This is a genomic window from Halococcus dombrowskii, assembly GCF_022870485.1.
GTDB classification, from domain to species: domain Archaea; phylum Halobacteriota; class Halobacteria; order Halobacteriales; family Halococcaceae; genus Halococcus; species Halococcus morrhuae.
Map to the genome: position 1 here is coordinate 173,015 of NZ_CP095006.1, position 57,671 is coordinate 230,685.

The following is a 57,671-nucleotide window of genomic DNA, read 5'->3' on the forward strand; positions in this document are numbered from 1 at the left end:
GACAACGACGACTACGGGTCGGAGTCGGTCACCAGTGAAGGTGCGCTGGTGGCGATTCGCCCGGGCAGTGGGCTGATCAAGCGTTGCACTCGTGACGACTGCACGCGCGTCCTCAACGATGGTCGGTGCTCCGAGCACGGCGAGGTCGAAGGTGAGTTCGACATGCGGATCAAGGGCGTCCTCGATGACGGTCAGGAGGCCGAACCCGTCATCTTCGATCTGGAGGCCACCGAGGACATCACGGGTTGGTCGCTCGAAAAGGCGACCGACGCCGCGATGGACGTGCTCGACACCTCGGTCGTCGCCGACGAGTTCCGTTCCATGCTCGTGGGGCGGTACTACGAGATCGAAGGACCGGAGATCGGCGAGTATCACCTCGTGAACGAATGCGAGGAGATCGGTGAGGATGTCGCGTTCGAGGCAGATGCGGCCCACATGCTCAACGAGCACTTCGGCGCAGAGATGGCCTAACCAGATCGGACCAGATCAGGCCATCGCTCACGATCGGTGGACGCACCGTGCCGACCGCGCCGTGACGGCGACGGTCCGCAATTTTTCACCCCCGTAGGGGTGCAGGGGCGAGAGCAACGTGGAGTTGTGCCGTGTAGCGTTGTGCCCCAATCGAGATTCGATCAATCATGAGTTCGAGTGCAAGCAGTCCCAACGACGGTCGTACTGACAGAGAACCAGCCAAGCGCGCGTTCGCCGAGGAGTTCGCCGATGCCACGGAGCTGTTCCAGGAGTCCGACGACGAGCGAGCGCCGAAGTACGCAGTGCTGCCGACCGGCCAGCGTGCAAACCGGATGTTCGCCGTCGGAGCACTACTCGAAGCCGAAAACCTCGCCAAGAGCGGCAATGACGAGTATTGGCAGGGACGCGTGGTCGATCCGACGGGGACGTTCTTCGTCTACGCCGGGCAGTATCAGCCCGAAGCGATGGCAGCACTGCGCTCGATCGGGCCGCCCGAGTACGTCGCAGTGGTCGGGAAGCCGCGGAGCTACGAGAACGACAATGGCGAGGTGCTCACGTCGCTGACGCCCGAGTCGATCACCGTCGTGCCCGAGGCTGCCCGTGACCAATGGGTCGTCGAGACGGCCGACCACACGATGGCACGACTCGACGAATTCGCCGAGGGTCCAGGAGCCAGTCCCGACGCCGACCGAGCGCGCGAGGCATACGGTGACGGTATCGAAGAGTACGAGGTAGCAGCCAAGGAAGCGCTCGCCCAGGTCGCCGACATCGAACTGGCCGACGCCGAGTAGATCGAGACCCCCTTTTTTGGTGTTTGACCACCCGCGCGCCTCTGGCGCGCGTCCTCCCCAACCGACTCGCTCTCTCTGCACCGCCCGAGCGAGTCCCTCGCGCGCGGACTGCGCCAAGGCGCAGTCACGCACGCGCCGCCGCTACAGCGACCATACCGCCAGCCATTTTGTGATCACCCCGAAGGAGTGAGATGATCGAGAGATGAGCGAGAAAGAGAACCCGTCCTCGGGGATGCAAGAGGACAATTCAGACGTGCAGCCATACGTCGATGCGGCCGACCGGATCGAACGCACGCTGGACGCTCAAATACAGAAAATCCAAGACGTGGACTCGCGAGCAGGCTTCATAACGCGGTTAGTCGCCATCTTGCTCGGGGTCATAGTGTCAGTCGTATCGGTCCTCGTCACGCTAAGTGCGAATGATGGCGGCACGATCTTGCCACTCTCAAATGTGACCGCAGCGGCAGGGATCATCGCATCACTTGGATTGCTGGGGGCAATGGTGATGGGGATTATCACCTATCTCAGCAGTCGTCAGGCAGCTGGCCTCGGTCACGAAACAGCAGATATGTTGAGCGAACCAGAATTCCAGATTGCGATGGAGGACCATCTCAAGACGACGTTGGCCGCGTACGATGTTGCACTCCAAACAAACGAACGGATCATCAAGATGAACGCGATCCGGCTTCGATACACGCTGACGCTACTCGTGATCGGTGTCGTCTACGGAACAGTTACGGCGGCATCCCTCGTCGTCGGGGCCGGTGGAGTAAGTGTAACCCTGCTAATCGTCACGACTATCGTAATGGGAACTGTCGTGTGGTACATCATCACAGGAAAGTACAAACCCAAGCAGCCACAAGTAGAGGACATCAATGAGTGAATCAACGGAAGCACCGACCGAGAAGGTAGAAGAAAAATCGGAAGCCTCAACGCGAACTCGCGAGGAAATAGAAGAGGAAACTGGAGGGGTCGTTGAGACTGAACACGGGAAACGGTACAGGATCCAGATCATCTCGAACAGTGGCGATGAGCCGTCAACCATTTGAGATCGATTCTTTGCTCGGTCCAGCTCGTTTATCCTCTTTGATCGATAGTTGAAACGGACCAAATCCGAAAGCGGCCTCGCGAGGCGTCTCCGCGCGGTCGAAGGATTCGGATCGGAGGCCGCGACCCTCGGTTCCGGGTTTTGTGCGTGCTTTCAACTACTGTTCTCAGCTTTGCACGTTGGAGATCCAACATATTTTGGAGGGGAATAGACGTCCGAGGCGTTCTACTGATGTCTCACTGAGAGCGACCGTGTCACGAGTTGTGTTTGATCAGGTGGGTTTGCTGTGATTCAGTCGAATCGTGGCCGATACGGCGCTCGTACGATCGCCGAATTTCGGTTCCAACTGGCTGCCGTACGGTAATTCATATCACCTGCCCAACGTACAAAGCTGAGTACTGTTGATAAGTGCGACCACCCACGCTTCGCTCCCTCCGGTCATCCCTCCACGCGGCTGACGAGCAGCACCAGACTGCAACCCCCGCGAACCGCTCAGCGATTTATTTCCCCCAGAAGGGGTGCAGGGTCGAGAGAAACGAACTTCGGCCCACTCGGAGAGTTCGAACAATGTCTACGGAATCCAAGCAGTTGGCCGGTGAGGCACAGGCTCAGAACAACGCGGAAAACGGTGGGAGCGGTGTCGACTACCCGACAGGGTGTGCGGCGATCAATAGCACTGGCCGGTGGGTCGACATGGAAGTCGAAGTCCTCGAACTGTGGGACTACAGTTCGGTGGATGCAATCGCCCAGGGCGGTCTGCTCGGCGATTCTTCCGGATACATCCGATTCGTCACGTGGGCGTCGTCGGATCTCGATGCACTCGAAGAGGGTCAGTCGTACGCACTGGAGAGCGTCGTCACTGGTGAATTCGACGGCAACTACACGGTGAAGCTCAATTCGGAAACCAAAATCGCGGAGATCACCGGGCCGGCTGCTGAGCGCGAACAGCTCGCTGCTGGTGGCGACACTGCCGTGGCGCTGGGAACGATCGATTCGGCCGACAACTGGATCGACATCAAGGCCGAAGTCGACCAGCTGTGGGAGCCGTCCACCGACAGTATCGCCCAAGCCGGGCTGCTCTCAAGCCGCTCCGGATCGCTCAAATTCGTCTCGTGGATCACTTCGGATCTGTCCGACCTCGAAGAAGGAGAAACGTACAAGCTCGAAAACGTCGTGACTGACGAATACGAGGGACGGTACTCGGTGAAGCTCACCACTGAAACCGAGATCGAGCATCTGGACGGCGTGCTCGCGGTGACCAAGTAACGGCCAGGTTCTATCGATCCAGTCTTTTTTTGGTGTTCGGCCACTCGCGCGCCTTCGGCGCGCGTCCTCCCCAGCCTCCTCCCTGCGGGGCGCACTCACGAGGAGTGCGCCTCCTCGGTCGTCCCTCGCGCGCGGACTGCGCCAAGGCGCAGTCACGCACGCGCCGCCGCTCCGACTGCTGCCTTTCAGATACAAGCGGAGAGAAGACCGACGTGTTCCGCCGCCGATTTGTTTCCCCAGAAGGGGTGAGGTGTCCGAAGGTATGACTGATACGAGCGACGACAGCCAGCACGCCACGCAACGCACGCACACTGTGAGTCAGGACGGGTTCGAGGCCAACTTCGATCTCGTCGATTGTAGCGAGTGTGGCAAACAATTCAATCTCGGGGCGCAATCGTATTACGGATCCCGTTGTCCCAGTTGTCGCACCGACGACTGAGCGACTCGTTCAGGCGCAGTCTCGCACGCGCCACCGCTGGTACAGCCACTACAGAACAAAGCGGCGGTCGCAGAGGCGGTCGGAGCGGTGTGGTGAGCAGTGGTCGCGGAATCGATGCCACGGATGTCAACCTAACTGGGGCCAACAATCCCCAATATATCAGACTAGCCGAGGGAAAGAATTCCCGAGACTTTCGTTTTCCATACCACTGCTTGGGTGCGATTACAAAAACGTACTATTTGATTACTATCAGATGACAGTACGACCTTCATTCCGACACAGAACCACAGCGCACTCGCACCACCAACCGCGACTGCCACCGCAACAGCACCGCAACAGCATCGCTCCCGCCTGCTGATTTTTCGATTCCCGAAAGAGTGAGGTGTTCGAGAGATGGTTCAACAGCGTAGTCGACAAGTCAGTGAACAGCAACGAAATCGATTGGCAGCGTGGGAGATGGAACACGGCCATCTCCTCGAACGCGACGCTGATCTGGTCGAGACCTACGCGACGGGCTCAGAGAGCGACCGTGGGGAACGAGACGGAGGTGCGGGCCGATGATGCACGCTGCCGGGTTCGACCACGCAAACGACGTTCTGCCCGCCGGTCCCGACGATCCCGCGGCGACCGGCGACCCGACCTCGTTTCGCCTCGAAGACGACATTGAGGTCCTGTACGTGCCTGGCGATCTCGACTACTGGGAGGAAATCGACCGACCCTCGCCGTCACCGGCTTCAAGGCGGGGACCAAGCATTGGTCCTGAGTAGCCAATACGTTCCAGGTCGACTGGCCGAGAGTGTCCAACGGTCGGCGTGGTCGTCGCCTGACCTTATGTAACAGTCAGCCTTTTCAACGATCGGCAGGCGTTACATAAGACAGAAAGAGCGGATGCACACCCACCGAAAATCGAACGCTGGCAGCCGCTGCGTTCCGCGGTAGGTTTTATTCACCCCAGAGCGGTGAGGTGAGACAAACACGATGAATGGCGCAGACCAGTCCAGTGGCGTCGAAGCACAACTGTGGTCGCGGCCGCAGCACGCGGTCGCCTACCAAGAAGCGAGAGCAGTGCTGAACGCCCAGCAACAACGCCAGGCCAATCTTGATGACAAGGCGCTCCGAACGGCTCGTCTGACGACGGTTATCGTCAGCGCACTCATCACCGTGATAGAAGCGTTCAATGTGAGCGTGGTCCAGCCAATGGGGTATATCGGGATTGTGCTCTTGGTAGTGTCATTCGGTGTCGGGCTGGCTGTGTACAGCGTATCAGCGCCGATCCTCGGGCCGAACGCGGATGGAGTTGAAGAACTTGTTGAAACCGACGAAGGATGGGAAGAAATATTCCTCTCCCAACTGGAAGCAGCGATCAGCACGAACACTGATCGGCTGGACCGGAGTTCGTCCCTGCTCCTCATCAGCGATGTTTCGCTGTTCGTTGGCGTGATACTCACCCTCGCCGCAATAGCCATATAACCATGGACCCATTACAACCACACATGAGCGACAGTACGGATCACGAATCGTCACTCTCAATCGAGGAGTGGGGTGCAACTTGGGGGTCCCCGAGTCGCATGGTCCGCCGCTGGATACATCGGCTTCGGAACGGGAAGCAAGACCCTCACAACGGCACCAACCAATCGGAAACCGATTCGAAGTAGTTCAAGTTGGCTACTGAGCGAGCAGTGATCGGCACACCTTATTGTTGCATCACTCACACCGTTGAGTAGTTTTCTATAGTGACCACCTGCGCCTTCGGCGCGTCCTCCCCAGCCGACTCGCTCGAACGGCGCGGAAAGAGCGAGTCTTTCGCGCACGTTGCTTGCGCGCCACTGCAAGCCCTTCTGCAACGTGTACCCCCAATTTACTTGTCTTGGAGTGGTGAGAAACAACATCATGACTGACACACCACAAGATGAAGTTGAGTCGCAACCTGTGAACGCCGAGGTCTACGCTGACGCCAATGACCGGCTTGAGAACACACTCGAAGCCCAACAACAGCAGATTGTCGATATCAATTCACAGCGACAAACCGTGTTGAAGTTCGCACCAGTCTTTCTTGCGTTACTCATCTCTGCAACATCAGCCCTGTTAGCATATTCTACTGGACAGGTCTGGAGTATACTAGCGAATAGAATCCTTATCGTCAGTAGCGCTATCATAGCTACGCTCAGTTTTGTCGGAGCGATGGTCGCTGCGCTTTTCAGTAACCTTGACGAGAACCAAGAGCCGGGGTTTGTGCCGCACGCAATCCGGCTTACGGAATCAGATTATAATCCAGATCTCGTTGCTCATCTTCAGCAAACAACCTGTGACTATGTGGAAACTGTGAAGGCTAACCAGCAGCGTATTGATGAAAAAACCAAATGGCTTCAAAGGGCGTTGCTTGGTGAGATTTCCGGGGTCATTTTTTCCACGGTCACTATCGCGACCGTACTACCTGTTGGCATATCGGCAAAGGCGCAATTATTTGTTCCCGCTCTGGGGATAGTGCTTCTTATCGCTGGGCTCACCCGTTACAAATCTAGCAATAGTGACCCCAATGAAACCGTGTCCACTAGTACAGCGCTAGAAGGGGACAATAACGAAGCTGAAGATAACAAGACCAAAAAGCAACCTATAGAGGAATAATCTACGAGTTGGGAATTGTCATGTCAACAACGCTCTCGTTCAGAAGCCCTTTAAATAGATGATCGGCAGAATCAATCAATATTCACCTCGACACAGCCATTTCTCGCCGAAGCACGCAACCCTCGGGCTGGACAATCATCAGTACCTCGCAAAGCTCGTCGGCTGACTGCTTCTGAGATGTGAGTTCGATGGAGAAACCGGTGCCGAGCAACTGTTGGGAAGGACGATTCGGCATGGAGAGCATCGAGCCTGTCGCAGTCGGCGGCGGAACGCCGCCGACGCGACGGCGTTGCCACTCGACAAGCGGGCAGTCCTGATCGGTGGATTAGCGCTTGAAGCGCTCGTCAGGTGGCTTGTTCGCGGGGACGGCCCGGCGTACGTCGAGGGCCGTCCACGCTGCCCGCGTCACCATGCGGATGAACTCCTCGAACGACCATTCCCACAGGCGACGCCCGCCACGGCGGGGCGTCGCCACGTACTCCCAGTGCAAATACCGCCAGGCGTTTTGGAAGAGCAGACTGATCACGACGAACAGCAGCCGTTGCGTCGGATCAGTCGTTGTCGTCGAAATCGTTGTCTTCTCCGCGAGGCGGTAGCTCGATTCGATGCCGAACCGACGGCTGTAGTAGGTCCGCGCCTGTGAGGGCGTCTCGATGAACGGCGCGTCCACGGCGTAGCCGTGACGCGCCACGCCGTGCTCGTCGTACCGACCGTTCTGGTACGTACAGTCGATGTAGACAGGGAATTCGACGGTCCACTCGTGACCGTCGAATCCCGTTTCGAGGTCGTGAGTGATGGTCCGACTCCACCCCTGACGAAGCTCCGTCTTGATCGCCGCTCCCCACTTGATGATCGGAACGACGTAGGCGTAGTTGTGCGCGTGCAGTAGCGTGAGACACTTGCCGTCGTAGAACTCCGAATCGAGATAGACAGCCTTGACCTCGAGGTCAAGGCCTTCGAGAAGACCGAGGAACTCCGCGAGGACACTGCTGGCGGTGTCGCCGTCTTCGAGACGGCGCACCGCCAGCGTGTAGCGTTTGTTCCGGACGCGTGCGTAGAGCGTGGCGTAGGCGTGGAACGCGGTCGTGCCGCGTTTGGCTTCAGAATGATAGAGGCCCTCGGTTTCGTCTTCATCACCGTAGTAGGGCCGCAGGTGGAGGTCAACGACGACCTCCACCTGCTCGGGAAGAAGTTCGAGCACATCGCGTTGGAGCAGGAGATTCCCGACGGAAGCGACGTCGTTGAGATCGAACTTCGTACGGAGATGGTGGAGGACGTCAGTGCCGGAGGGAGCGTCTTCGCTATGCTTGCAGAGCGAGGAGATGGAGGTCCCGTCGGCGCACGCGCCGACGAGGACCTCGAAGATGTCGTCAGGGTCGATTTCAGCGTTCTCGCCGAGAGTGAGGGAGAACGCGCCAGTGAGAGTATTGACGAGGAAATTAAGGAGCTGGTCCTCGTGGATTTCATCGTCTGCTTGCTGTTTTGTGGTCACATCTCCAGCAAGCAGACGTCGCCACTAACCGGCTTTGCGAGGTACTGATCATCGATAACGATGGTGCTTACAGTCTCAACCGACCCACTCGGTGCCCGGTTTTTTCTCGCACCGTTTGACGAATGGGTGGCTACGTTTCGCATCGATCGCGATCGCTATCTGATCGAAGCGGACTATTTTCCTGAGGGTATCCCCGACGGCCAGCAGGATCACCGACGGTCTAGGCGTCCCATTGCGGGTGTCCGCGCTGTTCGATGATTCCACCGATGAGTCGCCGTCCATTCCCGTGTGGCTCGCTGGTTCACCTCGTTCGTCCCCACCAAAGGGACTCGCTGCCGACACGGCCACCTCAGGACGGGACGAGGTGGCGCTCGATAATGTATCCGATACGGTCGCTCGGTTGATGACCTGGATCGATCCCGAACACGACTTCACCGCCTTCCCGGTGCCACCGCTGCGCTCGCCCGCTGCACACATCCACCTCCAGCAGATGGACGTCGACCGCGAGACACACGCCCGGACAGTCGTCGAACGACTCTCGCCGCCGGTCGAAGCACTCGTCCCACTCGAAACAGGCCACCGGGTACTGGCGGTCGAATCCCTCCCCGATGTCACCGCCCGCGGCAAGCCGCACGACGCGACAACGTGGGACTGCTATAGCGATCAGTTACGTCCGGGCGAGTACCTGGGCATCCACCTGACGGAAGCTCCTGAAAGACGACTGGAAACGCTCCGCGAGCGGGGATTTGATCGTAGGGAAGCCGACGCCCCCGGGTCTGACGTTGCTGACGCTCGTTGGAACGTGCTCCATTGTTGGATCCACGCGCCGGATATGGGGGAATGGAATGGGCTTTCTGGCAGTCTGTCGGCTGTCGTCATGGCACTACCACGCCCGTACACGCTCGTCGGGTCGTACACGGTCGCTCCCGACGGAACACGGCTCACCTACGAAACGGAGTTGATGGTCGAGTACGACGCCTACCGAGCAGCACTCGCAGCAACGCCAACGGCGATTGCGCCGACGCACACCACCGATACACTACTCGGAACAGGATGAACGGTGGTACGAAACAGCAGTCGCAGTGTCGACAGGCTCGGATATCGCTCTCGGTGCCGGTAACGGGCCGCATAGCCCGTTTTTCTTTCCCAGAGGGGTGGGGTGTTCGAAGGATGGAGATTCGCCAACTCGCACTCGAAGACGCGTACCGAGAGTTGAACAACATCGTCGGTGTCGTCGTGGTGACCACCGATGGGCCCGGAAGCTTCTGTGTCGAACACAAGGACGCTCAAGACGCCATCGAGGAGTTCCTCAACGGCACGACGTGGGCGATCATCGAGACGACCGATCTCGCCGGGCAGTACCCACGAGCATACGTCGGGTCGCCAACGGAACACCGGGAGGAGGGATGATGAGTGGGACTCGATCCAAACCTTCGACGTTTGGCTGTGCGTTCTGTGAATTCGAGGACTCGCCGCAAATGCTCAAAGCGCATCTACTGGACGAACACGCCGTCGAAATAGCGAGTCGGCACTGGGCCACGCATATCCAGCGAGTCCAACCCACCGAGGAGGTCGCAGACCGATGAGCGAAGTCGGAGATTCCCGCCACTCGCGGCTCTGTCCGGATCACCGACGGGGCCACGTCTCATCGGGGATGTGTACTGCTTGCGCACAGGCCCGACGCATCGCCGAGCTGGAACAGACCGTCGAGCGACTGGCAGCGAGCATTGTGGAACTGGAGGGGAACGACGAGACGGAGACGACAGCACAGGAGACACGATCGGATCGGTCCGACACAGATCCACCGAAACAATCATCTAGTGTGCTGTGAAAACAACTGGCACCGACAGTTCGCCCGAAAGGAGTTCACTGAAATGACTGATTCTGTTCGTCCATCTGCATTCGTGGGTGACATTGAACGCGTGGCTGTCGATGTCGAAGGTGTGCTCGCAGCATCCCACGCACGGCTCTGCACAGTGCACAACAATCGATACGATACCACCTACACTGAGACGGATATCGGCCACTGGGACTGGGTCGTCGACGAGATCGGCTTCGAGGAGTTCATGGCGATCACCGACGAGGCATGGCGCGAGGAAGACTGTGGCGCGTCCATCGAAGCGTATGGCGACGTTGCGATGCTGGCCAACGCGCTCGACCGTCTCAGAGAACGATTCACCGTCGATGTGGTGACTGCGCGAACCGGTGTCGACGACGCGATCCAAGCGTGGCTCGCCGAGCGCGACATTGAATACAACACCTTCCACTCGCTCCCGCACACCGAGACGAAGGCAGCGTTGGGCTACGATGCCTACATCGACGACAAGCCGGGCCTTGCCGACAGGCTCGCCGCTGACCAATGCCAGTATCTCGTTAAACAGCCGTGGAACCGAGCAGCCTGGAGGCACAGGTGGACTATTGCGGTCGCATCGGTCGTCGAAGCAGTTGATCGTCTACTCGCGAACACTGGCGAATTGTGATGGCGGTGTGGAAAGCGGCGGTCGCGGGAGCAGCAGTGGTGCGGAGCGAGAGCGCGGGGCAGAAAGCAAGAGTGGGCCGTTGCAGCGACGGTTCTGTGATCCATTGAAAAGTTGCTGAGGTCAACAAATTAAGTGTGCAGAGAGCGCACAAAGCGCATACGAAACCTTGTCCAGAACCTATCATGACTAGCAATAACCGCCGGCCCTGACCATGGTTCCCGAATTCTCCATCAACACCGACGATGTCCTGCCGTTCAACTGGCGGGCGGAAACAGCAGTGTTCGCATCCGGAGTCACCTCGATGGGTCTCGAAGTCCTCGCTGGCCGAGTCATCGCCCCTGTGTTCGGCAACTCCGTCTACACGTGGGGTGGTGTCCTCGGAGTGTTCATGATCGCTCTTGGTGTCGGGTACTGGCTCGGCGGCAAACGAGCCCACGAGCATGCTTCGAAAATCGCGCTCACGAAGATCCTCACCTACTCCGTCATCACGATCGGCGTCATGAGCGCGGTGTACGAACAGGTCGTGCAGGTGAGCGCTCTACTCCCGATCCCCGCCATCTATGCGCCGATCATTCCACTCACGATCCTATTCGGGCCGCCGACGTTCTTGCTGGGATTCATCAGTCCGTATGCAGCCGAACTGAGCGAAGCTCGGAGTACGGGCGAAGCTTCAGGGCGTGTCTACTCCCTTGGGACGGTCGGCAGTATCTTCGGTGCATTCCTGACCACGTACGGTCTCGTCCCGTATCTGTCGGTGCTCTGGATTCAGATTCTCTTCGCCGGCTCGCTGGTCGTCGTCGCACTCGCGATCTCGTATCCGCCCTCGGTTCGTTCGCTTGCACGGGTCGGGCTGGCGGTCGTCATCGTGATCTTCGCCGCCGGGTTTACGCCGGCCACCGCAACCTCCGGCAACACCGTCTACGAAACTGAAACGCCGTATCAGCACCTGCGTATCGCTGACGATGACGGTGTGCGAACGATGTATCTCAACGACCATCCCCAAAGTGCGATGTATCTCGATAACCGGTCGGGGTACGTTTGGGACTACGAATCCTACGCCCACCTCAGCCACCTCTATCGGCAAGCAGACAGCGTTGATCGAGTGCTCGTCATCGGTGGCGCAGGCTTTTCGATCCCGAAGCGGTTTCTCGCCGAATATCCCAACGTGACCGTCGATGTCGTCGAGCTCGACCCAGAAGTCGTGAATGCAGCGAAAACCCACTTCAACGTGACCAACTCCCCTCGGCTCAACATCTATACGCAAGATGGGCGACGCTACCTTCGGAACACAAACCACACCTACGACGCCATCGTGCTCGATGCATATCAGAAAAACAATGTCCCGTTCCATCTGACGACGGTCGGGTTCATGCAGCTGGTATCCGAGCGACTGGATGAACGCGGCGTGTTCATCCAGAATATCATCTCAGCAACTGAAGGGCCTCGCTCGAAGTTCATGCGCAGCGAGTTCAAGACCGTCCAACGGGTGTTCCCCTCCGCAGAGATCTATCCCACCAGAACGACGCCGCGAGCCGTCCAGAACGTGATGGTCGCCGCCACGAAGGGGCCAGACATGACGCAAGCAGAATTACAGCATCGGAGTCAACAACGGTCCATTGGGATCGATCTCTCACAGGAGGTGCAGCAGTATCGCGGGCCGGGAACAGTTACGACCACAGATGTACCCGTTCTCCGCGACGGGGATGCTCCAGTCGACCGCTTAACAGGGCCGCTGTACGACCAACCGTACGTGGTCCAGCAAACAAACGCCAGCCGGAATCGCCAATCTCCAGCCCAGATTCAGACCATCAATGCGGCGGCGAGCAATCCGATACCGCTGAAGAACTGAAGAGGAAAGCCGCACCGAAGCCTCGCCAATTCCTGTAGAACAGCGTTGTTTTTCTCCATCCAGAGGAGTGGCTCGCTCCGGGCGTTGCCGTCTCTCCATCCTTCCCTTCAGCAGCGATCCGGGGCGAGCCTCCCGCCTTCCGCTTCCGCCACCGCTGTCGCTGCCGGCCTTGCTGATCGATCCGGAGGGGAGCTTTTCTCTCCCCCTCTTGGTCGACTCAGTTTCGGTGAACATGTCAATCGATACATATCGATACTGGGGTGTGTCGTCTCCAGACCGCACGCGTGGTTTTTCCCACCTACCGAGGAGTGAGAGGGATACACCACCAGGAGCGACACTGATCCCTCCTGGTCGCCCCTGCTCGTGATTTCCATGACACCAATCAACCAATCCGAGCGTACTGACCACTCTGACCAGCACACTCAGTCCAATGGAGGCGAACGAACTACCGGCTCCAGAGCTGAAGAAACAGACAAGGCAAACTCCGAGTCCGAAACCACAACCGAGGAAGAGACTGAACGGAAGCGCGAGAAATGCCCAGAGTGTGGCGGGCGGTTGGAACACGACTCCGAACACGGCGAAACGGCCTGTGTCGCGTGTGGTCTCGTCGTCGACGACGACGCAATCGATCGCGGTGCCGAGTGGACCGCTTACACGAAGAAAGAGCGTGATAAGAAATCGCGCGTGGGAGCGCCTACGACGAACATGATGCACGATAAGGGGCTATCGACCCAGATCGGCTGGCAGGACAAAGACGCCTACGGCAATACGTTGTCAGCGAGTCAGCGCGAGAAAATGCAGCGCCTCCGGACGTGGGACGAACGCTTCCGTACCCAGGATTCGAAAGAGCGCAACCTCAAACAGGCGCTTAGCGAGATCGGCCGACTGATGTCCGCACTCGGTCTCCCCAGATCCACGCGCGAAACCGCAGGTGTGACCTATCGGCGTGCGCTCGAAGAGGACTTGTTGCCCGGTCGGTCGATCGAAGGCGTTGCCACCGCTGCAGTGTACGCTGCCGCACGGCAGGCCGGCACGCCCCGATCGCTCGACGAGGTTAACCACGTGTCGCGGATCGGACGGATGGAGCTTATGCGAACCTACCGATACATCGCCCGTGAGCTGAACCTCGAAATCGAACCCGCAGATCCCACGGACTACCTGCCGCGGTTCGCGTCCGATCTCGATCTTTCCGAGGAAGCCGAACGCCGGGCGCACGAACTGCTTGACACTGCTGTCAGTAGAGGGTATGCCAGCGGGAAGAGTCCCGTCGGGCTGGCTGCTGCCGCACTCTACGCTGGCGCGCTGCTCGTCGATGAAAAGACCACCCAAAGCGCCGTCAGCAGGGTGTGCGATATCTCCGAAGTCACGATCCGAAATCGCTACAAAGAACTGTTGGAATTCGAAGACGGCGTCAAACCACCTTGAATCGAGCGAATCAGTGCAAATCAGACAATTTTTATATGTTTTGGGTGCTGTGGTAAAATATAGCAAATCGTATCTCTGCAAGGGTGCTTTCACAAAATGGTTGATATCGTCCACAACGAACGCGAGACAACTGAACGCGACCGTGATATCGGAGAAATTACCGACGAATCAGCAGTTGAGACGTGTCCGGAGTGTGATGGCACGCTCGAACAGGACCAGAAACACGGTGAAACGGTTTGTGTCGAGTGTGGCTTCATCGTCAGCGACGACGAAATCGATCATGGAGCCGAATGGCGAGCCCATACGCACGAAGAGCGCGAGCAACGATCACGAGTCGGAGCGCCCACGACGAACTTGATGCACGACGGGGGTGTGTCAACAGAGATCGGCTGGCAGGACAAAGACGCCTACGGCAATACGCTGTCAGCAAGTCAGCGGCAGAAAATGAATCGGCTTCGGACGTGGCACACCCGCATCCAGACACACAACCACAAAGATCGCAACCTCAAGCAGGCACTCGGTGAGATCAATCGGATGGCTTCCGCACTCGGTCTCCCGACATCGATTCAGGAAACAGCAAGCATGATCTATCGGCGTGCGCTTGACGAAGACCTGCTTCGTGGCCGCTCCATCGAAGGGGTGAGTAGCGCCGCCATCTATGCCGCTGCCCGCCAAGCGGGATCTCCACGAACACTTGACGAAGTTCACACAGTGTCTCGAGTCGAGAAGCTCTCGATAACGCGAACATATCAGTATGTGACTCGCGAACTGGGTCTCGAAATCGAACCCGCAGATCCACTGGCGTATCTCCCCCGGCTCATTTCCGATCTCGATCTGCCCGAGGAAACTGAACACCGGAGCCGTGAGCTACTGACAACCGTTACTGAGACCAAGCCAAGCTATCTGAGCGGGAAAAATCCAGTCGGGTTGGCCGCCGCAGCGATCTACGCTGGCGCGCTGCTCACCAACGAGAAAGTCACTCAAACAGCCGTTGGCGACGTTGCCGATATCTCTGTGGTCACGATCCGGAATCGGTATCGAGATTTGATCGAAATTGAGGGCGAAACCCAAGCTCCGTGATTCTCAGACAGGGTCACCTACAAATGGTATAGGACAGCCCTACAAGACAGCAAGGGGAGAGGGGGAGGGGGTGTGTCCGCAATTATCCCATGGATAAGAGTGTTCTTCCTCCCTTCTGGAAGGGTTGATTCAGTTTTCCCTGGCGACTACAGCGTGGAACATCGCTTAGTGTGATTCCTAGAATGAGGTGTTTCGTTACCCCTTCGTTCCTTTGTCTATCCAGACTAACTAGAAGGCTAGTAGTATAGTATTGTATTTTACGATAGCAGCATATAATTCCTGTATTTAGCTAGTATCTAGATAGAATCGTCGTTAGGGATGCTAATACAATCGTTTACCACTGTTCCGTATCACGTTCACTTCATAGAAAATGGTCTTATAGAAGGTAGCGTAATTGCGGACACCCCCCGTCCCCCTCTTATAAAAAAACATGGCCAGAAGACTTCCCAGACAATGAAGACATTCCAGACGGGGGGTTTATCTTTTCGTGTCACAACTGATCTACACATGGATGGATCGGGCCCTTCCGAGCCGGGCGGGCAGCCTACCCAGCAATCGGGGTTGCGTGATTTCTCTACGAGTTCACAGGTACTGGCGGATGGGGACGTTTTTCAAGGAGATAAGATACAGCCTGAGACTATGCCTGAGCGCGAATCCGAACTTGGGGAGATCCACAGCGCAATCGAACCCGCTGCCCGTGGGGAAAACCCACGCAACCTTTTCATCTACGGGAAACCTGGACAAGGAAAGACCGCAGCGGTGCGTCTCAAACGAGAGCAGTTTTCCCAGTTCGCCGATCGTGAGGATTTGGACGTTACGATCACGTATATCGAATGCAACTCGGCCAACAAATCCTATCACGTTCTGACAACCGCGTTGAAGAAGCTCAAGGAACTAAATAACAAACCGCGTGGAAGAACGATTGACAACCTCTATTCAGCGGTTTTCGACTACATGAATTCACATGGCGGGACCTACATATATGTTCTCGACGAGATCGACCGCATCAAGGACGATGATGAAGAAGATGATCTAAATATTCTTTACAAGCTACCGCGAGCGTACTCCTCGGAGGATCTCGATGATGACATCGGTTGCTCTGTGATAGGCATCTCGAATGACCGGCGATTCAAATCCAACCTTTCACCACGAATCAAGGACGCTCTTTACGATACTGAAGTTGATTTCGTTCCATATACCCGTGAAGATTTGCGAACGATACTCTATCGACGGGCTGCGAAAGGATTGAACGATACGGAAGTGATTTACGAAGACGGCGAGACGGCCGGGTTGCGAAGTTCCGTCATCTCTGAGAGCGTAATCGAAGCGTGTGCGGAGAGTGCCGAGCGCGAGCGCGGGTCTGCACGCCAGGCGATCGACCTTCTCGGCCAAGCTGCGACAATTGCACATGATGAGCGGGACGATGAGGTGAGCATTTCCCATGTTAAAAATGCACAACAAGAGGTGAATAAGAACTATATTAAAAATATGCTAAATGATCATACGTCTGATGATCTGCTAGCGTTGTGTGGCGTCTTATATCTCGAATCCAGAGCTAAGACGCCTGCACGGACGAATCAGATCCATGAGCACTATACGACGTATGCTGAGTCCGTTGGCGATATACCGCTTGTACAACGTCGTATGCGGGATCGTCTCCAGGACCTTTCGTTGACGGGAGTGATCAATATGGTGAAGGTGGTTGGTGGTCAAAGGGGAGGTGCGCGGTGGGAGGTTGAACTTGCAATTCCGCTGGACGAGACTGTCGATATACTCCTGAACGACGACAGTTATGCAGAACACTACGAGCGTATTGCTGAGGAAATAGCATCGGAATTGTAGTGATTCTGTTCGATGAGGTAACTGTTGTTTGGAATGGAAAATAATCCCCAATTGCGGACACCCCCCGTGTAGCCGTTGTCTTCAGGCCTTCTACTCCACGCTAATTCCGGACATGCCCCCTTCCCCCCACTCATCATATTCATACACCGTCTCGTGTGACACTACCGATGTGTTGGGGGTCACATTAATGTGGAAGCTTCCCAAACTGTGTCGGAAGGCCCGCTTTGGAGACTCACAATGGAGGTCCCAACCGGCGCACTCCCGTACATCGAAAATCAGTGGTCGCATCACGAGTTCATCGAGAGCGTCCAGCCCCGCTACGCTCTGACGAAGATCACGACTGCGCGCCAGCTTCTCAAACGCGACGAAACCGTCGACTCCTATTTCGGTGCAGAGACGAAGGTCATCACTACGACGACGGTCGATGATGCGAGACTGAATCCGCTCTCGTGGGAGCAAGAACTCGATATCGTTCGCGAGTTCGATCCCGCGTATCACATTCCTTGTGACTACTCGACATACGAAGACGCCGACCAGAACGAGCGGATCGAGAACGTCACCAACTACCTCGAAGGCACGATCACGATGCAGCGCTGGCTCCGCGACGCCAGCAGCGAGACACAGATCCTCCCGCTGATCAAGGGCGTCACTGACGAGGAACGTGACCGAGCCATCGCAACGCTGGAGCCGTACGAGTTTCCGGGCTACGTGTTCTACGGCACGCAGTACTTCACCAGTGGCGATGGTATCCTGATCGACGAACTTGTCGCAGACGTGACCGCCACCACACGCGGGCATGATCGCCCGCTGTTGCTGATCGGCTGTCTCTCGCCGAACTTCCTCCAGCGGATGCCCCGACAGGTCGTTGCCGGCAGTGGCGTCCAGCGCTGGCGGATGCACATCAAACCACGCAAGCAAGAGCCAGCAGAGATGCGTGAAGCATGGGCTGAGCTTCGTGGAGAAGTCAGCAACGCCCTCGTGGCACCGCCAGAGACCGAGAGTGGGAGTAGGGGTGGGTCCCAGCCGCAGCCACAACAGACCAAGACCGCCGAAGATAGCGATACTCCTCCCACAGAAACGACGCCGCTCTCTACATTTGCGACTCGCGATGACGCTGATGCTGATGCAACGGATTCACAGGCAGAATCACCTACTGCGAGTCGCACGGACAAACCAGAGACCGAATCGGGGAGTGGAGACTGACGATGGGTGGACGGTTTGGCGGCTCGACCGACGGCAGTTCAGCATACGAAGACCGCCGTCCGCCGCTCGAAGAACGCGAAGACGAACACGAAGAGGTGATGGAGGCGCTCGAACAGTTCCGACGCGACCAACGCAGAGAGGATGGCGACGACACCACCGATTCTATCGACGACGATGCCACCGCTGACGCCGACAGCGATGCCGACACTGATACTGATATCGGTGGTGATGGCGACGAAGACACTACTGACGTCGAATCCGCTGCCGTCGATGGCGAAGATGGCATGGAAGCGGACAGAGAGAAACGGGTGGATGCGTTTGAGGACAGCGACCAGCCTCAGTCGTGGCACGAAGCCGTCCAGCAGCGCGAAGGCTACAACGAGCTCGTTCTCGACGAGTATGCAGACTACGCAAGCGGCGGCTCCGAACGGCACGAGCGAGAGGCCGGTGCGTTCTACGACGACATGTTCGATCGAATCGACGAGTTGGGGCCACTGCACTCCGAGCGTCACACCGCGGCCGACGCCACTCAGCAATCCACCGGTTCTACTGAGTCGGCAGATCTCACTGGTGATGGAGACTCGTTCGGCACCAGCTCGCTCGCCGCCTCAAGCGGCGTCCTTGACGAAATCGGTGGGGTGGACTATGCCGATCTCGAAGAACCCGGAGAGGCAGGGACGCCCTCATCAGCCGGCGATGTCCGCACCGACCGGAGCGGCCTCGACACCACGCTCGGAAGCCAGCGCAAAGCAGAGATGCACCGCCTCGAACGCGGCACCGACATCGCAGGCGGCTACGACTGGGACAAAGATGAGCCAGTCTCAGCGCCCGATCCCGACCCGCGTGACAGCCTCAGTGGTGAGGAGCTCGGCGCGGTCAACGACGCGGCGACCGATCTCGCTGGCAAACATGAAGACGCAACGCAAGCAGAGATCTCCCACCAGCTTGCCGGTACTGTCGAAGATGGTGACGATGTCGCAACCGCCGCCGCTGAACTGGACGACGGACTCACCGATGGAAGTGTGACGCTTGAGAGTCCGCCGGGACAGAACGATGATCCACGCCATCGGCGCACGCGTATCCAACAAGAAGAGATCGAAGCCGATTTCGACCATCTCCAGCAGATCCACGACGAAACCGCCGAAGGAGTCAACACCGGCGAACGCGCCAGTATCGCCCACGCAACCAACGAACAAGCACGCATCTCGCCGCGTGAAGTGCTTCCGAACGCACCTGACAGTACAGATTCGTACGAAGGAGATGATGTTGAAGAGCAGTGGGGAGAAGAAGGTCGTGAGAACATCAAGCGCGGCATCCGGACGATTCGGCAGGGATTCGAAGACGGAACCGTCGAAATCCAGACCGAGACCGAAAACGGTCACGAAACCGTCGAAGCGGCGCTTCGAACCGGGCCAGTCGCAGATGCAGCCGTCGAACAGCTCACCGAAGATGTCGCAAGCGGGCTGAATGCGTCCCATCCACCACGACGTGCTGTTTCGGAAGTGGTCTCCGAACTCGACTCCAACCCGCGGCTGAACGACGTATTTGATGCGTCAGGCTACGACGCCCGCGAATATCTCTCTCCGGAGGAAACCGAGACCGTCACCGAAGCGGTGGATGATCTCGAAGAGGACTTCCCGCAACTCGCTACCAGTCGCGACGAAGCAGAGCAGCGGGTCGCCAGCATGATCGTTGACAAAGGCTATACGGAGAGCGACGCGCTCGTGATGGATACTGTCCGCGATGCAACCGACAGCGGTGGGATGGCATGGACGAAAGATCAGATCGAGATCGACCAATACTACACGCCGCTGATGGATACTGACCTCACACAGCGGGATACTGCACTCCGGACCGGAAAACGAGACAAAAAATACCCTCTCGGCTCGCTTGAGGCATCGGAACACAGAGAGAATCGTGAGTATCTGAAAAACAAATTCCAAGCAAGTGCCCAATACATCGGGCGAAACGACGCGACGAACCAGCCACAGTATCGTGCTGATGTCGAAGGGCGGGTCAACGGGCTCAAACATCCCGACTCTCCAAGCCAGCACCAAGTGGGCTGGCTCAGCTCGCCAGAGGGCCACCCGTCCAACGGAACGCCACTGAAGGTGACATGGTTCAAATCTTCCGGTATGGATGACAAGGTGATAGGTCGGGGTGGAGGTGCCCCTGAGATCGTGGGATCGCGAGACTACCTCCGGGTGGGTGATCGTGTCCGCTTTAGCGATGCGACCGTCTCACAGTACGACGGTGCCAACGGGTCAGAGAACACGGTCGCTGTGCGCGAAGTCACGCAAATTGAGATTCTCGAAGAGGGCGACGGCGACATCATCCACGGAGGGATGGGAATGGACAGCGACCAGCCAGCAACTGAACAACCACCGGACAACCATCGTGATGTGCTGTCGCAGGAACGTGATGAAACCGATCCAGGAGATTTCGATACCATCGAAGCATACTGGGACGAAGTTGGCCACGATAATGACACACGGCGTCCCGCCGACGCCGATACGGTCACTGCCGAACGAACTGTCGTCAGCGACGACGGGGCGTTTACACCGGACGATTTGGGCGAGCGTGACGGTGTCGAAACGAGTGTCAGCGCTGATGGGAGCCAACGATATACCGCGACCGGCCGCGAACACGGTCGCCCAACGGGCAATCCCTACCAAGCTGCAGAGCACAAAGAACGCGAGAAAGAGCGACGCAGAGGCAAGCAGTATCAAGACTCGCGTGATAGCTATCATGAATACCAGCGCAAACGCTGGGATATCCCCGAAGAAGTCTACGAGTCCGGTGAGGCCGAGCAACGCGAGAGCGATAAAGAGAGCCGGAGAAACGGCTACCGACGAGATGCACAAGAGCAGTTCGGCTACACCGACACCCAAGTTCACGCTGATCTCCCATGGCCGGGCAACGACACTGAGCGACGACCACAACGGCCGGCTTCGGACACAACGCCAGCACACCGGCCGGATGTCGACAGCAAGCAGCTTCCCTCCCGTGAAACAAGAGCTAAAGCGGATGTGGCAGACATTCCAGGCTTCGATCCAGATTCCTCCTGAATTGGTGGCGGGTTCGCGTGTTGAGTGGAGTTTGATCAATATTTTGGGTAACGAATATCAATCAGCAGGCTGTAGTTAGCACGAGGCCGGTCAACAATGGTCGCCCAACATACTCAGGACGAGGATACCACCACTGAGAATAGCCGTAGTGATGACAACAGTTCGAACACCAGCGACGCTGATACCGAGCAAACGGACGCCCAATCAGAGCACGACATCGACGAGATGAAAGACGCAGCCGCGACCGAGCTGTACGATATTGAGTCTGCCATCGATGGGCCTCATAACGGGGTTGAGCGCGGACGTATCATCGGCTTTCTCAGAGATGAGTTCAATGTTAGTGAGGACCGTGCTGAGGAGGTCATTCACACAGCGCTGATGGAAGGCTACTGTTACGAACCGGGTGTGTCGGAAGAAACCGGCGATGAATTGTTGAAACCCATCACGAAACCGATCACGGACAACGAGAGCGACCAGCCAGCAGACAGTGATGAAGAGAGTGAAACTACTAATCACGAGCCAACCAGCGAAGGGGGCGAAGACGCTCCGGAGGATAGCGCTTCTATCGATCTCGATCAGATACAGTCGTTCTTCCAAGGGAATACTAGCGATACACACACTGTGAAATCAATCACCGAAAGTGTCGAATCTGGGCTCCTCACTGGCTCTGAAATTGCTCTCGATGAACTCGAATCAGCTATTCGTGACAGTCAGTGGGATGGCGAGCTGCGCGAAGTGGTCCTCTCCGCTATCGAAACCCTTCGCGAAGAGCGCGAAGCACAGCGAGAGTTCAACCGCAAGATCGAAAACGGTGAGATCGAAACCAATACTGAATTCCCCACACCCCCTGAACAGGAGATGCAAGAAGGTGATGGGCCGCCACGGCCACCTGTTGATCCGGATGCCGAACCCGAGCCTGAATGGGACGACACTGATCCGATCCTTGACGAATACCACGACCACTATCAGCCGGAATTCCCCGGCCAGATGAGTGGCGAGTCCATTCACCTCGAGGACGACGACATGGAGTGGCGCGAGCCACGATCGCTGTACTGACCGCACTGCCGCGGACTACCTTGGACGTTCACGAACCGCCGTTCACTTTCGCTTTCCTCCCCGGAGGTTTTTGTCCGAAGCCCGATAATCGTGGTACTGTCTCCCGACCGAATCCCACGTGGAGGCAGTGACAGTCCCATGGCCGAAGTACGCTCACACGCCGAAGAAATCCACGACCAGTTCGCCGATCGAGACGGGTTCGACGTGACCGTCGATGAAATCGAAGAGCGCCTCGACACGTTCGTCAACGACTATCAGGTTCCGATCGACGAAGCTCGTCAAACTGTTACCAACAACTACTACGACCAGACCAAGAGTGATCCAGAATCACTCCGTGAAAACAACGAACACCGCGATATTGGGAGTATCAACACGGCCGACGAGTGGGTCGATATCACGGGGAAAGTAGTCGAGCTCTGGGAGTCGGACGCCGACGCTGTCGGACAGGTCGGCCTCATGGGTGATGAAACCGGCCGGATCAAGTTCACCGCGTGGGCGAAATCCGATCTCGATACGCTCGAAGAGGGTGCAGTATACCAGCTCGAAAACGTCGTCACTGGCGAGTATCAAGGCCGCTATTCGGTGAAGCTGAATTCCAATACGAGGATCACTCCATCAGACGAAACAATCGAAGTCGGTGACAACACCACCGAGGTTGAGGGGGCGCTGGTCGCTATCCAGAGCGGAAGCGGCCTGATCAAGCGCTGTCCCCACGACGATTGCACGCGCGTCCTCAACGATGGCCGGTGCTCCGAGCACGGCGAGGGTGAGGGTGAGTTCGACCTCCGGGTCAAGGGCGTCCTCGATGACGGCTACGATGTCGAAGAGGTGATTTTCAACCAAGAGATGACCGAAGACCTCGCTGAGATCACTCTCGCCGAAGCGAAAGAGCGCGCGATGGACACGCTCGATACGACCGTCGTCGGTGATGACATCCGCGCAGATATCATCGGCGGGTATTATCGTGTCGGCGGCCCGAAACTCGGTCGGTACGTCCTGGTCGATGAGTTCGAGCGTCTCGGCACGCGCGGCGATGCCGACGAAATCCTCATCCAAGCGAGGTCGCTGTAGATGAGTTCGAGTTCACCAGGTCGAGAGGTTGCCCGGCGGCTGTTCGCCAGCGAGTTCAACGACATTGGGTACATTTTCACCGAGTCCGACGACGACATGGCTCCAAACTACGCGCTATTGCCGACAGGCGCGAAGGCCAATCGCGTCTTCTTCATCGGCACGCTCACTGACACCGAAGACGTTGGCAGCGATGAGGAATACTGGCAAGCACATGTCGTTGATCCCACGGAAACGTTCTACGTCTACGCTGGGCAGTATCAGCCCGAAGCCGTACGGATGCTCTCGAAACTGGAAACCCCAGAATACGTCGCGGTCGTCGGCAAACCCCGGACGTATGAAACCGATACTGGGATGGTGAACGTCGCAGTCCGGCCGGAATCGATCACCGTCGTCGACGAACCGACCCGTGAACGGTGGGTGATCGAAACGGCCGAGCAAACGCTTGATCGCCTCGAACACTACGACAACGAAACCAACGACTACGCACGGATGGTCGACGAGCGCTACACCACCTCGCTTGAGACCTACCGCGAGGAGATCATCACCGCACTCGAAAGTCTCGATGAGGCCGAGGGGGCTGATGATGCCGACGATTCCGGTGCTAGCATTAGCGATGCTGGTACTTCCAGTGAAGACGCCGAAACCACCGATACGGACCATACCACTATTGATACCGAAGCCAGCAGTACTGCTGCCACCGACGAGGATACTGACGAAATCACCACTACCAGTTCGCGTAATGTGAACGGCGAGTCCGACACCAACGCAGACGCAGAAGCAGACACCGACACTGACGCTGACGCCAACGAAGCGGACCAAGACACTTTTTGATCGTCTTCTGTCAGAACTGCCAGCTCCCAGTTACAGTCAAAAACAGATTCAGCATCGATCCTCTCACGTATTCGGGATTTCGTCAGTGAGGATAACGACTAGTGGGTTTCTGTTGGATTTTGAGAGGGACTGTCAATCTCTTCACTAACTCTTCACACCGTTCGAGCAGCGTTACTGAATCCAGCTGTGACAAACGATCGTAGACGAGCATTGGATGGTCTCGGTTCGAGGAAGTGTAGTACAGGCGGCTACTAGGTACCTTCAGCAAATACCACACGCTGCGGAGATCATCAACTGCGCCAATCGTATTGAAAAGAAGTCCACAGAACGCCACTGTGACGAGCCAGCCATCGGCGTGGAACAGAGCCGGTAAAAGTGATAGGGTGATAACAATTGACGGTGCGAGGGTCATAAAAATCCGCTCCCAGCGGGAAAGGAACGCTCCAGAAGGACGAATATATGCAGCCAGCGGCAGGATCACACCGGTCGAAATACTACATCCGTAGTGGGCAGCAACCAGAGCATGGGTCGCTTCATGGAGAAGTGTCACGACAACACCGACTCCAACAAACAGTAGCCAGTCAGCTTCACCGATCGGGGGTGTGCCCCATAGTGCAGTCATCCCCCGCCAAAACCCCGGCAGAAGCCACAGCAATGGGATCATCCAGATGAATCCAATCACAAGCCGCTTGGCCATCGATTCAGACGAGACCTCCCGTGGTGGCCGAAAGTCAGTCGGCCAGTCTGGAGGGAACGCCGGTTGTTGGCTTCCAAAGACCCGTGTCTCAAACCGCAACCGAGGAAGCCAGTCAAAACGTGGCATCTTTTCGGTACCATTCCATTCCGCTTGTTTCACAGCCGCAGTGAGGACACAAACAATGCCAATCGCAGACAATCCGTCGAAGAGCGTATTGATCACAGTAACAGCTAGCAATCCTGGCTCGGAAGGGACAATGGAAGACCACGCGAAGTCGAGGAGAATTAGCACCACACCGAAGCGAAGTGCCGGACTTGCATTCCAGACAGCGATCGGCTCCTCCAGTTCAGTTTTCAGTTGATTTTTCGTAGACGTGGTATCCATACTCTACTGTAGTATCGGTTAGCTGTTATAAATATCAAACGGTCAATTACTGAATCCGAGTGTGCTTACAGTCGGAAGCTAACATCCGAGTGGGTGAGTAATGTCGCTCCCTGTTCAACCGCCTGTTCGGCCGACAGCCGGTCCTGCATCACGAATACGTTCTGGTCGCCACGGCTCGTGTGATACACCGAGTTCCGGAGAATATCCGCATGGTCGGTGTATTTCGGTTTGACGACACAGTATGGTTCGATTGCGTTAGGGCCAACGCGCTGAAATTCATAGAAATACTCGCCCAAGAAATCGTCCACCTCATCGATTTCGTCAGTAGGAACCTCAAAGCGGTACTTCTCGTTGTCATACCACTCGCGCAGCTCGGTGAAGATTTCATCGGTGTCGAAATACTGGCTGAAGATATAGAGATCTGCATCCTCGACTTCGAAGGCAGTGATCTCCGTGGTATCAACATCGAAGGTGGACATCGGATGGGGCTCCGTTTTGAGGGCGATCAGGTGCTCTCGGTGCGTTCATGTGTTTTCGCCGAGTTCTCATCTACCTTTCGGGCGCAAAGCATTTGTCAAATGGTATCATACACCTACTCAGAGATGGGATCAACCGAACGTGAGTTGGTCACGCTCTTTCGAACCAAAACGGTCGACCCGGACAGCCAGCCCGAGCTGGCACGCACGCTTCTCGAATCCCGGACGAAAGTGTCGAGTGAAACAGGGTATATGATGAAATTTGGCGAGCGAAGCCACCGTGCGTTCACCGTTTTCGACGCTTACGATCTCGGTGGCGAAGGCTACCCCGTTTCCGAATCCGCACTCGACTCGCTTCCCGCATACATCCGCGCCACTCTCGAACGTGATGGCGTGGTCCAGATCCTTACCCACTATGATACCGCCGAGAGCGAGTTCACCGATATCTCGCTCGCCGACGAACCCACCTCCGAGGAACTCATCGCTCGGATGGCGCTCCTGCTCGGTCGCGGGCTTTCACTCCACGAAACAGTGGATTACCTCGTCGTCAAGGAACTCGATCACTATGCAGCCGAACAATGGGCGTCGATCCGAGGCGTTGGCGTCGAAGCCGTCCGGACGAACGTACGGGAAGCTCAAGAGCAACTCGCACTGTCCTGAATACGTTTCAGAAGCTCTCTCAGAATTTCTTGAATGCGACGAGAAACCCACCGACAAATCCTGCGCCAATGGGGAGTGTCGCGCCAACTGCTGTGAGCCACGACGGAACCGACTGGAGACTCTGGTGTACACCCGCGAGTGCGGTGTCGAGCGCCTGCCACTGGACATCGAGAACCCCTTGGTGATCGAGATACGCGAAGATCGCCAGCTGGACACCGATCAGTGCGATCACGAGCTTGAGTAGTTTCTTCGCCGCAAAACCGGTGACACCGCCTGCGAGCGCGCTCCCTCCAAACGCCACTCCGAGGTTCCCGAACACGGATTCGATTCCCAGCACGAGCTTTCTGTCCCATCTTTGTCCGTGCTGGTCTTTACCTTACCGGCTATCGATCAGCTGCCAGTTGCAGCGGATGAATATATGAAACATTGCCTGAATTGGTGTGGCCCTCTCTATCGGTCTTTTCTTGGCAAATCGAAAGCAATAAAGCAATTGTCATGGTATGTTTTCGACAGCATGATGCATGACTTGTCGGGATTTCAACGAGATATTCTCTACGTGATCGCTGGCATGGATGGCGACGAGTATCCACACGGCCTCTCGATCAAAGACGAGCTCGAACAGCATTACGAAGGAGAAATCAACCACGGTCGGCTGTATCCGAATCTCGATGGATTAGTAGAGATGGATCTCGTCGAAAAAGGGACAATCGACAAACGTACCAATTCCTACACACTCACCCAGCGCGGCCACCGCGAGATCGAAGACCGCCGTGAATGGGAGAACCAGTACGTCGATCTCGAAACCTAAGCCGCGTTTCAGTGAATATAAGTGAGCGATGGCAGGAATAGAGGATGCATGGCAAACTTGATCGTCAAATCGGCCGTGAAGGAGCAGATCGACCAGAACGTGTCGTCGGATTTCTACGACAAACTCGAAGGCGAAATCGAGCAGGTGCTGGCAGACGCAGCCCAGCGTGCGGCAGACAACGACCGCAAGACCGTCCAGCCGCGCGACCTCTGAACGGCAGTCTGTCGGCCACTCACGCGCGTTTTTCTTCTCCGTGAGCGGTAGAGATGCTCGATCACGATCCCACCATCGACCGATTCGATGCCGAAGACGATGACCGTCCGTTGATTGTTCAGTACGTCGGCGTTGCACTCCGCGAGTGGCCGCCGCTGTTCAGCGTCGAAGACGATGGAGCCTGCGACGACTCCGCCTACGTCGCGCTCCGTCTCGATCTGTACCAGGGCGAATACTACCCGTTCTCGGATCTGCAGGAGCGGTTCGACGAGTACGATATCGACGCCACCATCGTCGGCATCGACACCACCAGCGAGAACGATCTCCCCCGACTACTCCTCCAAGTCGATAGCGCCGAAACGAGCATCGACGAGGACGTGTTCGAGCACGATCGCTGACGATCATTCTCAGTGAGCGCGACGACTGTGGTTTGTCATCTCCAGAGGGGCTGAGAGGACCGAGCACGATCTGCTCGTTCCGGTGAGATCATGGCTACTAACGCTACCAGTACCAACAGCGACGGCAGCAGCACCAGCGACGATACCACCGGTGCTGATGGCAACGCCCACGAGACAGACGCATCGACCGACAATCAGAACCAGACCGGGACTACGGTGAGTGCCGAGAGTCTCCTCGCCAGAGAGCACACGCTTGCGTTCTGTGGCCTCAATCCCGAGGACGCCGCTTCATATCCCGATGCTGTCGATCCAGCAAACAGCGACGGGCGACTCAGCGACGACGCACTCTCGTTCAAAGAAGTGATCCGTCACCTGCCGATCGCGAGCAGCGGCGGCCTCTATGCCGACAATCGATTCGTCGGTCAGGATGGCAACATCAACACGGCCGAAATTCGTGATGTGGAAGGGCTCGACACCGACGCCATCGAGCAGGCGACCGGCATGAGTGTCGAAGACATCGCTACCAGTGCCGAACAGCGTGACTCGCTCGTCGAGGTGTCCGACCACCAGGACATCATCGACGAGCGCCGACTCGCCCTCCACACGCTCGGCCTCCCCGTGAAGTTCCGCTGGCAGATCGCGTCGGATCAGTACTGCATCGTCCAGCCTGCCGACGCGTACATGCCCACAGTGGGGGCGCTCCAGAAACGCGGCGCGACCGACGCGTTCGGCTGGGCACATTACCGTGACTGGGGTGGAACGCTCAAGATGAGTGTGATCCTGCCGAACCTCCGCCGGACACTCATTCCTCTTGATGACGACGATGACGAGGAGGAGGATGGTGGAGACGATGAGGACGATAGTGATCCTGCCTCCCGTGCTCAACAGCGTGACGACGCACTCATCGGCGCGATTGGTGACGAGAGTGACGGAGAGGGTGTTACCGTCTACGGTGGGTTCCAGACGGGATATGACTTCCGTGGCTCCCAGACCATGTGGGCGCGGCCGCTGCTGTACGTGCCTGCGAGCGATGTCGCTATCTTCGGGATGGGACAGCGCTACTCCCGCCGGCACGTCGGATCGGCTACCGACGCGATCCATGAGCGCAAAAACGACCGCGTGCCCATCAACGAGTGGTGGGGAAACATCTACGACGACATCGAAAACCAGACGACCACGGTCGATCGGGCAATTCTCCGGAGTCGCGCGGTCGCGATCGATTTCGAGGACGTGCCCTACTCGGTCGACGAGTTCTATACGTACTTGGGCATCCCCGGCAAGTACGCCGAAGAGGCTGCCGATCGTGCGAAAACATTCGCCAGCCCACCAACGTCGCCCACGATCTGGAATCTTCAACTCTCACTGCTGGTCGCACTCGACGCGCTCTACGAGGGCTCACACGCCTCGGACACGTACCAGGACTACAACGAGGTCGCCCAGCAGTTGCTCCGCCAGCCTGCGCACTCGATCCAGCTCGCGCTGAAAGAACACGATCTCCGCGCCGACGAGAACACTGCAGCCAAGCAGCTGCCGCCGGAGCAGCAGTCGCTTAGTGATGCTATCGAGGATCTCGCTACCATTCCCGGTGTCGATGCCGACACCGAAACTGACCTCTCGAACGTCGATGCTCAGCGCATCCAAGAGGGTGTCTCGGGCGGGCTACAGCAAAAACTCGACAGTCTCACGTGAACACCGGGTTGCCCGAAAGAAGTCAACTGATCGCTGTCCCTACCTGAGTTCGTCCGGTCTTTCAGGTCGGTGTGGGGGGCGAATCGAGTGGACGGGACGTTTGAGATAGTAATAGATCGCAACGCCGATGAGTCCGATACCAAGAACCAGCAATATCATACCTCCGATACCACCCTGACTCCCGCCGAAGATAAATAATAGCCCAAATAGAACTGCGCCACGTCGAATCATCCGTCCTCTCATCGTGAAAATTTTCGCATGGCAATTTGGACACCGAGTTGCATCCGGCTGGATCGTCTCACGACAATCTCCACAGCGAACCACCCCTGCCTCGTCTTTTTGTGGCCGACTCCCGCCGATCAAGAGATTTTTGAAGAATCCCATGCTTCTACTGTCGTTGCTCTGGAACTTATAATTCGGGGTCGGTAGTTGTATTTTTTCGATCGCGGGCTTGAGCGGTCTGGATGCCGGTATTTATTGAGGTTATAATTCTCTATGGTAAGGTATATTGATCTAGGATTGACGATTAGAAAGAAAATGTGTCTGTGATCTAACTTGTCGGCAAGCCTGTCCAAATACGCGACGGCGCGTAGTTTTTCTCCCGGAGAGGAGTGACGGAGCGGTCAAACTGGCCGTGCCACTCAGCCGAGTCCAATCAACCATGCCACCAGCCACAGCCATGAGCGAAACCGAAACAAACGCAGACGCATCGTCCGATGAGCAGCGCCTTCTCAGCCATCTCGCTGAGCACCTCTTCCACGAGATGGGTGGCGACCTTGCCGTCGAAACGCTCCATCTTCGTGCAACCGATCATCTCGATATCGACGCCGAAGCAGTCCAGAAACTCACCGAAGACGGGGCAGAAGACGGCATCTACCAGATCGAGCGGGGAGACGACACCGCCCAGCGCATCACCGACGTCAAACCTGTCGGATCGCCACCGGACGAGCTTGGCGACATTGCTGGCCTCGATATCCAGAGTGACGACGATGAGCCGGCAGATTTCACGCAACTCGATGTCGTAGGCGAGAGCATGGCTGCATCGCTGCATGACGCTGGTTTCGACTCATATGGCGCGCTCCACGCGGCCACGCCGAATGATCTGACCGACATTCCGACGATGACCCAGAGTAAGGCCCAGATCGTCATCGATCAAGCCGGTCAGCACATTCCGACCGAGAAGATGCTTGCGTTCGAGGCGATCGAACGCTATCAGAACCATCTCGACGAGTACGACGGCCAGCACGCGGTCGTCCAGGACATTCTCGAAGTCTCTCAAGATGTCGGCGATCCACTGGCGCTTGACCCGACTGTTTCCTCAGACGAGACCCACTACAAGGGACTACTCGTTCTCGATGATACTGGCCATCCAAATCTGGTGCAGGCGAACGAATTCCCCCAGCATGAGCAGCACTGCAATGACGGTGAACCAATTCCACCGAAGGCAACAGACATCGACCACATCGGATTGAATACGCTTGAAGCCACTGCCCAGAAGCTCGCTCGCGGCAACATGGGACTCCGGCTGGTCGGCCCGCATGGCTGTGGGAAGAACTACCTGCTGCGCTATCTTCACTACAAAACCAATCGCGTGCTGGTGAGCGTTGACGCTGACTCGTCGATGCTCGCTCAGGACATGCTGGGTGTCTCGACAGTCAACAAGGATCGCGTCGTCGTGTTCCGTGACGGCGTCCTCACCAAAGCGATGAAGCACGGCTACACGATCGTCATCAACGAGGGCAACGTCGTGCCGGCAGGCGTGATGATGGCACTTCAGAAGATCCTGAATCAGAACGTGCTCACGGTGAAGGAATCGGGCGAGGAGATCGTTCCCCACCCAGCAGCGCGAGTCGTCATCACGATGAATCCGCCGACACGCGAATATCGCGACAGCGAGCCGTTCAATGCCGCCACTCGTGATCGATTCCAGACCATCTACTTCGACTATCTCGATGACGACGATGAAATCGCGTTGCTCGACCAAATGGCGAATGCAAACCGGCTCCGCATCAAGCGCGACGACATCAAGCGGATGGTCGAGTTCGCTGATGCAACTCGCGACAACGACACGTGGCCGACGGTCTCAACACGAAAGCTCGAACACGCTATCGACTGGATCGATGAGGGTGCGAGCGTTCGCGGCGCGCTCAAGCACGTCACGAAAGCGGCCGCCGAACCGCATCAGAATCCGGCCGATACCCACGAGAAAATCGAGGATATCTAGCGATGGTGGGATGTCAAGATCAAGAGCACGCGGAACGAATGGTCCGGGGGATGTACGGGGCGAAGCGTCTTGATACCGAAGATCGATATTGTCGAGGTTGTGGTGCCACAGCAACCGGTTCGGTATGGACAGAGGCAAACGATGGAATGTGGTTCGCCTGCGAACACGGCCATCTCACCTGCCTTGATTATGACTGACAAGCTATCAACTCGTGAGAAACACGTGGCTATCTCAGTACCGGGTCGGTGGCTCATCTATGTCGTCGTATTGATGATAGTCGCTGGGTCCATTGGATTCATCGGTGTGGGGAGCACCCAGCAAACGCCAAACGCGACGGCGAATACGACCACGACTACAGGTGGGCAAGATACGCAGACGACGAACGGGACGACAACGAGTATCGAGACAGCCGCTCGTTCACCGACGCCGACACCTGACGCAAACGATGAATGGAAAAACGCAGCACCAGTCGGTACTGATCGAACTGCCAACGAGACGCTCCCAGTTGGCGATCGGGATTGGCACGTGTTCTCGCTCGAATCGAGCGGACGCATCACCGTTCGTCTTGTCGCAGGCAATCGGACGAACATGAGCGGTTTTCTCTACGACAGTGGCGGTGATCTCCTCGATAGCACGTATATTGCACCAGGTGAGCAACTCTCGCTGGCCGGTCAAGCCGCTTCCGCAGGCGACTACTACGTGTTCATCCGAAACGAAGCCAACACATCCGGTGCGTACGCATTCAGTATTTCAGTTGACGAATCCGAGACAGCGGCCGATGATGGTCAACCCCAAACGCCAGCTGAAACCAGCAGTGGAAGCGGTCCGGGCTTCGGTCTGCTCGCCGGGCTCGCGACGGTTGTTGGCACTGGCATTCTCCTGCTCTTTCGTCTTGTTCGCAATTCGACGCGATTCAAATGACAGTATCTTTATGAATTGTCTTTCTGAGTAGTGTTCGCGGCGAAACAGTTACTTTTCTGGGACTGGATTTCTTTCAATATGAGCGGTCAGGACTCGTCAGAGACGGCTGTTGACAGCGATAATATCGATATCGGTATTGGCGATTTGGTGCTCGATCGTGACACCGACCACTCCGATCCGGCGGTCGTCGTGAATACGCCACCAAAAACGGCTGACGAGTGGAAAGCATACACCGGCACGACAGTTGCCGAAGACAATCCCGAATACCCGGCCGATGCATCGATCATCGTCGTTGCATTTCGAAACGAAATTCTTGACGAACAGCCAGAGATGGTCGCCCCGGACTCACCGATCCCACTGGAGGATCTGAATGAAGTCGGTATCAAACACTACTCGTTCCCTGTCCCTCGGCTTCGGCGTGGCGATCCTGAAACCGACGATTTCGAGGCTCTCGAAGATCTCGACGACATCGACAGCAACAGCAACGGCACTGACGACGAGTCTGTGTCCACGAGCGAAGACGAGCAAGCGAATCCCTCAGAGACCTCGGAGACAGACACTGAACCTGCAGATGCAACAGCTACCGATCAGGATGCAGGCACGGCAGAGGTAGAGGACGCCACCGACGAACAAGACCAAGACCAAGACCAAGACCAAGAGCTGCAACAGCAAGAACAGGAACTAGAACAAGAATTGGAGCAGCTCACGGAATTCTTGCGTGACAACGGTATCCGTTCCGAAATCGATGGGAATGTGGTTGTCGCCGAGAAACTCGGCCAAAGCTACGAGATCACCCTCGATGGAGAGGTCAACGGTGGCGGAGCCTTTCAGGATCGTCTCGAACAACTCGCCAGCGAATATACAGCCTGAACGCAGCTACGCCAAACACCCCAATCGGGTTGGGGGTGGCTGATTCTACCAGTATTTCTTTGCGGCAGAGGCGTGACCGGCCATGTCATCCTCACACTCTTCCACCCAGTCGGATAGCGCGAGTGCCGCCAGTGATGCCCTCACTCCACCGGCCGAGACGGTTCGCTCGTGTGCAGATCGCGAGCGCCGGCTTACCGAATACATCCGTGCGCACACTGGCGAAGATATCGCTGTCCGACTCACGCCACACGTTCCGACTGCATGTGTCATCCCGACAAGCGAAGAAGCGCTCATCGACTCGGATAACGCCGAATTTTCCGACGATGAGGCTCGGCAACTCGTCGAGTCAGTTGACGCCGACTATCTCGTTCTCATCTCGACACACCCAGCGAACGTCGATAATCTCCCGATCGACGACCAGTTGACGGCTGACCGAGCACAACAGTTCGGCTATGCGCTCCACGAACTGGGGCACATCCGCTACACGGCTATCGCGGACGCCGCAGCACGCCTCGAGGACCGTGTGGACAAAGATCAGCAGGAGTTCGTTCACGGCCTCTGGAACAGCTGTGAGGACGCCGCTATCGAGAATCAACTCGCTGTTGATCAAAGCCAGATCGCCGCCGACCGTCTCGAACTCGTCAGCCGGAGCATCAGCACCCACGCCGATGAGTTCGCAGCCGAGGAGTGCTACGAATTCACGTTTCGGGACGCAGTTGAGCAAGCACTGTACGATGAAGGCATCTACGACACGGGCGTTCGTGACGCACTCTGTGATCCCGACGACGGCCGAATCGTCTTCGCGGGTGACGCCGACCAACAGGCGTTCGAGCGAATCGCTGACAGTATCGAGGAACTCATCACGACGGTTCTCACGACGCCTGATCCCGTCGAGCGCGTTGAACACGTCCTCGACTGGTGGGAAACCGTCGTCAAACCGCTGCTTGATCCGCCCGAACACGATGACCAGGACGACCAGCAAGGGATCGAGCAGCCAGACCCCGACGGGGCAGCTGGCGAATCCAGCGCCAGTGCCAACCCCGACACCAGTAGCGATCCCTCGTCAGACGGCCGTGAAACCGACCGATCCACAGCCGAAGATGCAGACAGCAGCCAGTCGTCAGAGAACGGAGAGTCGGATGAGAGTAGCACTGTAGACAGTACAAACGGTACCGACGAGTCTGAGAGCGGGAGAGATGACGAGAGCGCTACAACGGAGGAGACGGGTGCGACAAGCGAAATCGATGAGGCAGCCGGTTCGCAGTCGGAACAGAGGCCGGACCCGGATGCGATCAATACCGATCAGCGTCAGCCCAGTCCCGGTGCCGACGCGCTCGATTATCCGGATATCGGCAGTGACGAAGATGCCGACGCTCTCGACCAGCCCGAATCCGACGGTGACGGCGAGAGTAAACCCGAATTTGAATCCGAAGCCGAAGCCGAAGCTGCGGGTGGTGATGAAGACGAAAAGACGGCGGAATCGCAATCGCCGAGAGAGCCAGCCGCCGACACGCAGGCTACCGAGAGCGACCGTGACTCCGAGAACGGCCTCGGTGCAGCGGACGATGGTTCTGTCGAGACGGACGCTGACACGACTGCTGCTGACGCTGAAGCTGGTGACGAGGACACCAACGGTGAAACTCCCAGCACAGTCGGAGATTCGGACAGCGACACCAGCCGAGACGATGAAGGTGATACTGGCGATGCGGCAGAGAACAGCACTGATACAGGTGGTCGTGAGGAGGCAGTCGGGAGCGACGATGACCAGTCCGCTCCGGAGCACGGTTCGGATGCAAGCCACAGGGATACCACCAGCGCGACTGGTGAAGGTAGCGAACAGGACGGTGAAGGGGAACCGGAAGGTGCAACGCCAGAATCCCAGTCCGACGAAAACCCGTGGGGGACTACCAACAGTACCGGGACGAGCCAAACCTCACTTGGCAGTTTCTCCGCACCGAGTTCCCAGACCGAGAATGAATCAGGATCCTCAGACGGCGGCGAGAGCGACACCGGAGACAGTCCTGGAGACATCACTCCCGGCACCGGAGACGAAAGTAGCAACGGTGAGGAAACCGCCGGTAGCGGGAACGGCGATGAGAACGCCGGAGACGGGGAACCAACCGGGAGTAGTGACGGTAGCAGCATCGGGGACGAAAGCAGCGATCGCGAAGAGAGGGCCGAAGCCCACACCCGCACAACCGACGAGGACGGTAATGATACTACCAGTAGCAATGGCGACGAAGAGCATGCCGACACACCACCCGAGAGCGCATCCGAATCAGACGGGCCGTCACCGGCACCACGTCCAGCTCACGCGGACGGAGAAGAGGGCCTTGACCGCGAGGGAGCACTCGATACTGACCACGAGGCGGCACACGATGAAGCCGAGCATGCAACGCCCGACGAGACCACGCTCGAACACGAGCTCGAAGACGTTGCCGATGCGCTCGATGCGCTCGACGAACAGGACGGCGGTGGGGCCGCACCGGGATCGCTATCAGAACTCGCCATCATGCCGGACACAGAGGGGTCGAACACCGCCGATACAGCCGAGCGGTGGGGAGACGCTGCTGCCGACGCGGAGTTCGTTGCAGACGCGCTCCGAAAGGCGCTGAAAGAGAGCCGCCGGGATGCAGATCGGTCCGGCGTCACCAGCGGGACGTTCGACCGGCAACGTGCGGGTGCGCTCGCTCGCGGTGACATGGGTGCGTTCAGCGTGCGCCAACCCGGTGACGACAAGCAGTACGACCTCGTGATCATCCTCGATCGGAGTAAGTCGATGCGTCGGCATATCGACACCGCTGAAGACGCGCTCGTGCGGTTCGCGCTCGCGTGTGAAGATATCGGCATCAACGTTGGCGTGGTCGACTTCACGCAAGGCGAGGCACGACTGGTCAAACCGTTCAGCGTCGAGTGCGAGCATGTCCGTGAAAGCTTGCTCTCCAAGCAGTATGGTGGCGGGACACCGCTCGCCGACGCACTGGGACTGGGTCGAGAACTCCTCGAACAACGACGCAACAGCCCGCTCGTGCTTGTCGTCACCGACGGCAAGCTGGGCAATGCAGACGCCTATCACGACGAGCTCGCCCAGTCATATGCACCCGTCTGTGGTCTCACGCTGGTTCTCGATCAGCCCTCGGGAAACGTGCCCGAGAAGGTTGCTCGAAACGAGCGGTTCTACGACCGCCACGTGTACGTCCACGAACCGAGCCAACTCGCTGATCGGCTCGACCAGTTCGCCGTGATGTTCGACGGACTGTGATACTGTAGCCGGGCTGCAGTTTTTCTTTCCGTGAGGGGCGAGGGAATCCCCATGTCCAACACACTGTCTTTCGCTGACGCTCTTGCCGAGTCTGGTGAAACAGTCGCGGAGGAACTACAGCATCCCGCCGTATGCTAGTGGATGTGCTCCAACGGACAGCTTTCGGCGGGATGCTCCAGGAAGTTGTTGAGCGCCAAGCAATAGTGTTCCGCCCCGAGCCGCTCGACGCCATCGTCGAGCAGCGCTGCAAGCGTGCGTGGGAGCAGGCTCCCTGTCCCGAGTGTGGAGAAACAGCTCTCCAGACTCGGGACGGCAGTCCCCGAGTCTGGTGTCGTAACTGCCGCTATAGCTTTATATACACCCGAAACACGCCGTTCGCAAACACCGGTCTTACACCCGGTGAACTCCTTCTCATCTTCATTCTCTACGCTGATACCTTGCTCAGCATCAACCAGATCGCCCAACTATTCGATTCCTGCTACGACACGATCCATACGCAACTCCGCGATGGGGAAGCCGCGTTCGAACGCGGCTTTCCCCTCGTCTGGGAGCGCATCCAGCACACCGTTGAGGGACCAACACAGATCGATGAAACCGGTTCGAAGTGTTCGGGCTACAAAGGTCAATCGCCGCCGCGGGACGGTCTCTCCCGCGGCGGTTCTGGGGAACCGGGCCGATCACGCTGGGAGGGAGCACCGGGCGACAAACTCACGCTCGTCGCGGCGAGCCGCGACGTGCTTCGGGTGATCTCAGCCGAAGAAGGATCAAAATACGACGAGAATCTCGGGCCAGTGATCGAGGAAGCAGGCGATCTCTCCCAGCCGCTGGGAGAGATCTGGACCGACGAACTTCCCGCGTATCAGCAGATGAATCACGAGCATCGAACCGTTGTTCACGACGATAAGTACGTCTCAGACGAAGGCGTCCACACAAATCAAGTCGAATGCCTCTGGTCGCTGATCCAGCCGTGGCTGGAGAAATTCCGCGGTCTCTCCAAACCAGGATTGGAGCAGTCCGTCCGAACCTACGGGTTCGTACGGACGTTGAACCTCGTCGGAGCACCGCTACACGGCCTCGTTGACTGCTTTGCCCTCAACGTGTTTCACTAGATTCGGCAAGAGCGTTCGCTGATGGAACAGAGCTCGTCTTCAAAATACCTTCGTGGGCGTCCTGGAACCTCGATGTCCACCGGAACGATTCCGGACGCGACGCCGCTCACGCAATCGATCCTGAAACCCGTCGCAATATCGCTGTCCACGAACGAGACTGTCTCTACCGACGACGCGAAGTTGGCTCGCGACCTGGAGAGCGGCTAGCAGAATATCGTCGTTTCAAGCTTCGTGAGATCGACGTCGATGGGAACGGGAACGTGTGGCTCGAATCCGACGCCGGTGAGCGATACAGCGCGAAAGGCGTTCTCACGACGCTTGAATCATCAGATCGGACGTGGCGACGCCAGACACCAGATGGGGTCGATGGATCAGGCTCAGCTTGGCAACAGTGGGAAGACGTACGCGACCGATCAGCCGTTCCAACGCCGCCATCGTGCGCAGCGCTCACCGTCAGCCAAGTCTCAGGAGCTGGCTCACGTGCCCGGATGAATGAGTTCTTGGAAGGTGGTCCAGATGGACTCGTGGACCATACGCTTGGCAGCGTCCACGTCTGGAAGGCCGCATTCGAGGCCACCTACCACGGCGAAACAATCGCCGTGTTGATCCTTTCGACGCCAGCTTCACCACACGTCGATCCGAGCTCGGAGATCGTCATCTCTCGGCTGGCCTGCCACCCAGTACGGCCTCAAAACACTTCGTCGTGGTTCATCGCCCGGGTGAGAGACTGGGCTCGCGACCACGACTACGAACGGCTGGTTGCCTACGCAGGTATCGGAAACAACGATGGCACCTGCTACGAGGCCGCTGGTTTCGAACTCGAAGAATCGGTCTGGGCAGACGGGAATGGATGGACTAATCGCGATGGACGTGGTGAGGTCGCCAACGGTGATCGGTGGCGGCGCTCAAAATGGGTGTGCGCTCTTGAGTAGTACAACCATGATCGAAGAATCGCCGCTTGGTTTGTCTTCATCGGAGGAGTGCATGGACCGAACAACAATATTCCACACCGACGTACAGCCAGATCAATCCGAACACAAGCCACGAGGAAACACACAATGACGCTCTTCATTGCTGTGGATGGTAGCAATCCAGAAGCGCTCGATACTGCCGACGACGAACTCATCGCCGGCACCGTTCACCAACTGCTTCGCGAAGAGGTGTTGGTACAGGACATCGAGACAGTCGGCATCGTCAAGAATCTCGGAAACGAAATCGATGGGGCCGTGATCAGCGAAAACGGCTTACAGATTCTGGCTGACGAAGTTGACCGAACTCTCTGCGATCTTGACCTCAATCCGGAATACGAAGACACTCTCTCAGAAGCGTGGGACGAAGCACACAGCGCCCTACATGATACCGGTGAGAACAATGACTGACACTGACGAAAGCAACCGAGCAACGAAGACCATCACGATCGCCCACGGGGATCAGGATCAAGATCACGAAATCATCAACGATTCCATCGCGGCGTTGCAGCAGATTCCAGGAATGGCTGTCTGGGAGGGCGACGAGACGAGAACAAACGTCGTCGAAAATGGCGAAACCGACGAAATCCACGTCGAAGGTGTCGAAGACTGCGGGAGTGTTGCTGCACGTGTCGCCATCGACTACGCTACCGATCCGCCAAGAGTGGTCGTTCGCGGCGATCCGATAAATGAAGAACCGACCGACATAGTGTCGCTCAAATCTACGGACGGAGAGTGACGCTGCCTCACGGTTTTTGTGACCGGGAGAGGAGCGAGGAGTACCCCAGATGAATCCTCCACTCACACCGGACGTATTCGACGCTCTTCGCACGCGGGCGCGTGCGTGTACCAACCGACTCCGCGAAGCGTCCTCGGTGCTGATCGCGTCACACATCGACGCCGATGGGCTGACAAGCGCCGCTATCGCGGCGACAGCCCTCGAACGCGCTGGTATCGGCATCGAGACAACGTTCGCAAACCAGCTCGACGAAGACGCTCTCGAACGCATCGCAGCGCGTGACGAAGAGACCGTGCTGTTCACCGACTTCGGGAGCGGTCAGCTCGATCAAATCGTCGAGTACGAGCACGCAGACGAGTTCACTCCCGTCATCGCCGATCATCACCAGCCTGCCGACGCAGACACCGAATGTCATCTGAATCCGCTTCTGGAGGACATTGACGGAGCGACCGAACTTTCAGGTGCAGGTACATGTTACGCCCTTGCTCGTGTGCTCGAACAAGAGAGTAGTGGGTGTGGCGGAGACGACCAGTACACCGACAACCGCGATCTCGCCGCACTCGCAATCATCGGAGCAGTCGGCGACCGTCAACTCCGAGACGGTGAGCTGGTCGGTGCAAACAAACAAATTGCCGCCGACGGCGTTGAGATCGGTATCCTCCACGAGCGGACCGATATCGCGTTCTACGGCAAGCAAACCCGTCCACTGCCGAAATTTTTCGAATACGCCGACGACGTTCGTATCCCCGGTCTCACAGGTGACGAGCAAGGAGCGATCTCGTTTCTGTCCGATCTCGACACGAAACGCCATCTCGATCTTCGTGACGACAGCGGGTGGCTGCGATGGGTGGACCTGGAGCGCTCGGAGCAGCGCCGGTTGATGAATGCGACCGTGAAAACCGCCATCGAACAGGGCGTATCCCACGAAGCCATCGATGACCTGATCGGCACGAGCTACCTGCTTCCCGAGGAACCCAAAGGGACAGAACTCCGGGATGCAAGCGAATTCTCGACACTACTGAATTCGACAGCGCGCTACGACCGCGCGGAGATCGGCCTCGCGGTCTGTCGTGGCGACCGAGACATCGCACTCCACCACGCACGCGAACTCCGGTCAAACCACAAGCGCCGTCTCTCCCAAGGGCTCGAACTGGTCAAACGTGTGGGCGTCACACGCGAGGAGCACGTTCAGTGGTTCGACACGGGCGAACGTATCCGCGACACTATCGTCGGCATCGTTGCCGGGATGGCACTTGGCAGCGAGGGAATTACGACTGACCGCCCGATCATCGCGTTCGCGACGAAAGCCGATGCTGATGCTGGTACTGACACTGACGAGAGCCCAGAGCGGAAAGTCTCAGCACGTGGGACGAACCAACTCGTCCAGCAAGGACTCGATCTTGCGGTCGTGATGCGCGACGCGGCAGAGGCGGTCGGCGGCGGTGGCGGCGGTCACGATGTGGCCGCTGGAGCGACGATTCCTACCGGCCGTGAGATCGCATTTGTCGAGCGTGTCGATGAACTCGTGGCCGACCAATTGCAGTGAAAGACAGGCCCCAGAACCAACTCACCTGTTTTTCCCAGTCCGGAGAAACGAGACAGCAACCAACAACTGCTCGTCTTCGACTATATACCCATGTCTTCACAACAGATCCAACCGACAGACGAGAGCCTGCCATCGCTTGATCTCCCGTCCGGTGCGCTTCCCGTATCGCATCCCAACTACGTTCACGATGTCGAAACCGATCCGCCCGAGATCGAACCAGTCGAACACCGGTTACGCGTCGATTTCATCGACGGCGGACCCCTGACACCGCATCCACTTCATGGGTCGCACCAGCCGCGTCCGCGCCGGTACGCCGATCGGACGCTCACCGAAATCTGCCAGGCCGAACAGCACTACTACCCGTCGCTGCCAGATGGAGAGGAATTTGCAGACGCGCCTGCATTTCTGCACGACGAACTCGCACCGTACTTCGCCGAGCTGCGGGAGATCCAACAGCGCCGGTTCGAATGGTATACTGAGCACATCCCAAGAAACCTTGACCAGATTCTCGATACTGTCGAGAGTTTGTATCCATATGATGCTGGAGGAACATTCCGCGATGTCAACACGTGGATCGGGCTCGTGGTCGTGGCCGATGAAACATCCACTGGTGCGTACGCAAGCGAACATGGTCTCGACGAGGAATATGTCGTTCACGAGGGCGATCTCGACGACTACGCATCGCCTACTGAGTACGGAATATTGCTCCCAGCACCACTGCTCGCTGGCGAATACAACAGCGGGAGTCAGTACTCACTGATCCCGTGGTCGGATGGATTAGTCTGTGCTTGCCCGTACAAACAGAAGCGCCCGTCGCGAGTGATGTGCAAACACGAACTCGCAGCGACGATACGCCTCGCCAACGACGATCAGTACATACTTCCAGTCGATACAGGTGTGGACGTTCCCCAACGCGCTCGCCGATTCGTTAGTCCCACCATCGCCGCGCAGCACACACCGAAACTTCCACGGGATTCACAAAATGGATGAATTGCACCAAATGTATAAACCAGGAATCGTTGTAGTTGGGCGTCACGTTTATTTTCCACCGCATAGATTAGTTGAGTGATGAAACAAAATCTAGCTATCGCCGGCATGGCACTCGTTCTAATCACATCAGTCATCGGTGGAAGCATGGTTCTTGGGGGGAACTCCAATTCCACTGAAGCCGATCACACCAATCCGAATGCTACTCAAGCGACAGCAGCGCAGATGAGCGTCGAGAATGTCGAGGTGATCAATCGTTCTGAAGGTGTCATTACAGCTGACGTCACTTTCAACGGAACGATCGATGTGGACAAGCTCAAGCGCTCGCTTTCGTCGCTGTTCAGCGACCGTCAAACCAACATCAGTAGCATTACCATCACGAATGTCAGTGGGGATGTTGCCACCGTAGAGCTTGTGACGAAAGGCCGCGCCAGCTCAGAAACAGTCGAAACCCGGCTCCAAACTCACCTCAGTAACGACAGCACAGCACGCAACGAGACGACCAACAGTTCGTCCGAGACCGAATCCACCTACCGGAACGAGACTGCAACCCACTATCAGATCGACTTCGTTCGGGGCCAACCGATTAAAAACCTGCAAGGCCCCGAAGGGACCTATACGAACGACCAGTTGATCCGATTCGCACACGGGAGTTCCGAGCGGCCTATCTATCGCACCTCAGACGGCGAGTTTACGCCTAACAGATCGCTTGCGCGCTGTATCGACAGCCAACCGATCTCCGTCGATGCTGAGAACAACACAGCGTCAATCTCGTTCTCGGTTGCGAAAAACTGCGCTCCAGTGACGCTCTCGCTCGTCAGTTACGACAAACCGCCGGTCGTCTGGAGTCCCGAAACTGAAGACGAACAGGACTACATCGATTCAGCCACCACAACGTTCGAAGCGGGTGGCTCCTACACGCTGACCGTTCAGCTTCCGAGCAATGCGACCGCCACCGAGACGCCTGAATCGAACACCACAGCCGCGGAGACTGCGGCCTCTACTGAAGAAGCTGAAACAGAAACGTCCGAACCGACGCAGACGGCCACGGCCACGTCCACGGAGACGCCATCGACCGAGTCAACAGAAGCAACTCCTACAACGTCAACTCAGACGCCAACTCCATCGTCGACTGCAACGGAGACAGCCGAATCGGCACCAGCTAACTCGATAGAAACCGAAACAGAGACACCGACCGAGACAACCGGTGGAGCATCCGCCACAGATTTGGGAACAAAGATTGCAGCCGTGGGGTCATCACAACCCACGACCGGGACACCAGCGGAAACTGAAACCACAACAGCAGCGCCAACCGAGACGGCCGAACCAACTGAAACGCCCACAGAGACGCCAAACGACACATCGCCGTCGACTGAGACGACCACTGGAACAGACACACCAGCTGATACACCACCCGCGACACCGACTGAAGAACCAACGACGACACCAACAGAGACACCAGAACCAACTGAAACGCCTGAACCGACCGAGACAGAAACTGAAACCACCACAGAAACAGCAACTGCAACACCCGAACCGACCGAGACGGAAACAGAAACCGAGACCGAGACAGAAACGGAAACTAGCACACCACCGTCACCACCCACGGACACGCCAACTGAAACGTCCGAACCAACAGAGACACCAGAACCAACCGACACCGCGACGGAAACTGAAACAGCTACGGAGACGGAAACGGCGACTGAAACGCCCGAGCCGACCGAGACGCCACCAGCACCACCTACGGACACACCAACCGAGACACCAGAACCAACCGACACCACGACAGAAACTGAAACCACCACAGAAACAGAAACAGCGACTGCAACACCAGAACCGACCGAGACCGAAACAGAAACGGAGACTAGCACACCACCAGCACCACCTACGGACACACCAACCGAGACACCAGAACCAACCGACACCGCGACGGAAACTGAAACAGCTACGGAGACGGAAACGGCGACTGAAACGCCCGAGCCGACCGAGACGCCACCAGCACCACCCACGGACACGCCGACTGAAACGCCCGAGCCGACCGAGACGCCAGAGCCAACCGACATCACGACAGAAACCGAGGAACTAGAAGCAGAAGCTGAGACTAGGACAGCCACAGCAAACAAAACGAGCTAGGACCTCTCGCACGAGAACGGTCGCGAGAAACAGCTGCCTACGCGTGTTTTTTCTGCGTCGTGAAGGGCGGAGACGCCAATGCCCTATCTCGACGACACCTACACGAAACCAGTTCTCGATTCGCTCAGCGACGTACATCAGCAGACTGGCCACGGCTGGTCGCGCGTGTTTCGCGACTGGATCGATATCGTCTTCGCGAGCCTGCAACGCGACGACGACAGCCACGGCAAGATGGCCAACCGATACAAGAGTGATTTCGGCAAAGAAACGACGCAGACTGCTTTCGAAGACTACGCGGAAGCCTTCGCCAGCTTGCTCGCTGTGATGGAACAGACCGATGCCGACGTGCTCGGCTGTCTGTTCCAAGAATACGGTGCTCCATCCGAAGAAAATGGTCAGCACTTCACGCCACCGCACGTCGCACGATTGCTCGGAGGAATGATGCTCCCCACCGACGAGCAAATCGAGAGCACAACTCCAGACGACCCAATCACCATCCGCGACCCCACCTGCGGGAGTGGTGGTCTCCTTGTCGGTGCAGGACAGCAACTCGAAGAATGTGCTGAATCGCCATACGCCGCAGTATTCGTCGGACAGGATATCGACATCAGATGTGTCAAGATGACTGCGATCAATTTCGTCGTCCGAGGACTTCCTGGGTTTGCGATTCACGGCGATTCGCTCAAGGCCGACCCGATTGCCGCATGGGAGATCATGCCCACAAAAGGGATGATGGGTGCACCAATCCAAGAGTGCGAGCCGCCCCAGTTCACACCTGTATCAGACGACGAGACCACAGACAGTTCAGCATCAGCCACAGCGACAGATGGCGCGGACAAGGTGGAAGGACAGAATGCCCAGGTCGACGTGGACGTAGAGCTGGATACGCAGCAGGCCGAGTTCGCTGCATTCACCGATAGTGATGGTGACGTAAATCAGTGAGGGCAGCTCAATTTCTCACTCGGTGTGGGGTGTGTCCGAATTCGGATTCGGATATCCTCCCATGTCCAAACCCCATCCGCCAGCACCAGCAGTCGGCACCGCACCAGAGCAAGCGGACTCAAGAGCGATTGGAGACGCCGATGACATCGCTGCTGCACGTCGAGCGAAATACGTGGCGTTTCTCCACCGCCATCCGTTCGCCACCGACGCCTACAACCTCGGCTTTCTCCCCGGTATCCGCGAGGACTACTCACTCCAAATCGATGACTTCGCAAACGTCGAGACACCCGTTCTGATGGTCGACAACGATTTTCGCGACCCTGATGCCGACCGATACGTTGCACGCATCCGAGAAGTCCCTGAGCAACCGTGGGTGTGTGTTCTCGGCGATGCCACGACACCCGAGCAGGCTCGCGACTACGCTCAGCTCGCCCGATCACTTGTCGACGAGTTGCCCATCACCGAGTTCGTGATCGTTCCGAAGTGTCCCGAAGCATTTGAGATCATCGACAAACAGTTCGTTCTGGGCTACCCGATGGGATACTCAGACATTCAAGCGACAGATGTCAGCACGATAAATGATTGGCGAGGGCGGCGCGTTCATCTCCTTGGTGCGAGTCCTCCAAAACAGTTCGAGGCGATACAGCGCTTGACACAGCCAACGATTACCGGTGATCCGCCCGCAAACATCATCGGAATCGATTGGAACGGCCCCCAACGTGTCGCATACCTCGGCGAATATTGGAGTCGTAACGGCTGGCAGGCGGCCGACCAGCTCTCGATCCGTGAAACTGTCAGAAAGAGCCTCCGCGAGATGCGAAAATTCTGGCAAGAACGGGGGGTCTGGCCAACTGAAACACCGGTCGAAAGTAGCGGACCCGCTGTACGCGAACCAGACGACCCAGTGTTCACAGCCAGCGGCGAGACCATTCGCGAACGCGAAACACTCGAAGATGCGGTTGTCACTGACTACGATAACGGACAAACGCTCGCCTATCAATCCGAAACCGAACGCGCATACGTCGAATACCACGCCGGGCTTGTCCATAGTGGCTCCTAAGAATCGTCGCGAACAAAATTTAGTGAAGGAACAACATTCCTGCGACGGGTTCAGCCACTCTCGTCTCCATCTTCGTCCTCATCCTTATCATTCTCATCAGAGGTTTCCCGCAGGTCCTCGACTGAGAGTTCGTTCTGAAGATACGCACGGCCTTTTTCGACGATCCGATAGGCAGCAACGTCCGTATGCCGCTCGACGAGACCATGCTCTGCAAGCGTCGCACAATGGCTTGCGACAGCTTGTCGTCCATATGGCAGATTAAGACACATACTCGCTGGCTTGATCCAATAACCGTCAAGATCAGCTAAGAACTGCAAAATCGGATAATCCATAGCCGTAAGCCAGCTCACTCTTCGATACATCTGATACTGCCCGGATTCAGGAATGTGTAGGATTAGAACCACCGATCGGGTGTCCTTGTATCCGATATCGGTTTCTATAACGTCGATATCGGTGTTGGATCCATCTATCGGAAGGGGGTGTAGGACAAGCTATATATGGAAGGGGGTGATGATTGCAGACGCAAAGCTAGGCACACAACCGCGCGCAGAAGGGATGCTTGGACAGCTACCCCTTCTGCCTCCGAGGTAATATAGCTTGCCCTCTCGCCGAGCGACAGCTATCTCTCGGAGGCGACGTTCCCGGCGTCGGCGTTCACACGGGATCACGAGTCACACGCATGCACGCATCCAGCGGAACGACAGCCGCACAGTCCGGCGAACAGCTTTTCGAGAGAATTGTCGCTCTCGAAGAGCGCGTTTCCGAACTCGAAGCCGATCAAGAGCGTCACCGAGAAGAGCTTCACGCGGTCGCACGAGAGAACCACGAGCTTCGGTCGTCGCACGAACGGCTCGAGGAACGGGTTGACGACACCGAAATCGAACACAACGAACTGCAGAGCGAACTCGAACGCGCCGAAGCCAGCCGTGGACACATCATCGAGGACATCGTCGACGTTGAGGAGCAACTCACTGATATGGAAGTCAAGCCTGTTGAGCCAGACAATGGAAACAACGCGAAAACCTCCCAACAACACACGGACATGGCTCCCATCGAGCGGATTTCCGTGATGGATACCGATGAGACCGGAATCGATGTGACTCCTTCCATCGAACGCGCTGTCTCGATCTTCGAACACTGGGAAGAATGGTCCGACAAGACACCAAAGGGACGTGTCCTCAAGGATGATCTCAAAACACTCCTTCGGACAGCAACCGGCGAGGGGCTCGCATGGCGGCAGGTGTACCGCGCCGCCGAAGCACTCGAAGAGCTCTCCAAGGGCCACATCGAATTTATCGATCACTCCCGCCACGGCAAGATGCTGATTGAGTCTCAACCAGCCAGGAGCGGTGACTGTCACTCGTCGTCAGCGGCCACAAGCTGATCCCCGTCAGAGAACCACCTGCAAAACGATAGCTCAATAACAGGAACAATCGTTCCATGGATAGGTGCGGTGTATGCATCGGCCAATTACTGACGGGTGAATCGCCTCATTCAGCCTCACAGCTAGGACAGAGAACGAAAGGACTAGTCCGACTACTGACGACGCTGTCAGTGAAACAGTCACCGATCAATGGTTAGAATGAGGAAGTTGTGTTTCCCAAACTTTATGATGAATAGTCGATAATACCTCCCATGGGTTCTGGAAAAATACAGTACGTGAGTGGAGGGGATGTTCCTTCACCCGCATTCACATTCTCAAAACAGAGTTTTTCTGGCTCCAGCTATATACAAAGTGGCGGCAGAGGCGCTAGTGGGGACGAAATCGACACAATCATTGATCAATTGATGGACTTCGCGTCCGTAAACGCTACTGATGGGTGGTTTGGGCTTGTTCAAAAACAAACCACATTGACATGGTTTGGTCACGGGTTGGAGGCATTTGTTGAACTTCTTAAATCACCGCACGAGGAACGCCCCGGACTCGCTGGCGAAAACCCATATGATATACATAACACATACAAAAACACTCACCATCGCGGGCAAGCTGTATGGGTGGGTCCGGGTGGTCCAGCAAATACAATGGTTATTTCAGGCCAATCACGTCCACATTCTGATTTCATTGAACAATTTACTGTTAGTTTACTTACAGATGAGTCTCTTTCGCAATCCCAGTTGATTGACGACGTTGCTGGGCTTCCAGTCGATTTTGGCACTGCTCATGAGTGGGACTGCCCTCGCTATGTAGCCTCACAATCCCAACGAAGTGACATTCAAATCCAACAGATTGAGACCGAGATCTCCAAGATGTGTTATGATACGCAAATCGATGCGGTGGTCTGTGAGAACCCATATTATGGCCGATCAGACGCCCTCGCTGAATTACTAGATGTTGAGGTGCGAGACAGTGGCCGAATTTGTGAAAACTTAGCAGAATATGAGAAAATCCGGTGTCATGTTTCTCCACCTTATCACCCAGATAAAGAACCAAATGGCTACGACGTGGTTCGATTCGAAGTCGCAGATGTAAGAAAATTAGGGGCGAGTGAGATAAGTCCGGTTAATGTTCGGATTAATATCCAACCCCAGTTCTAACGGATTCATAGGGTAATGCGTAGATAATTACCGTCTACCGTGGCCATCGGAGATGTCTCAGGGTGGTAAGTACTTTTGCAGGACCCTATCAGAGTAACAGACTGCCCTGGTTTGTTTGCTCCGGAGAGGCATGGAGGAGTCTTCACATGTCGTCCTCAACTCACGCCGCTGACACTAGGACCGAAACCGCAAAGAATCGTCGTACCACCATTCGTGACTGCGCTCTCGCAGCCCTAACCGACGCAGACACTGACAGCGAGACCATGAAAGCGACCGTACTCCGCGAGTATTACCGTCACCGCTCCAGCGTGTCGCTTGAAGATGTCCTCGAACTTAATACGGTGGTTGCCGCTCCAGAGCAAGGACCACTCAAAGAGCGCGTTGCGGCGGTTTTGACAGAGGCGATCGCACAGCACGACAGCTGGACAGACACTCCGCAAGCACCACCGGCCAGCGAGAATACTTCTGAGCCGGTCACGGAGGCACACTAATGGCCGCACAAGCGACGATCGGCACCGACGGTGGGAGGGATGATTCTGAACACATCCTCGAGGAACTTCCGCCAGAGAAACTGCTCGATACACCCAGCTTTCGGCTGATCCGTGGTGGCGTTGCCTGCATGCATTCGGTCGAGACGGTCAAGCAGTACGTCGCTCACGAGAATACCACCGAACAGCGTGAGCAAGTCCTTCGATTGCTCCACCAGCGCGCGGCAGAACTCCGCGACCAGGAGTAGTCGTCTTTTGACAAGCTACGATTCGCTATCCCGGAGCTTTCCCTCGAATTCGCCGGTGCATTTATATATTTTCTGTCGGTACGGATGAGTGGAGTAGATATTCGATGGTTCGCCAAGACGGCAAACGAAGCTTCGGTTTGCGTGAAACGGATGGAAGTGAACCCAGCGCGTTCGTAGGGAATTATCCACGGCAGGCAGCCCTGAAAGCCGCTCGGCGGCTTACTCCTGGACCATCAGAGGCAGACGCCGATCGGCAGAAACTCCGTCTACGTGAACGCGGTACCGACAAACTCCATATCTACGAGGCGTGGGCGTGGGAGGAGGATGCGCCCGAGAACGGACCCGAATGGCTCTCAGGCACGATCACTGAAGCCAACGTCGCAAAGCAGGGCATCGAACGCCTCGACGAGTAGTCCCCTTCTCCAACCGTCGCGTCCGGACGAATTGCGGATACAGACATGGTGGAGTGTCGTGACCCATTGTACTCGTGTTTTATTTCCCCAGAGGGGTGGAGGAAAGAACCAATGGGTCACGACACGCAGTCCAGATCACCAACTGAACAGTCTGAACAGCAACAGTATCCAGCCGCCGAAACCGTTGCACATCTCTCGAAAGCGACCTACCACCAGCGAATCGAGACGCTCGCTGAACGGATCCTTCCCCGACTCGCCGACGAGACAGGCACAGTCCAGACGGTCAACTATGACACAGTTCTCGGCCATCTGAAAGTCGTCGAGCGAATGAGCTTCGACAATCCGTTTTCGATCCTGAAACACAGCGAGTACGAACTCGATGCGTTCGACTGGGAACGGGTCAACAGCAAGCATCCAGTTCACGGACTCGCCGAGCAGGCACGCCGACTCGTCGCTGGCGATGTCCAGCAACGGCTCCTCGAACTGGTCGCTACCGACGACACACGCGTAGGCACTGGATCGCCGCACAACGGAGGACCACGATGACGGAGAATCAGCCTGACAGAGATCTCTATCTTGAATTGCTCGACGAGTGCTACGGAACGGTACGTGGGACAACCATTGAGGGGGTTGACGAGATCGCTGAATACGCTGTCGAAAAACGGTGTAACGAAGCAGTTGGCGAGCACGAGGTCATCGGAAATGTAGAAAAACCAAGGACGAACGCCGCAATCATCGCCGTCTCGACTCGTACCGAAGACGTGATCGCAGATACCTCGGGCCACAATTCCGCCGAGCTTTTCGCAGAACTAGCGCCTGCCGAGCACCTTGCGGAACTTGCGCATCAGGTCGCCAAGTACGACCTCATCGAACGTGTGCTCGACGAGCAATCGGAGGATACTCATCAATGAGCGACAGCAAAGCGAGCCGTCAGACGAAGTACAAAATTCCCGACGATCACGTCTGGGCAGACGAACAAGTCCAAGAATCCGAGAACCGCCCACCCGTGGCAGAGGTGGGAAGCCACTCGGTCGAGATCCTACACCGCGATCGCGACCGCACGAGCAGCGAGGGCGATATCCGGTATCGGTACGTGTTCGAGAATGGCGAAGCCATCGGCATCCTCCAGTCGCATCGTCTCGCCGAGAGCAATCAATTCAATCCGATGGGAGCAGCCGCGCCGTGTGAAGTCCCAGCTGTCGTGAAGGACATGCTGGCCCACGAGATGCGAACCGACCACTGGACTGAGGTCGTCGATATCGAGCGAGCACAGCAATTCGCAGAGGTGGATGGTCGATGACTGGCGACGAGGATCGACAGCCAATTCGAGACGGCCGAAGCGTCGAAGCACGAAACATGGACGAGCTCGTGATGGCGCTCCGCGAGATCGACTTCATCTACAGCGTCGATTCGGATCGCGAGCGTGCCATCGGGCTGACGTTCGACCTCTCAAAATTCGACCAGGAAACGGCGTGGGAGGGGTCGGATATTCCAGAGGCTGCAGCAACATTGCTGTTCGAAGCACGATTCGTCCCGACAAGCTTCGGGCGCGAGTACAATCAGGCGAAAGACGCTCACCTGCCAACGATCTGGTTCGAAACCGTCGAGAGTGTAGCCAGTAGGGCGGGTGATATTAATGAGTGACCGTCGTCGCCGTGACGATACTGTCCGCGCAGTCGATCTATTCTGCGGCGCTGGTGGTCTCTCGTGGGGTCTCGCCCAGACCTGCGAACACCTCGATCGCGAGGTCGAACTCGCTGCAGTGAACCACTGGGAGACAGCAATCGAAACGCACGAACAGGCCCACCCGTGGGCCGATCACCACCACGCCCGCGTCGAGGAGTTGGATCCGCGAGAGGTCTTTCCCGGAGAACGGGTAGATATCTTGACCGCTGGCCCCGAATGCACGCACTTTTCAACCGCTCGCGGTGGGCGGCCAGTAGATGATCAAAAACGCGCCAGCCCGTGGCACGTCCTAACGTGGCTTCAGAAGCTCTACGTCGATAATTTCGTCGTGGAGAACGTCCCTGAATTCGAATCATGGTCGCCAGTCGGTGCTGACGGAACGCCGATGAAATCGAAGGAAGGGGAGACGTTCGAGGCGTGGATCAATGCACTTCACAGCCTGGGCTATAGCGTGGATTGGGAGGTGCTCAACGCTGCCGACTTCGGTGACGCTACCAGTCGGCGGAGATTGTTCATCATCGGACGCCGTCAGCATCGGCCGGAATTCCCCGAGCCGACCCACAGTGAAAACGGAAAAGAGCCAGACACCGAACCGTGGCGCTCAGCCGCGGAAATCATCGATTGGTCTGAGCCCGGCGAAAGCATCTGGGAGAGGAACAGACCACTCGTCAGTAATACGATGCAACGGATCGCAGAAGGGATTCGCCGGCACGCCCACGACGACTTCGAACCATACGCAGATGCAGTCGCCGATCTTGGGAAAGACGATGTCGCTGCGATGCAAGAGGGTGCTGTGCCCGCAGCAAAAGCCACCGAGGCAGCCCACGAGCGTGATAATCCGTTTCTCGTTAAGGGGCCGGTTCCCGAGCCGTGGACGGACGGTACGACCGGCCTCTGTATCCCCTATCTGCTGGGCCAGCACTCCGGCTCGGTCGCACGAGACGTTACCGAGCGGCCGGTGCCGACGATAGCCACTCGGGGTGCGATTGGTCTCTACCGGCCACAGGCGTTCGTCCTACCGCGAAACGGCTACCACCGGGGCCTCCATTCGAATCCAGCCTACGATCCGATGGAGCAACCGCTACACACAGTAACGGCGAAGAACCACGATGGACACGTCGTGACGCCGTATCTGGTCCCGTTCTACTCTGAACGCGCTGGGCAATCCCCACGAACGCACGATATCGACGAGCCGCTGCCAACGGTCACAGCGACGGGTTCCCAGCCTGCAGTCACGCGACCATATCTGATCCAGTACCACGGCAATTCAGGCGCTCGAGACATCGACAAGCCGTTGCCGACGGTAACCACACGCGACAGCCTCGCGCTCTGCCTTCCCGAACACTATCCGTGGGGCCTCGACATTCGGTTCAGAATGCTCCAGCCGAGAGAACTCGCTGCTGCGATGGGTTTTCCTTCAGACTACGAGTTCGCAGGCACCAAGACCGAGACGGTCGAACAGATCGGCAACGCCGTACCGGTGCATCTCGCCAAGTCCCTGATCGAACGACTACTAGCCGGCCGTGATCCAACGCTTCAAGCGTTTGCATCCGAGAATGAATCGGTAGCTACCGATGGAGGCGACCAACCATGATTTCTGAAGACACAAACGCACAACCTACGAAGGCGGCACAAGAACCCAACCTTGATGAAGTTGATTGGGGGCCGACCCAGCGCCCGCTTGACGACGGAGAGTCGTGTCCTGAATGTCGCTAGTTGTCCACTCTATCGATAACGGTGGCAGCAAAAGCCCGGTTCCACACCGGAGTGACGTCGAAAACGAGGCGAAGAATCCTACGAACGCTGCGGAGGAGCCAGCAAATATCGGATCACATACGTATCCCTTCCGTGGCTGCCACTGAGACCACTCCCAGAACAGAGCTGTCGCTCCTCGCCAGCCTCGCTTCGGGTGAAGCGAGGCGGCTCAACCCAGTCCGTGCTCGTGTCCTGCTGGCAGTCCCTCTCTGTTCGTCCGATGCTTCGTCTTCCAGCCGAGTTCATCGTCCAACACCTCTTCAATCCCATGGAGAAATGCATCACCGAACGTGAAGTCTGTCGGGAGTGCTCGCCCGCCACGCCGTGGTCGGGCGAGCACCGCCCACTGCAACACGATCCACAACTGCTCCAACAGGAAGCCAACACCCACGTAGAACAGCCGAATTGTCGTAGATGGCGTCGTTGTCAGTGCCCGCGCTTCCCGGAATTTCTCGTAGCTCTTCTCGATCCGTGACCGGTTGTTATAGATCCGCGCCACTTGCGTCGGCGTGCGGTCTTCCAGACCGTACGCCGCGTATCCCGTCTGTTTGAGGCCTGACTTCCCACGATCACCGTTTTGGTATGTGACGTTCACTGCCAGTGGATACGTCTGTTCATACGGTTTTCCTTCACAAATCGTCTCTTCGGTCATGTACGATTTGTCCGTCGTCAGCTTCTCTTCCAGCGAGTCTTTCCCAGTCTTCACCGGAAAGACCGGCGGTGCTGCCTCACGAAGCACACCGATCAACTCGCCAGCAAAGGCTGCTCTGTCGATGAGAGTCCGCTCAATCTCGAAGGGATATGTCTCGACGCGGGCGAGCAGGCGCTCGACCGCGTCGGCCTTGTCATCATCGCCGTCAACTGGCTCGACTGCCAGCGTCAGCGGCTTCCCTTGCGCAAGGACGAACACTGTGCAGTAGCGATGACACTTTGTGGTGCCATCACGGGCTTGCATCCGGCGGAACTCGTCTTCATCTTCCGGGTGACCATGGAACGGGTTGTCCATGAAGTCGATGCAGATGGTTCTCGACCCGCCGCGGTCGAGAACCGTCATCGCCACCAACGCGAGGATACCGTTGACAGCATCGAGCATCGGCTCGTTCTCCAGCGTGTGCAGCCAATCCATCACCGTCTCCCGATTTGGTGTGTCCTCGGTGTTCGTCGTGACGCCGTTGACCGATGTCGTGTCAACAGCAGCCCGTAGCACGACTTCCATGATTTCCTCGGAATCGAGGCCAGAGCCCTCGATTCCTTCCAACGGTATCAGCTCAAGCAATTCCATGCTAAGAGACTTCAACTGACCGTTCGAAATGAACTCGTCCGGATCTGTGAGGATGCGCTTGAGCTTTGGGAGCTTCATCACACAGAAATCCGGACAGCGGCTGAATCAGGCGACTGATTCAGTCGCATCATTCTGGCCACTACATGACAGCAACTGAGCTGTTGGGCCAGAGTGGACAACTAGCGAATGTGGCCACGAATTCGATGCCGACAAGTGGGACGTGAGACATCTCCACGGTGGAGCGTGGATTGGTGAGAGCTGGGTTTTCACATGTTCCGGTTGCGAACAGGAAACTTGTATTATTAGCACATGAACCGGGATGCACAGCCCTCAACAGAAACCGACCAGCGTGAAATCATCATCACAGACACCGCAAAATCGAAAGTATATCGACTTCATTCAGAATCTCAATTGGTTGAGAACATCCGTAATCAACCCGGAGCAGTATACCAGAAAGGCGATAGCGACGAGTACCACCTCGTCAAAAACGGCCAAGTAATCGTTATTGTGGTCGAACCAGAGAAGTATGTCGTGGTCACGCAGATGCACAATCACCCAGACTATAATAATAGGGATATCTATCAAGAAGTTCGAGAATTACCGTAATATCCGACCTGCGAAGAACTGTGAGGACTCCCTGCTACAGTTAGGTGTTTTCTCGGTTGTGCTGCTGGCAATTCGTTTTTCTTCCCCGAGAGGAGTGCGCGGGGGAGAACGTCCGCGCGGAGACTACTCACATGAGCGAATCCACACCGACACCCGGACACGGACCAGTCGTTGACGACTTTCTGCCAACTGCCATCCAGCTCGGTACCCGTGCGCTCTGGCAAGCCAAAGGCTCTCAACGGTATATCGAGCGTATCGTAACGCAGGCAGACGCCCAGCTTGGCGATATCGAGAGCGATATCGTGGCGGCTCGCACTGCCTACGAAGACGCCATTGGAGCGTTCACTGGCGAAGAGGTGTGTGTACTCGCCGATCAACTTGACGCTGAAGAACAGGCTCTCGATCACCTTCACGAAACTCCGAGTGACGCTCCACAGGCGAGTCAAGCCGTGGCGACGTTGTTCAGAAAAGGACTATCCATCGCGACCGAGAGTGCCGGTGAAGAGTTCCACCAGCGAGTGTCGGAGGCCGAAACCGTCCGTGAGCAAGCGTGCTCGATGGTTGGTGGGGCAGCCATCGCCATCGATGCACTCGAGCAAATCGCCGACTGCCACCCGGATGTCGACAGAGACGAGATGACACTCCCATCACGAGAAGCCGGCTGGTGAGCCACGTATCGAGCATTCTGACCCTCGTTTTTCTTCCCCGAGAGGGGTGCGCGGACAGATAGAGACGAACACGTCCGCACGAGGACATCCAAAACCATGACCGAAGGTACCACGAGCAGTTCTGATACAGACGCACCGACCGACAACTCTGTCGATAACAGCCGAGAACCCGAATCTGGAGATAGCCACGATCCGTCCGAGAGCGGCAGTGACGACGCTATCGACACGTCGGCAATGGCCCGTGCGCTCAAACACGAGCTCGAACAGAAGGGCATGACCGTCGAAGTCGAAGACGACGGCGAAACCGTTGCCGCCGAGAAGCTTGACCAGTCCTACCGCATCCGTCCCGATGGGACTGTCGAGGGTAACGGCGTCCTCAAAGACGGCATCGAAAACATCGTCGCCGATCTCGATCCCGTGCAGGACACGGAGACCGACAATCCTGAAATCGACGCAGACCCAGACACGGGAGACGATTCTGACGACAGCGCTTCCAACGCTGACGAGAATGACCGCAGCAAGGAGAGCAAGAGCAGTGAGGGCGTCAACGACGAGAACGGGGTCAAAGACGAGAGCGAAGACGAGGTATCTTCTTCGGAAAGCGACATGCCGACCGCTCCCGCCGAAACCGATGAGACAGCTGCTACGGTCGAAGACGACACCGCGATCGAGCAGAACGAAGAGACGGAAGAGGAGGCCGAACGAGAGGAAGAAGAGTCACTCCCCACGGGCAATGTTGGCCGATTCGAAGCAGCAATCGAAGTCGGCCACCTCCAGGAGGTCATCGACGCAGCGCACGCAATCGTCGATGAGTGTCGCATCCACCTCGATACGGATGAGCTCGTCATTCGTGCGGTCGATCCGGCCAACGTGGCGATGATCGATGAGAACGTGTCCGCTGATGCGTTCGAAGCCTACGACACGGACTGTGGCGAGATCGGTATCAATCTCGAACGGTTGGACGAGGTGGTCGGTATCGCTGACAACAATGACGACCTCGTACAGTTCGATCTCGATCCGAAAACCCGGAAACTAGACGTGCAGGTCAACGCTGTCGAATACACGCTCGCGTTGATCGATCCCGAGTCGATCCGAGCAGAGCCCGATATTCCGGACCTGGACTTGCCCGCCACAGTCTCGATGGATGAAGCCGAGTTCAAGCGAGCGATTCGGGCTGCGGATATGGTCTCCGACCACATCACCCTCCAGGTTGACGAGCGCGAGGAGTGCTTCATCGCCAATGCCGAGGGCGATACCGACGATGTCGATCTCGAACTCTCCGGCGACGATCTCGAAGACGCCGACTGGGGGAGTGCGTATTCACTGTTCAGTCTGGAGTATCTGAAGGATCTCCGCAAGCCAATTCCGTCGGATACTGTCGTTCGGATGCAGCTCGGTGAAGAGTTCCCGATCAAACTCACCTTCGAGTTGGCTGATGGGGCGGTGGATGTCGAATTCATGGTCGCACCGCGAATCCAAAGCGACTGAACACCATCCATGTACGCCACAATCGGTGAACGCGACTCGAAATTTTCCTGTCCGACGCTCGTCAACACCGAGATCGACACCTGTCATGACCTGTTTTGGACAATGCGCGCCGCCGAGGAGTACATCGAAGAGCAGACAGGACAAAGCGTCGACGACGACCAGTGTCCACTCCGGGTTGTGGAAATCGTCGAGCTCGAAGACGAATCGACGACCGAGTGAGCGCACCAGCCACGGTTTTTCTCCCCCGTAGGGGTGGAGGGAACAACCAATGTCGACAGAGAGTCACACATACGACGAGAGCAGCGCTACCGCGTCGATTCAACCAGACGATGTGGATACAGATACGGCCGAAACGGAGTGTCCAACGCTCACGGCAGCG

The 57,671-nt window shown here is 57.2% G+C and carries 62 protein-coding genes (2 of these 62 running past the window's edge); 55 read left to right on the forward strand and 7 right to left on the reverse strand.

Annotated features, from left to right (window positions below; translation table 11 throughout):
* The 10 genes from MUK72_RS15125 to MUK72_RS15170 form a co-directional block, all read left to right on the forward strand.
* A protein-coding gene (locus MUK72_RS15125) for a replication factor A (RefSeq protein WP_244705950.1) crosses the window boundary here: on the forward strand, positions 1-471 show its 3' end. Its footprint begins 507 nt before the window's first position; 471 of the gene's 978 nt are visible here — the last part of the coding sequence; its start codon lies off the left edge, out of view; it ends in the stop codon at positions 469-471.
* 167 nt (positions 472-638) lie between these two features.
* Positions 639-1,262 carry a nucleic acid-binding protein gene (locus MUK72_RS15130; protein WP_244705952.1) on the forward strand — a complete coding sequence of 208 codons (624 nt, stop codon included), beginning with the start codon at positions 639-641 and terminating at the stop codon, positions 1,260-1,262.
* 202 nt (positions 1,263-1,464) lie between these two features.
* Positions 1,465-2,145, forward strand: a complete 681-nt coding sequence (locus tag MUK72_RS15135) for a hypothetical protein (protein ID WP_244705954.1) — start codon at positions 1,465-1,467, stop codon at positions 2,143-2,145.
* Complete coding sequence (locus MUK72_RS15140; protein WP_244705956.1) at positions 2,138-2,311, forward strand: hypothetical protein; 174 nt, start codon at positions 2,138-2,140, stop codon at positions 2,309-2,311. The genes MUK72_RS15135 and MUK72_RS15140 overlap by 8 nt, the downstream gene beginning before the upstream one ends.
* A 566-nt stretch (positions 2,312-2,877) precedes the next feature.
* Positions 2,878-3,576, forward strand: coding sequence for a replication factor A (locus tag MUK72_RS15145; RefSeq protein WP_244705958.1), 699 nt, complete (start codon positions 2,878-2,880; stop codon positions 3,574-3,576).
* A 262-nt stretch (positions 3,577-3,838) separates the two neighbouring features.
* The gene (locus tag MUK72_RS15150; protein WP_244705972.1) at positions 3,839-4,015 is read left to right on the forward strand and encodes a hypothetical protein; all 177 of its coding nucleotides are present in this window, start codon (positions 3,839-3,841) and stop codon (positions 4,013-4,015) included.
* Between the two features lie 393 nt (positions 4,016-4,408).
* The gene (locus tag MUK72_RS15155; protein ID WP_244705973.1) at positions 4,409-4,576 is read left to right on the forward strand and encodes a hypothetical protein; all 168 of its coding nucleotides are present in this window, start codon (positions 4,409-4,411) and stop codon (positions 4,574-4,576) included.
* A complete protein-coding gene (locus MUK72_RS15160) occupies positions 4,573-4,782 on the forward strand; it encodes a hypothetical protein (RefSeq protein ID WP_244705975.1) in 210 nt (69 codons plus the stop codon). Before MUK72_RS15155 ends, MUK72_RS15160 begins: the two co-directional genes overlap by 4 nt.
* Before the next feature lie 211 nt (positions 4,783-4,993).
* Positions 4,994-5,485, forward strand: a complete 492-nt coding sequence (locus MUK72_RS15165; RefSeq protein ID WP_244705977.1) for a hypothetical protein — start codon at positions 4,994-4,996, stop codon at positions 5,483-5,485.
* A gap of 420 nt (positions 5,486-5,905) precedes the next feature.
* Entirely contained in the window at positions 5,906-6,640 is a 735-nt protein-coding gene (locus MUK72_RS15170; protein ID WP_244705979.1) for a hypothetical protein, read from the forward strand.
* 325 nt (positions 6,641-6,965) lie between these two features.
* On the opposite strand, the gene MUK72_RS15175 is transcribed toward MUK72_RS15170, so the two are convergent.
* Together MUK72_RS15175 and MUK72_RS15180 are read right to left on the reverse strand one after the other, a co-directional pair.
* Positions 6,966-8,132 (reverse strand): ISH3 family transposase, encoded by a 1,167-nt coding sequence (locus MUK72_RS15175; RefSeq protein ID WP_004051346.1) that lies wholly within the window; start codon positions 8,130-8,132, stop codon positions 6,966-6,968.
* 75 nt (positions 8,133-8,207) lie between these two features.
* On the reverse strand, positions 8,208-8,414 hold the full coding sequence (locus MUK72_RS15180) for a hypothetical protein (protein WP_244705981.1): 207 nt from the start codon (positions 8,412-8,414) through the stop codon (positions 8,208-8,210).
* A 121-nt stretch (positions 8,415-8,535) separates the two neighbouring features.
* Between MUK72_RS15180 and MUK72_RS15185 the strand changes: the two genes are divergently transcribed.
* The 13 genes from MUK72_RS15185 to MUK72_RS15245 all read left to right on the forward strand — a co-directional run bounded on the left by MUK72_RS15185 (position 8,536) and on the right by MUK72_RS15245 (position 24,037).
* Positions 8,536-9,189, forward strand: coding sequence for a hypothetical protein (locus tag MUK72_RS15185; RefSeq protein WP_244705983.1), 654 nt, complete (start codon positions 8,536-8,538; stop codon positions 9,187-9,189).
* A 113-nt stretch (positions 9,190-9,302) separates the two neighbouring features.
* Positions 9,303-9,542, forward strand: coding sequence for a hypothetical protein (locus MUK72_RS15190; RefSeq protein WP_244705985.1), 240 nt, complete (start codon positions 9,303-9,305; stop codon positions 9,540-9,542).
* Between the two features lie 172 nt (positions 9,543-9,714).
* The gene (locus tag MUK72_RS15195) at positions 9,715-9,963 is read left to right on the forward strand and encodes a hypothetical protein (RefSeq protein ID WP_244705987.1); all 249 of its coding nucleotides are present in this window, start codon (positions 9,715-9,717) and stop codon (positions 9,961-9,963) included.
* A gap of 73 nt (positions 9,964-10,036) precedes the next feature.
* Positions 10,037-10,612, forward strand: coding sequence for a hypothetical protein (locus tag MUK72_RS15200; RefSeq protein WP_244705989.1), 576 nt, complete (start codon positions 10,037-10,039; stop codon positions 10,610-10,612).
* 211 nt (positions 10,613-10,823) lie between these two features.
* On the forward strand, positions 10,824-12,461 hold the full coding sequence (locus tag MUK72_RS15205; RefSeq protein WP_244705991.1) for a spermidine synthase: 1,638 nt from the start codon (positions 10,824-10,826) through the stop codon (positions 12,459-12,461).
* Between the two features lie 372 nt (positions 12,462-12,833).
* Complete coding sequence (locus MUK72_RS15210) at positions 12,834-13,886, forward strand: transcription initiation factor IIB (RefSeq protein WP_244705993.1); 1,053 nt, start codon at positions 12,834-12,836, stop codon at positions 13,884-13,886.
* A 96-nt stretch (positions 13,887-13,982) separates the two neighbouring features.
* Complete coding sequence (locus tag MUK72_RS15215) at positions 13,983-14,966, forward strand: transcription initiation factor IIB (RefSeq protein ID WP_244705995.1); 984 nt, start codon at positions 13,983-13,985, stop codon at positions 14,964-14,966.
* 507 nt (positions 14,967-15,473) lie between these two features.
* Positions 15,474-16,808, forward strand: a complete 1,335-nt coding sequence (locus MUK72_RS15220; RefSeq protein WP_244705998.1) for a Cdc6/Cdc18 family protein — start codon at positions 15,474-15,476, stop codon at positions 16,806-16,808.
* Positions 16,809-17,045: 237 nt separating this feature from the next.
* A complete protein-coding gene (locus MUK72_RS15225) occupies positions 17,046-18,011 on the forward strand; it encodes a hypothetical protein (protein ID WP_244706000.1) in 966 nt (321 codons plus the stop codon).
* 2 nt (positions 18,012-18,013) lie between these two features.
* Positions 18,014-21,079 carry a putative sodium/potassium/calcium exchanger gene (locus tag MUK72_RS15230; protein ID WP_244706001.1) on the forward strand — a complete coding sequence of 1,022 codons (3,066 nt, stop codon included), beginning with the start codon at positions 18,014-18,016 and terminating at the stop codon, positions 21,077-21,079.
* Between the two features lie 96 nt (positions 21,080-21,175).
* Positions 21,176-22,135, forward strand: a complete 960-nt coding sequence (locus MUK72_RS15235; RefSeq protein ID WP_244706003.1) for a hypothetical protein — start codon at positions 21,176-21,178, stop codon at positions 22,133-22,135.
* A gap of 138 nt (positions 22,136-22,273) precedes the next feature.
* The gene (locus MUK72_RS15240; protein ID WP_244706005.1) at positions 22,274-23,206 is read left to right on the forward strand and encodes a replication factor A; all 933 of its coding nucleotides are present in this window, start codon (positions 22,274-22,276) and stop codon (positions 23,204-23,206) included.
* Entirely contained in the window at positions 23,207-24,037 is an 831-nt protein-coding gene (locus MUK72_RS15245) for an RPA family protein (RefSeq protein ID WP_244706007.1), read from the forward strand.
* Between the two features lie 82 nt (positions 24,038-24,119).
* Here the strand turns inward: MUK72_RS15245 and MUK72_RS15250 are convergent, their stop codons facing one another.
* Together MUK72_RS15250 and MUK72_RS15255 are read right to left on the reverse strand one after the other, a co-directional pair.
* Positions 24,120-25,118 (reverse strand): DUF3267 domain-containing protein, encoded by a 999-nt coding sequence (locus tag MUK72_RS15250; RefSeq protein ID WP_244706009.1) that lies wholly within the window; start codon positions 25,116-25,118, stop codon positions 24,120-24,122.
* Between the two features lie 65 nt (positions 25,119-25,183).
* Complete coding sequence (locus tag MUK72_RS15255; RefSeq protein ID WP_244706011.1) at positions 25,184-25,597, reverse strand: hypothetical protein; 414 nt, start codon at positions 25,595-25,597, stop codon at positions 25,184-25,186.
* Between the two features lie 123 nt (positions 25,598-25,720).
* Here MUK72_RS15255 and MUK72_RS15260 point away from each other — a divergent pair, with 123 nt between their 5' ends.
* Positions 25,721-26,254 (forward strand): hypothetical protein, encoded by a 534-nt coding sequence (locus tag MUK72_RS15260; protein ID WP_244706013.1) that lies wholly within the window; start codon positions 25,721-25,723, stop codon positions 26,252-26,254.
* Positions 26,255-26,273: 19 nt separating this feature from the next.
* Here MUK72_RS15260 and MUK72_RS15265 read toward each other — a convergent pair whose 3' ends face one another.
* A complete protein-coding gene (locus MUK72_RS15265) occupies positions 26,274-26,591 on the reverse strand; it encodes an FUN14 domain-containing protein (RefSeq protein WP_244706015.1) in 318 nt (105 codons plus the stop codon).
* A gap of 180 nt (positions 26,592-26,771) precedes the next feature.
* Here MUK72_RS15265 and MUK72_RS15270 point away from each other — a divergent pair, with 180 nt between their 5' ends.
* From MUK72_RS15270 to MUK72_RS15350, 17 genes are all read left to right on the forward strand, one after another.
* Entirely contained in the window at positions 26,772-27,062 is a 291-nt protein-coding gene (locus MUK72_RS15270) for a helix-turn-helix transcriptional regulator (protein WP_244706017.1), read from the forward strand.
* Between the two features lie 48 nt (positions 27,063-27,110).
* Positions 27,111-27,275, forward strand: coding sequence for a DUF1931 domain-containing protein (locus MUK72_RS15275; RefSeq protein ID WP_244706019.1), 165 nt, complete (start codon positions 27,111-27,113; stop codon positions 27,273-27,275).
* A gap of 53 nt (positions 27,276-27,328) precedes the next feature.
* The gene (locus tag MUK72_RS15280; protein ID WP_244706021.1) at positions 27,329-27,673 is read left to right on the forward strand and encodes a hypothetical protein; all 345 of its coding nucleotides are present in this window, start codon (positions 27,329-27,331) and stop codon (positions 27,671-27,673) included.
* A 90-nt stretch (positions 27,674-27,763) separates the two neighbouring features.
* The gene (locus MUK72_RS15285) at positions 27,764-29,362 is read left to right on the forward strand and encodes a hypothetical protein (protein ID WP_244706023.1); all 1,599 of its coding nucleotides are present in this window, start codon (positions 27,764-27,766) and stop codon (positions 29,360-29,362) included.
* A gap of 661 nt (positions 29,363-30,023) precedes the next feature.
* Positions 30,024-31,586, forward strand: coding sequence for an AAA family ATPase (locus tag MUK72_RS15290; RefSeq protein ID WP_244705391.1), 1,563 nt, complete (start codon positions 30,024-30,026; stop codon positions 31,584-31,586).
* Between the two features lie 525 nt (positions 31,587-32,111).
* Positions 32,112-32,507 (forward strand): hypothetical protein, encoded by a 396-nt coding sequence (locus tag MUK72_RS15295; RefSeq protein WP_244705393.1) that lies wholly within the window; start codon positions 32,112-32,114, stop codon positions 32,505-32,507.
* Between the two features lie 78 nt (positions 32,508-32,585).
* Complete coding sequence (locus MUK72_RS15300; RefSeq protein ID WP_244705394.1) at positions 32,586-33,377, forward strand: hypothetical protein; 792 nt, start codon at positions 32,586-32,588, stop codon at positions 33,375-33,377.
* Between the two features lie 82 nt (positions 33,378-33,459).
* Positions 33,460-36,639 (forward strand): VWA domain-containing protein, encoded by a 3,180-nt coding sequence (locus MUK72_RS15305; protein WP_244705396.1) that lies wholly within the window; start codon positions 33,460-33,462, stop codon positions 36,637-36,639.
* 131 nt (positions 36,640-36,770) lie between these two features.
* Positions 36,771-37,748, forward strand: coding sequence for an IS1595 family transposase (locus tag MUK72_RS15310; RefSeq protein WP_244705398.1), 978 nt, complete (start codon positions 36,771-36,773; stop codon positions 37,746-37,748).
* Between the two features lie 524 nt (positions 37,749-38,272).
* Positions 38,273-38,680 (forward strand): hypothetical protein, encoded by a 408-nt coding sequence (locus MUK72_RS15315; RefSeq protein WP_244705400.1) that lies wholly within the window; start codon positions 38,273-38,275, stop codon positions 38,678-38,680.
* A 126-nt stretch (positions 38,681-38,806) separates the two neighbouring features.
* Positions 38,807-39,127 carry a hypothetical protein gene (locus MUK72_RS15320; protein ID WP_244705402.1) on the forward strand — a complete coding sequence of 107 codons (321 nt, stop codon included), beginning with the start codon at positions 38,807-38,809 and terminating at the stop codon, positions 39,125-39,127.
* Positions 39,120-39,455, forward strand: a complete 336-nt coding sequence (locus MUK72_RS15325) for a hypothetical protein (protein WP_244705404.1) — start codon at positions 39,120-39,122, stop codon at positions 39,453-39,455. The genes MUK72_RS15320 and MUK72_RS15325 overlap by 8 nt, the downstream gene beginning before the upstream one ends.
* A 49-nt stretch (positions 39,456-39,504) precedes the next feature.
* Positions 39,505-41,001, forward strand: coding sequence for a RecJ family nuclease (gene recJ, locus MUK72_RS15330; protein WP_244705406.1), 1,497 nt, complete (start codon positions 39,505-39,507; stop codon positions 40,999-41,001).
* A 90-nt stretch (positions 41,002-41,091) separates the two neighbouring features.
* On the forward strand, positions 41,092-41,991 hold the full coding sequence (locus MUK72_RS15335; protein ID WP_244705408.1) for a hypothetical protein: 900 nt from the start codon (positions 41,092-41,094) through the stop codon (positions 41,989-41,991).
* A 78-nt stretch (positions 41,992-42,069) separates the two neighbouring features.
* Positions 42,070-44,121, forward strand: coding sequence for a hypothetical protein (locus MUK72_RS15340; protein WP_244705410.1), 2,052 nt, complete (start codon positions 42,070-42,072; stop codon positions 44,119-44,121).
* A 78-nt stretch (positions 44,122-44,199) separates the two neighbouring features.
* Positions 44,200-45,063, forward strand: coding sequence for an N-6 DNA methylase (locus MUK72_RS15345; RefSeq protein ID WP_244705412.1), 864 nt, complete (start codon positions 44,200-44,202; stop codon positions 45,061-45,063).
* Positions 45,064-45,235: 172 nt separating this feature from the next.
* The gene (locus tag MUK72_RS15350; RefSeq protein ID WP_244705414.1) at positions 45,236-46,123 is read left to right on the forward strand and encodes a DUF6610 family protein; all 888 of its coding nucleotides are present in this window, start codon (positions 45,236-45,238) and stop codon (positions 46,121-46,123) included.
* A 50-nt stretch (positions 46,124-46,173) separates the two neighbouring features.
* Here MUK72_RS15350 and MUK72_RS15355 read toward each other — a convergent pair whose 3' ends face one another.
* Positions 46,174-46,455 (reverse strand): phage repressor protein, encoded by a 282-nt coding sequence (locus MUK72_RS15355; protein ID WP_244705416.1) that lies wholly within the window; start codon positions 46,453-46,455, stop codon positions 46,174-46,176.
* A gap of 227 nt (positions 46,456-46,682) precedes the next feature.
* On the opposite strand from MUK72_RS15355, the gene MUK72_RS15360 reads away from it, so the two are divergent.
* The 9 genes from MUK72_RS15360 (at position 46,683) to MUK72_RS15400 (ending at position 53,087) form a co-directional block, all read left to right on the forward strand.
* The gene (locus MUK72_RS15360) at positions 46,683-47,507 is read left to right on the forward strand and encodes a hypothetical protein (protein WP_244705418.1); all 825 of its coding nucleotides are present in this window, start codon (positions 46,683-46,685) and stop codon (positions 47,505-47,507) included.
* 251 nt (positions 47,508-47,758) lie between these two features.
* Positions 47,759-48,658: a hypothetical protein gene (locus MUK72_RS15365; RefSeq protein ID WP_244705420.1), complete on the forward strand. Its 900-nt coding sequence runs from the start codon at positions 47,759-47,761 to the stop codon at positions 48,656-48,658.
* A 490-nt stretch (positions 48,659-49,148) separates the two neighbouring features.
* A complete protein-coding gene (locus tag MUK72_RS15370; RefSeq protein WP_244705422.1) occupies positions 49,149-49,394 on the forward strand; it encodes a DUF8129 domain-containing protein in 246 nt (81 codons plus the stop codon).
* Positions 49,395-49,498: 104 nt separating this feature from the next.
* Positions 49,499-49,807 (forward strand): non-histone chromosomal MC1 family protein, encoded by a 309-nt coding sequence (locus tag MUK72_RS15375; protein WP_244705423.1) that lies wholly within the window; start codon positions 49,499-49,501, stop codon positions 49,805-49,807.
* Positions 49,808-49,918: 111 nt separating this feature from the next.
* Positions 49,919-50,353, forward strand: a complete 435-nt coding sequence (locus tag MUK72_RS15380; RefSeq protein ID WP_244705425.1) for a hypothetical protein — start codon at positions 49,919-49,921, stop codon at positions 50,351-50,353.
* Positions 50,350-50,718, forward strand: a complete 369-nt coding sequence (locus tag MUK72_RS15385; RefSeq protein WP_244705427.1) for a hypothetical protein — start codon at positions 50,350-50,352, stop codon at positions 50,716-50,718. The genes MUK72_RS15380 and MUK72_RS15385 overlap by 4 nt, the downstream gene beginning before the upstream one ends.
* On the forward strand, positions 50,715-51,107 hold the full coding sequence (locus MUK72_RS15390) for a hypothetical protein (protein WP_244705429.1): 393 nt from the start codon (positions 50,715-50,717) through the stop codon (positions 51,105-51,107). The genes MUK72_RS15385 and MUK72_RS15390 overlap by 4 nt, the downstream gene beginning before the upstream one ends.
* A complete protein-coding gene (locus MUK72_RS15395; protein WP_244705431.1) occupies positions 51,104-51,451 on the forward strand; it encodes a hypothetical protein in 348 nt (115 codons plus the stop codon). Before MUK72_RS15390 ends, MUK72_RS15395 begins: the two co-directional genes overlap by 4 nt.
* Positions 51,444-53,087 (forward strand): DNA cytosine methyltransferase, encoded by a 1,644-nt coding sequence (locus MUK72_RS15400; protein WP_244705433.1) that lies wholly within the window; start codon positions 51,444-51,446, stop codon positions 53,085-53,087. Before MUK72_RS15395 ends, MUK72_RS15400 begins: the two co-directional genes overlap by 8 nt.
* Before the next feature lie 330 nt (positions 53,088-53,417).
* Here MUK72_RS15400 and MUK72_RS15405 read toward each other — a convergent pair whose 3' ends face one another.
* Positions 53,418-54,608 (reverse strand): ISH3 family transposase, encoded by a 1,191-nt coding sequence (locus tag MUK72_RS15405; protein ID WP_244705435.1) that lies wholly within the window; start codon positions 54,606-54,608, stop codon positions 53,418-53,420.
* Between the two features lie 231 nt (positions 54,609-54,839).
* Here MUK72_RS15405 and MUK72_RS15410 point away from each other — a divergent pair, with 231 nt between their 5' ends.
* The 5 genes from MUK72_RS15410 to MUK72_RS15430 form a co-directional block, all read left to right on the forward strand.
* Positions 54,840-55,136, forward strand: coding sequence for a hypothetical protein (locus tag MUK72_RS15410; protein WP_244705437.1), 297 nt, complete (start codon positions 54,840-54,842; stop codon positions 55,134-55,136).
* A 131-nt stretch (positions 55,137-55,267) separates the two neighbouring features.
* Positions 55,268-55,804, forward strand: coding sequence for a hypothetical protein (locus MUK72_RS15415; protein ID WP_007743236.1), 537 nt, complete (start codon positions 55,268-55,270; stop codon positions 55,802-55,804).
* Between the two features lie 756 nt (positions 55,805-56,560).
* Entirely contained in the window at positions 56,561-57,292 is a 732-nt protein-coding gene (locus MUK72_RS15420; protein ID WP_049913249.1) for a DNA polymerase sliding clamp, read from the forward strand.
* A gap of 9 nt (positions 57,293-57,301) precedes the next feature.
* Positions 57,302-57,511 (forward strand): hypothetical protein, encoded by a 210-nt coding sequence (locus tag MUK72_RS15425; RefSeq protein ID WP_007743234.1) that lies wholly within the window; start codon positions 57,302-57,304, stop codon positions 57,509-57,511.
* A gap of 49 nt (positions 57,512-57,560) precedes the next feature.
* Positions 57,561-57,671, forward strand: the start of a protein-coding gene (locus MUK72_RS15430) for a beta clamp domain-containing protein (protein WP_244705439.1). The gene runs 753 nt beyond the window's last position; the window shows 111 of its 864 coding nt (coding positions 1-111); the start codon lies at positions 57,561-57,563; its stop codon lies beyond the right edge, outside the window.

Bases quoted from the DNA above. Each gene is read 5' to 3' on its own strand.
- MUK72_RS15290 (WP_244705391.1), top strand. From the start codon at position 30,024: ATGCCACCAGCCACAGCCATGAGCGAAACCGAAACAAACGCAGACGCA.
- MUK72_RS15365 (WP_244705420.1), top strand. From the start codon at position 47,759: ATGGGTTCTGGAAAAATACAGTACGTGAGTGGAGGGGATGTTCCTTCA.
- MUK72_RS15415 (WP_007743236.1), top strand. From the start codon at position 55,268: ATGAGCGAATCCACACCGACACCCGGACACGGACCAGTCGTTGACGAC.
- MUK72_RS15250 (WP_244706009.1), bottom strand. From the start codon at position 25,118: ATGGATACCACGTCTACGAAAAATCAACTGAAAACTGAACTGGAGGAG.
- MUK72_RS15425 (WP_007743234.1), top strand. From the start codon at position 57,302: ATGTACGCCACAATCGGTGAACGCGACTCGAAATTTTCCTGTCCGACG.
- MUK72_RS15205 (WP_244705991.1), top strand. From the start codon at position 10,824: ATGGTTCCCGAATTCTCCATCAACACCGACGATGTCCTGCCGTTCAAC.
- MUK72_RS15195 (WP_244705987.1), top strand. From the start codon at position 9,715: ATGAGCGAAGTCGGAGATTCCCGCCACTCGCGGCTCTGTCCGGATCAC.
- MUK72_RS15355 (WP_244705416.1), bottom strand. From the start codon at position 46,455: ATGGATTATCCGATTTTGCAGTTCTTAGCTGATCTTGACGGTTATTGG.
- MUK72_RS15180 (WP_244705981.1), bottom strand. From the start codon at position 8,414: ATGGACGGCGACTCATCGGTGGAATCATCGAACAGCGCGGACACCCGC.
- MUK72_RS15305 (WP_244705396.1), top strand. From the start codon at position 33,460: ATGTCATCCTCACACTCTTCCACCCAGTCGGATAGCGCGAGTGCCGCC.
- MUK72_RS15405 (WP_244705435.1), bottom strand. From the start codon at position 54,608: ATGAAGCTCCCAAAGCTCAAGCGCATCCTCACAGATCCGGACGAGTTC.
- MUK72_RS15345 (WP_244705412.1), top strand. From the start codon at position 44,200: ATGCCCTATCTCGACGACACCTACACGAAACCAGTTCTCGATTCGCTC.
- MUK72_RS15215 (WP_244705995.1), top strand. From the start codon at position 13,983: ATGGTTGATATCGTCCACAACGAACGCGAGACAACTGAACGCGACCGT.
- MUK72_RS15230 (WP_244706001.1), top strand. From the start codon at position 18,014: ATGGGTGGACGGTTTGGCGGCTCGACCGACGGCAGTTCAGCATACGAA.
- MUK72_RS15190 (WP_244705985.1), top strand. From the start codon at position 9,303: ATGGAGATTCGCCAACTCGCACTCGAAGACGCGTACCGAGAGTTGAAC.
- MUK72_RS15160 (WP_244705975.1), top strand. From the start codon at position 4,573: ATGATGCACGCTGCCGGGTTCGACCACGCAAACGACGTTCTGCCCGCC.
- MUK72_RS15310 (WP_244705398.1), top strand. From the start codon at position 36,771: ATGCTAGTGGATGTGCTCCAACGGACAGCTTTCGGCGGGATGCTCCAG.
- MUK72_RS15285 (WP_244706023.1), top strand. From the start codon at position 27,764: ATGGCTACTAACGCTACCAGTACCAACAGCGACGGCAGCAGCACCAGC.
- MUK72_RS15410 (WP_244705437.1), top strand. From the start codon at position 54,840: ATGAACCGGGATGCACAGCCCTCAACAGAAACCGACCAGCGTGAAATC.
- MUK72_RS15325 (WP_244705404.1), top strand. From the start codon at position 39,120: ATGACTGACACTGACGAAAGCAACCGAGCAACGAAGACCATCACGATC.
- MUK72_RS15145 (WP_244705958.1), top strand. From the start codon at position 2,878: ATGTCTACGGAATCCAAGCAGTTGGCCGGTGAGGCACAGGCTCAGAAC.
- MUK72_RS15220 (WP_244705998.1), top strand. From the start codon at position 15,474: ATGGATGGATCGGGCCCTTCCGAGCCGGGCGGGCAGCCTACCCAGCAA.
- MUK72_RS15235 (WP_244706003.1), top strand. From the start codon at position 21,176: ATGGTCGCCCAACATACTCAGGACGAGGATACCACCACTGAGAATAGC.
- MUK72_RS15240 (WP_244706005.1), top strand. From the start codon at position 22,274: ATGGCCGAAGTACGCTCACACGCCGAAGAAATCCACGACCAGTTCGCC.
- MUK72_RS15165 (WP_244705977.1), top strand. From the start codon at position 4,994: ATGAATGGCGCAGACCAGTCCAGTGGCGTCGAAGCACAACTGTGGTCG.
- MUK72_RS15395 (WP_244705431.1), top strand. From the start codon at position 51,104: ATGACTGGCGACGAGGATCGACAGCCAATTCGAGACGGCCGAAGCGTC.
- MUK72_RS15185 (WP_244705983.1), top strand. From the start codon at position 8,536: ATGACCTGGATCGATCCCGAACACGACTTCACCGCCTTCCCGGTGCCA.
- MUK72_RS15260 (WP_244706013.1), top strand. From the start codon at position 25,721: ATGGGATCAACCGAACGTGAGTTGGTCACGCTCTTTCGAACCAAAACG.
- MUK72_RS15380 (WP_244705425.1), top strand. From the start codon at position 49,919: ATGGGTCACGACACGCAGTCCAGATCACCAACTGAACAGTCTGAACAG.
- MUK72_RS15400 (WP_244705433.1), top strand. From the start codon at position 51,444: ATGAGTGACCGTCGTCGCCGTGACGATACTGTCCGCGCAGTCGATCTA.
- MUK72_RS15140 (WP_244705956.1), top strand. From the start codon at position 2,138: ATGAGTGAATCAACGGAAGCACCGACCGAGAAGGTAGAAGAAAAATCG.
- MUK72_RS15275 (WP_244706019.1), top strand. From the start codon at position 27,111: ATGGCAAACTTGATCGTCAAATCGGCCGTGAAGGAGCAGATCGACCAG.
- MUK72_RS15135 (WP_244705954.1), top strand. From the start codon at position 1,465: ATGAGCGAGAAAGAGAACCCGTCCTCGGGGATGCAAGAGGACAATTCA.
- MUK72_RS15300 (WP_244705394.1), top strand. From the start codon at position 32,586: ATGAGCGGTCAGGACTCGTCAGAGACGGCTGTTGACAGCGATAATATC.
- MUK72_RS15255 (WP_244706011.1), bottom strand. From the start codon at position 25,597: ATGTCCACCTTCGATGTTGATACCACGGAGATCACTGCCTTCGAAGTC.
- MUK72_RS15130 (WP_244705952.1), top strand. From the start codon at position 639: ATGAGTTCGAGTGCAAGCAGTCCCAACGACGGTCGTACTGACAGAGAA.
- MUK72_RS15225 (WP_244706000.1), top strand. From the start codon at position 17,046: ATGGAGGTCCCAACCGGCGCACTCCCGTACATCGAAAATCAGTGGTCG.
- MUK72_RS15170 (WP_244705979.1), top strand. From the start codon at position 5,906: ATGACTGACACACCACAAGATGAAGTTGAGTCGCAACCTGTGAACGCC.
- recJ (WP_244705406.1), top strand. From the start codon at position 39,505: ATGAATCCTCCACTCACACCGGACGTATTCGACGCTCTTCGCACGCGG.
- MUK72_RS15320 (WP_244705402.1), top strand. From the start codon at position 38,807: ATGACGCTCTTCATTGCTGTGGATGGTAGCAATCCAGAAGCGCTCGAT.
- MUK72_RS15155 (WP_244705973.1), top strand. From the start codon at position 4,409: ATGGTTCAACAGCGTAGTCGACAAGTCAGTGAACAGCAACGAAATCGA.
- MUK72_RS15375 (WP_244705423.1), top strand. From the start codon at position 49,499: ATGGTTCGCCAAGACGGCAAACGAAGCTTCGGTTTGCGTGAAACGGAT.
- MUK72_RS15340 (WP_244705410.1), top strand. From the start codon at position 42,070: ATGAAACAAAATCTAGCTATCGCCGGCATGGCACTCGTTCTAATCACA.
- MUK72_RS15385 (WP_244705427.1), top strand. From the start codon at position 50,350: ATGACGGAGAATCAGCCTGACAGAGATCTCTATCTTGAATTGCTCGAC.
- MUK72_RS15210 (WP_244705993.1), top strand. From the start codon at position 12,834: ATGACACCAATCAACCAATCCGAGCGTACTGACCACTCTGACCAGCAC.
- MUK72_RS15150 (WP_244705972.1), top strand. From the start codon at position 3,839: ATGACTGATACGAGCGACGACAGCCAGCACGCCACGCAACGCACGCAC.
- MUK72_RS15335 (WP_244705408.1), top strand. From the start codon at position 41,092: ATGTCTTCACAACAGATCCAACCGACAGACGAGAGCCTGCCATCGCTT.
- MUK72_RS15245 (WP_244706007.1), top strand. From the start codon at position 23,207: ATGAGTTCGAGTTCACCAGGTCGAGAGGTTGCCCGGCGGCTGTTCGCC.
- MUK72_RS15390 (WP_244705429.1), top strand. From the start codon at position 50,715: ATGAGCGACAGCAAAGCGAGCCGTCAGACGAAGTACAAAATTCCCGAC.
- MUK72_RS15270 (WP_244706017.1), top strand. From the start codon at position 26,772: ATGCATGACTTGTCGGGATTTCAACGAGATATTCTCTACGTGATCGCT.
- MUK72_RS15280 (WP_244706021.1), top strand. From the start codon at position 27,329: ATGCTCGATCACGATCCCACCATCGACCGATTCGATGCCGAAGACGAT.
- MUK72_RS15370 (WP_244705422.1), top strand. From the start codon at position 49,149: ATGGCCGCACAAGCGACGATCGGCACCGACGGTGGGAGGGATGATTCT.